Raw genomic sequence first — 50,516 nt, forward strand, 5'->3', positions numbered from 1 at the left:
GCGGCAAACCTGTCGAGAAAATTCTGGTGCTCAAGTCTGCCCACCAGTTACAACTGATCAACGACGGCAAGCCGCTCAAGACCTATCGCATTTCCCTGGGCAAAAACCCCAAGGGCGCCAAGCTGTTTGAAGGCGACCGCCGCACGCCGGAAGGCTTTTACTGGATCGACTGGCGTAAAAACAGCGACCGTTACAACCTCGCCATGCACATCTCTTACCCGAACATCAGTGACGCCGCCCGCGCGCGCCGCGAGGGTGTGAAACCGGGCAGCATGATCATGATTCACGGCACCCCCGACACCGAGGAATACCCGGAGCAGTGGTTCCATACGCTGGACTGGACCGACGGCTGCATCGGCATGCGCAACGTGGACATGCGCGAAGTGTGGAACCTGGTCAAGGACGGCACGATGATCGAGATTCGGCCTTGATCGCTGACCACCGGTAATAAATTTCAAAAATATTTCCCGCCCTCACGACTGCCTGCCGGTGAATACCAGTTCACTGCGCGGGCGGCACACTTCTGCGCGCGCCAAAGACCTCTCTAATACCACTGGCCACCACGCACCCATAAAGTGCCTATAAACCATTGCCTGCACCGTTTTTGCAGCATTGACATGGTATTTAAGTGGTATTAGTTTCCAGCCATTACCGAGCGACAACACTCTAATAACGGCGTCGGAAACCTTAATGATGAACCCCATATTGGCGCTGCGCCCCGACGACAAACAATCGACGCCGCTGTACCTGCAATTGGCGCGCAACCTCGAAGCTGCGATCCATGCCGGCCAGTGGAAATCCGAGCAGGCGTTGCCGTCCGAACGCGTCCTCAGCGAGCAGTTGAGCCTCTCGCGGGTCACCGCCCGCAAAGCGCTGGAAGTGTTGTTTGCGCAAGGCCTGATCCGCCGTAGCCAAGGCTCCGGCACGTTCATCACGCCACGCCTGGAACAACCGCTGTCACGCCTCTCGGGGTTCAGCGAAATGCTCCGGCTCAAGGGGTTTGTGCCCAGCTCACAGTGGCTGGAGCGCGACATCACCCAGCCGACCCATGAAGAGCTGATCCGCCTCGCGCTGTCGCCCACCGACAAAGTCGCGCGGCTTAAACGCCTGCGTAAAGCCGACGATACGGTGATGGCGATTGAAATGACCGCGATGCCCGCCTCGGTGCTGCCGCATCCACAGGCCATCGGCAATTCGCTTTACGAATACCTCGACGGCATCGGCAAACCCATCGTGCGTGCCCTGCAACATATCCAGGCGATCAATGCCTCGGATGAGTTCGCCACGCTGGTGGGCATTGTCCCCGGCACCGCCATGCTGCTGATGACTCGGGTCGGCTACACCGCCGACAACACGCCGATTGAAATCACCGACACCTACTGCCGCAACGACTACTACGACTTTGTCGCAGAGCTTCGACGTTAGAACGCCGCGTCAACAGGCCGTTGCCGCCCATTGCCAGACTTAGAGAACTGCCCCATGTCCGAAGACAATATCCTCACGCCCCAAGGCTGGATTCGTGGCCGCCTGGTCCACGCACACGGCAAAGTGGTCGCCACCGAAGGCACGCCGTGCGACCCGGCTGACAATGACCTGCCGTACCTGCTGCCAGGCTTTATTGACCTGCACGTACACGGCGGTGGCGGCAAAGACATCATGGAGGGCGCTGGCGCCTTCGAAACCATCACCCGCACCCACGTGCGTTTTGGCACGACCTCGCTGTTGGCCACGACCATGACCGCGCCGGTCGACGAAATTTCCCGCGTGCTCGGCCAACTCGGCAGCTTCTGTGAGCAACGCCCGAGCGGCAGCGCGCGTGTACTCGGTGTGCACCTTGAAGGGCCTTACATCAACCCTGGAAAACTCGGCGCACAACCCAACTTCGCGCACACCGCGTTGCTGGCCGAAGTCGAGGACTACCTGCGCCTGGCACCGATCCGGGTGATCACCATCGCCCCGGAAATCGCCGGCCACGACGCGCTGATCCGCGCGTGCAGCCAGCGCGGCGTGCGCATGCAAATCGGCCATACCTTGGGCAGCTATGAAGAAGGCGTCGCCGCCCTCGCCGCCGGCGCCACCAGTTTCACGCATTTGTACAACGCCATGAGCCCGCTGCACCACCGCGAACCCGGCATCGTCGGCGCCGCCCTGGCCCACGCCACGTACGCAGAACTGATCCCGGATTTACTCCACGTGCACCCCGGCGCCATGCGCGTGGCGCTGCGCTCGATCCCTTGCCTGTACTGCGTAACCGACTCCACCGCCGCCGCCGGTATGCCTGATGGCGAATACAAGCTGGGCAGCCACACGGTGACCAAATGCCTGGGCGGCGTGCGCCTGGCCGACGGTACTTTGGCCGGCAGCACCCTGACCATGGACCAGGCACTGCGCAACCTGGTGAAAATCGGCCTGCCGATCAGCGAAGCCTCACAACGCCTGTCGCAATTCCCTGCGGACTACCTGGGCCTGCCAGAACGCGGGCGCCTGCAACCCGGCAGCTTTGCCGACTGCGTGCGCATGGACCGCTCCCTGCACCTCACCGACGTAATGGTCGAAGGAGAAACCATTGACTTCAAAAATGCTTGAAGAGGCACTGGCCTCCGGTGACGCCGTGGCCGCGCAACTGCAACGCCTCGACCCGCTGCTGGAAGCCGTGGCCGCTCGCCTGCGCCATCAACCGCCACAGGTGGCGATGACCATCGCGCGCGGCAGCTCCGACCACGCCGCCAGCTACTTCGCCTACTTGGCCATGCAACACGTGGGCATTCCGGTGGCGTCGTTGCCGATGTCGGTAGTGACCTTGTTGCAAGCGCCGCTGAAGGTCAGCGGCCAGGTGGCGTTCGGGTTCTCCCAGTCGGGGCAAAGCCCGGACCTGGTCGACAGCTTGCGCCTGCTTCGCAAACGCGGGGCCTTGAGCATTTCGCTGGTCAACGCCGAAGACTCGCCACTGCAAGCCGCCTGCGAATACCACGTGCCGCTGTGCGCCGGGCCGGAACTCAGCGTGGCCGCGACCAAAAGTTTTATCGCCACCCTCAGCGCCAGCGCGCAGTTGATCGGCCACTGGAACCAGGAGGCTGATGTGTTGCAGGCCTGCCGCGCGCTGCCCGATGAGTTGCGCGCAGCCGCCAAGCAAGACTGGAGCAATGCCATCGAGGCCCTGCGCGGCTGTCAGCAATTGATGGTGATCGGCCGTGGCGCAGGCTTTGCCATCGCCCAGGAAGCAGCGCTCAAGCTCAAGGAAACCTCGGCGATCCAGGCCGAAGCCTTCAGCAGCGCCGAAGTGCGCCACGGGCCGATGGCGTTGATCGACGAAAACTACCCGTTGCTGGTGTTCGCCCCACGCGGCGCCGAACAAGCTGGCCTGTTGAGCCTGGCCGCCGATATGCGCCTGCGCGGCGCCCGCGTGTTGCTGGCCGCGCCAGACGACATTGCCGAGCGCGACCTGACCCTGAGCCGCGCCGAACACCCCAGCCTGGACCCGATCCTGGCGATCCAGAGTTTTTACGTGATGGCCGCAGGCCTGGCAGTCGCTCGGGGCATGGACCCGGACCAGCCGCGTCACCTGAGCAAAGTTACCCGCACTCACTGAGTGGTTTGCAGCGTTTTCCTGATGAGTACCGTGCCCATGTCCAACAACAATAATCAACTGACCCTCAGCGCCCCCTTAAGCGGGCCGGTGCTGAGCCTGCGCAATGTTCCCGATGAAGTGTTCGCCAGCGGCACGCTGGGCGACGGCATCGGCATCGACCCGCTGAATGGCTGCCTGCACGCGCCGTGTGACGGGGTGATCATGCAGGTTGCGCGCACCGGGCATGCGCTGAGCATTCGCGCCGAAAACGGTGCCGAGGTGTTGCTGCATGTGGGCATCGACACGGTGGAGTTGAAGGGCGAAGGGTTTACCGTGCTGGTGCAGGAAGGTGCGCGGGTGAGCGCTGGGCAGGCGCTGGTGCAGTTTGATCTGGACCGCGTTGCGCGCCAGTGCAAAAGCCTGGTCAGCCTGATCATTCTGACCAATAGCGATGACTTTGAACTGCGGCCGATTGCCGGCAAAACCGTGAAGGTTGGCGAGCCGTTGTTGCAGATTGTGGCGCGCTCAACCAGCACAACGCAGACGGCTGTGGATAACTCGGTCGCGGAAGTCAGCGCCAGCGTGCGCATTACTCACCGTGGCGGCCTGCATGCGCGCCCCGCCGCGTTAATCCGCAAGACCGCGCAAGGTTTCAGCAGCCAGGCGCAGCTGCATTTCGCCGGTAAGTCGGCGACGTGCGACAGTTTGATCGGCTTGATGGGGCTGGGCATTGGCGAAGGCGATGAGGTGCGCCTCAGCTGCCGCGGCCAGGATGCCGAAGCCGCGTTGCAGGCGTTGGTCGCCGCGCTGTCGGTCGCTATCAAAGAAGAACACCACGCACCGGTTGTGGTCGCTGTACGTCGGGTCAATACCGAAGCCGGGGTATTGCACGGTGTGTGTGCGGCGCCGGGGCTGGCCTGCGGGCCGCTGTTTCGCCTTACCGGCATCGAGTTGGCGCACGACACTGGCAACCACGTCGCCGCTGAACAATTGCAACGGCTGCACGCAGCGCTTGAGCAAGTGCGCGACGAAATCCGCACCACGCTGAACCATGCCCGGCAGCGCAAGCAGGTCGAGGAAGAGGAGATATTCGCGGCGCACCTGGCCCTGCTCGAAGACCCAGCGTTACTGCAAGCAGCCACCGCGGCCATCGAAGACGGCAGCGCCGCCACCCACGCCTGGCGCGATGCGATACAGGCGCAGTGCGCGGTGTTGCTGGCATTGGGCAAGCCACTGTTTGCCGAGCGCTCCAACGACCTGCGCGACCTGCAACAGCGTGTATTACGTGCGCTGCTGGGTGAAACCTGGCACGTCGAACTGCCTGCTGGCGCAATCGTCAGCGCGCATGAACTGACCCCCTCGGACCTGCTGCAACTGAGTGCGCAAAACGCAGCCGGCATCTGCATGGCCGAAGGCGGCGCGACGTCCCACGTCGCCATCCTCGCGCGCGGCAAAGGCTTGCCCTGCGTGGTCGCGCTGGGCGCCGAACTGCTGGATGTGCCACAAGGCCAACGCGTGGTGCTGGATGCTGCCAACGGCCGCCTGGAACTTGCACCCAACGCGGCGCGCCACGCCGAAGTGCACCAGCTTCGCGAGGCGCAAACGCTGCGTCGCCAACAGCAACAGGCCCACGCCCAACAGCCTGCGCAAACCCGCGATGGCGTGCGCATCGAAGTCGCCGCCAATGTCGCCTCCAGTGCCGAAGCCGAGGTGGCATTTGAAAACGGCGCGGAGGGTGTTGGCCTTTTGCGCACAGAATTTCTCTTCGTCGACCGCCGCACCGCGCCGGATGAACAGGAGCAGCGCCAGGCCTATCAAGCCGTGCTGGATGCCATGGGCGACAGGTCGGTGATCATCCGCACCATCGACGTGGGCGGCGACAAACAACTCGACTACCTGCCGCTGCCGGTCGAAGCCAACCCGGTGCTGGGCCTGCGCGGCATTCGCCTGGCCCAAGTGCGCCCGGATGTGCTCGACCAACAACTGCGCGCGCTGCTGCACGTGCGCCCGCTTGAACGCTGCCGCATCCTGTTGCCGATGGTCAGCGAAGTCGACGAACTGCTGCAAATCCGCCGGCGTCTGGATGAGTTGTGCGCAGAGCTGGAACTGACCCAACGCCCGCAACTGGGGGTGATGATCGAAGTGCCCGCTGCCGCGCTGATGGCCGAGCAATTGGCTGAGCACGCAGACTTTTTGTCGATCGGCACCAATGACCTTTCCCAGTACACCCTGGCCATGGACCGCGACCACGCAGGCCTCGCCGCGCGGGTCGATGCCTTGCACCCGGCGCTGTTGCGACTGATCGCGCAAACCTGCCTGGGCGCAGCCAAACATGGCCGTTGGGTGGGTGTATGCGGCGCGCTCGCGTCCGACCCGCTGGCCACGCCGGTGCTTATCGGCCTGGGCGTGCGCGAGCTGTCGGTCAGCCCGCCGCAAATCGGCGAAATCAAAGACCGCGTCCGCCACCTGGACGCGACGCAATGCCGGCAATTGAGCCAAGGCCTGCTCGACCTGAGCAGCGCCAAAGCCGTTCGCCAAGCCTGTCACCACCACTGGCCGCTGAGCTGACAACAAAAAAAAAAGGGAGACACGCCATGTACCAACATTTTATCGAAGGCTTGCAACGCCTCGGCCGCGCGCTGATGCTGCCGATCGCAATCTTGCCCATCGCCGGCCTCTTGCTGCGCCTGGGCGACACCGACCTGTTGAACATCGCCGTGATGCACGACGCCGGGCAGGCGATCTTCGCCAACCTGGCGCTGATCTTCGCCATCGGCATTGCCGTGGGTTTTGCCCGCGACAATAACGGCACGGCGGGCCTGGCGGGTGCGATTGGCTACTTGGTGATGGTCTCCACGCTCAAGGTGATGGACACCAGCATCAACATGGGCATGCTCGCCGGTATCGCCAGCGGCTTGATGGCGGGCGGGCTGTACAACCGCTTCAAGGACATCAAGCTGCCGGATTACCTCGCCTTCTTTGGTGGGCGGCGGTTTGTGCCGATTGTCACCGGCTTCAGTGCGGTGGGCTTAGGGGTGATATTCGGCCTGATCTGGCCGCCGATTCAGCAAGGTATCAACAGCTTTGGCGTGTTGCTGATGGAAAGCGGCAGCTTCGGCGCGTTCGTGTTCGGCGTGTTCAACCGCCTGCTGATCGTCACCGGCCTGCACCATATCCTCAACAACATGGCGTGGTTTGTGTTCGGCAGCTTTACCGACCCGGTGACCGGCGCCGTCGTCACCGGCGACCTGACCCGCTACTTTGCCGGCGACCCGAAAGGCGGCCAGTTCATGACCGGCATGTTCCCGGTGATGCTGTTCGGCCTGCCCGCCGCGTGCCTGGCGATGTACCGCAACGCATTGCCGGAGCGGCGCAAAGTGATGGGCGGGATTTTCCTCTCGATGGCGCTGACCTCGTTCTTGACCGGGGTGACCGAGCCGATTGAATTTGCGTTCATGTTCCTCGCGCCGTTTTTGTATTTGGTCCACGCGCTGCTCACCGGCCTGTCGATGGCGGTGACCAACCTGTTGAATATCCACTTGGGCTTTACCTTCTCCGGCGGGTTTATCGACATGGTGCTGGGCTGGGGCAAGTCCACCAATGGTTGGCTGGTGTTCCCGGTCGGGCTGGCTTACGCGGTGATCTACTACAGCGTGTTCAACTACTGCATTCGCCGCTTTAACTTGAAGACGCCAGGCCGTGAAGATATTCCGGTGGTGCAGGCCGAAGCGATGAGCGACAACCAACGCGCCAGCGCGTACATCCGTGCGCTGGGCGGCGCGGACAATCTGCTGAGTGTGGGCGCGTGTACCACGCGCTTGCGGTTGGACATGCGCGACCGCAACAAGGTGGTCGACTCCGAACTGAAAGCACTCGGCGCCATGGCCGTGGTTCGGCCAGGCAATGGCGGGAGCTTGCAGGTAGTGGTCGGGCCGATGGCGGACAGCATCGCCGATGAGATTCGCTTGGCGATGCCCGCCTTTGTGGCGACGGTGCCTGTCGCGGTCGCAGCGGTGGATAAGCCGATTGCGGTGAATGAGCAGGAGGCCGAAGAATGGCTGAATGCCTTGGGCGGTCGGGCCAATGTGCGCCAGTTACAAGCGGTGGCGATGACCCGGTTGCGCGTAGAGTTGGGGGATGAATCGGTGGTGTCGCACGATCAGCTCACCGCGCTTGGTTGCCAAGGCGTCAGTCGACTGGACGGCGGTGTTTTGCACCTGCTGGTGGGTGACAATGCTTCGGGGTTGGGTGAGGCGTTGGCACGGTTGGTGGGTGGCAGGGTTTAGAGGTGTAGTGGCTGTTATGGCCCAATCGCGAGCAAGTCGAATCGTCGCACCGCCGCTCCCACATTTGAATGTGTTCACAAATCAAAATGTGGGAGCGGCCTTGCTCGCGATGGGTTCAACAGACGCCCAATAACTCAGGCGCCTGGTTGCAGATCGCTTTAGCCGCCAAACACCAGGTTCGCCGACTGTGCCCCCGCATTTTTCACCGTAAAGTCCTTCGCTTGTGCGGCGGTTTTCAAGGCGTAAGTGTAGTTGGAAGAAGCCGTCCACTGCGCTTTTGGCGACTTCTGATTAGTGATCGCAGGCACACTGCCAATGTCGGTAAATGTGCCGTTGCCTTTATCATCCAACATGCCTTTATTCTCGCTGCCCTCACCGAAGTGGTTGCTCTCGGAAAGAATGTTGGCGTTTTGCGCCAGCGTAAAACCGAGGTGAAACTTGTTGATGTAGTTGTTATAGACGTGGAAGTAGCCATAACGCATCAACCCCGGTGCACGCACTTCCATGTTTTCAAAGCGGTTATGGCAAATCGTCAGGCGTGGGAAACCATTAAAAGCGGTGTTGTTGTCATCGGTCGGGTGGCCAAGGATCAAACCGTACTTGTGGCTGCCAAAGAAGCAGTTGCTGATGGTCGTGTAGTCAGCCTTGTCGCCGATGTACAGCAGCTTGTCGAGGCTGCCATCGTTGGTGGACCAGCCATGGCCTACAAAGGAGCAATGGTCGATCCAGTACTTGCTGCCGTAGTTGAGGTACAGCTGGATGTCATCGTTGTCTTTGATGCTGGCGGAATGCTGGAAGATGATGTTTTGAAAAATAATGTTCTGCGAAGCGGCGGTCGCCCGAAAGTGGATGTTATTGAGCGTACGGTTCTGGAAAGAACCGACCAGGGTTTTGTTCGAGCCCAGGGAAACTTTGGTCAGGCTGGAGGTTGAGATATTGCTGTTGATCACCAACACGCGCGGTGTGGCATCACCGATATTGGCTTTGAGTTGATCAAGGGTGGTGATACTGACAACCGGGCCGGACCAGCCGCCGGTCACTTTAGCGGCTTTGGCAAAGCCGGTGAGGCCAGTGAGTTTGCTTTCTGGATAAGACATGAGTTCCCTCTCTTAAATCATAAGACCCGGTTATTCGGGTCAAGAATGAAACATGGCCGTCCTGGCCATGTGCACATTTACTGTACATTCATACAGTAATTTATAAAAACATCACCGTCAACCCGATTAACTTCACATGATCTTTCCCACGCTCAGCGTGGTAATGCCGCCTTGGACGCTCCGCGCCCAGCGGAAGATTTGGACTGTCTTTGACCATGGTAAAACTCCTGGCAAAAATGGGAGCTACCGGCACCACTTGCAGTTGATGGGTGGCAGCTGTGCACGGGCCTGCAAGACCGAGTCGCCAGGACCCCGGTGACCCTAAGGTCTCCCGCGCACAGCCACCCCTTAGTGACGTCAGTTTCGAGGGGCAACCTGAAAGGTTTGTAAGAAATATCTTAGGCCTCATCGGGAGCAAGCCCCCTCCCACAGTTGACCGGGTTGTCTGTACTACATCACGCCAATGTGGGAGGGGGCTTGCTCCCGATGAGGCCCTGACAGCCAACAAAAAACCCGCTGACCACATTGGCCCAGCGGGTTTCCAGTTTCACAACCAGCGAATCAATCCGAACGCATCACTTCGCCGCAATGCACTCAATTTCCATCTTGGCACTCCAGGCCAACTGGGTGCCGCCGAACGCACTACGCGCCGGGTAAGGCTTTTTGAAATACTCTTTGTAGACGTCGTTGAAAGCTGGCCAGTCCTTAATATCTTCCAGGAAAACCGTGCACTTCACGACGTCGGTCATCGCATAGCCGTTGGCTTTGAGCGTGGTTTTGATGTTTTCCAACGCCTGGCGCGATTCCGGCACGATACCGCCTGGCACCACTTTGTCGGCACCGTGAGCGTCGCCGATTTCCCCGGCGGTGTAGAACACATTGCCTACACGTACGCCATCCGAGAATGGCAGGTCAAAACGCCCGGAATCGTAAAACTGGACGTTGCCCTTGGCCTCGGGCTTAACGGCCCAAGCGGCTCCGGCACCCATCAACATAGCCGCCAGAGCACTGCCTGCGATCCACTGGTTCTTCTTCATCTAGGAACACCTTCTCGACTGGGTCCAAGCCCGAGACATCCACGCGGCCACTGATGCGGATACGTTGTCTCGAAGCACCCGAGCGGCACACTACCGTCGCTGGCGACAAAGCCTCTGTAGGGAGTTTCTGTTTTCCAGGCACAAAAAACCCGCTGTCCGTGATGGCCCAGCGGGTTTCTCGTTTCACAGCCGTCGGATCAAAAATCCGCCAGTTGCCACACCTCATACGCCGGTGTCTCGTAGGGATGGCTTAGCTTGAGCGCAGCCACGACAGCCACCATCAACTCATCCGCCACCACCAGCTCCACCTTCCATTCTTCAACCACTTCAACCTGGCCGACGTGCCCGATAAACGGCTGGCTGCCGTCCAACGCGCGAAACTGGCCTTGGCCCAGCACTTGCCAGGCGCAGCTGTCGTAGTCGCCGATGCGCCCGCCACCCGCTGCGAAGACGGCGGTTTTCACCGTCTCCACATGGCTTGTGGGCACAAAGAAGGCAAGCTTGTACACCGCCTTAGTTCACCCACACGCGAGCGTTGCGGAACATGCGCATCCAGGCGCCGTCTTCGTCCCACTCTTCCGGGCGCCACGAGTTTTGCACAGCGCGGAATACACGCTCCGGGTGCGGCATCATGATGGTCACACGACCGTCGCGGCTGGTGAGGCCGGTGATCCCGCGCGGCGAGCCGTTCGGGTTGGCCGGGTAGGTTTCGGTAACCTTGCCGTGGTTGTCGACGAAACGCATGGCCACGCAGCCGGACAGGTCGGCTTCGAGCAAGGCTTCTTCGTTTTCAAACTCGGCATGGCCTTCACCGTGGGCGATGGCGATTGGCATGCGCGAACCGGCCATGCCTTGCAGGAAGATCGAGTTGGACTCCTGCACTTGCACCATGGCGACACGGGCTTCGAACTGCTCGGAACGGTTACGCACAAAGTGCGGCCAGAACTCGCTGCCCGGGATCAGTTCGCTGAGGTTGGACATCATCTGGCAACCGTTGCACACGCCCAGTGTGAAGCTGTCGTTGCGCTCGAAGAAGCCCTGGAACGCATCGCGGGCACGGCTGTTGAACAGGGCCGATTTGGCCCAGCCTTCACCGGCACCCAATACGTCGCCGTAGGAGAAACCACCGCAGGCAACGAGGCCTTTGAACTCGTTGAGGTCAACGCGACCGGCGAGGATGTCGCTCATGTGCACGTCAATCGCATTAAAACCGGCGCGGTCGAACGCGGCCGCCATTTCCACCTGGCCGTTGACGCCCTGCTCACGCAGTACGGCCACTTGTGGGCGAATGCCTTTTTTGATGTAAGGCGCGGCGATGTCCTGGTTGACGTCGAAGCTGAGCGTGGTGCTCAGGCCCGGGTTGTCTTCTTCCAGGATCGCGTCGAATTCCTGCTCGGCGCACTCAACGTTGTCGCGCAGACGCTGGATCTGGTAGCTGGTTTCAGCCCATTGGCGTTGCAGCAAACGGCGCTGGCCGGCAAACACGGTATCGCCATTGAAGGAGATATTGATTTCACCGTTGTTGATCGGCTGGCCGATCACCGCCACGCAGTCGTCCAGGCCAGCGGCGCTGAATTGCGCGAGCACGTCCGGGGTTGCGTCCTGGCGCACCTGAATCACTGCGCCCAACTCTTCGTTGAACAGGATGCCGTTGATTTCAAACGCATCCTCGGCAACGCTGTCGAGCACGATGTTCAGGCCGCAGTGGCCGGCGAAGGCCATCTCTACCACGCTGGTCAGCAAACCACCGTCGGAGCGGTCGTGGTAAGCCAGCAGGTGGCCGTCGGCATTCAGGCCCTGGATCACGGCGAAGAAGGCTTTGAGGTCTTCGGCGTCATCCACGTCCGGCGCGTGTTTGCCGAGCTTGCCGTGGGTTTGCGCGAGGATCGAGGCGCCCATGCGGTTCTGGCCACGGCCGAGGTCGATCAGGATCAGGTCGGTGGTACCCTTGTCCATGCGCAGTTGCGGGGTCAGGGTCTGGCGGATGTCGGTAACCGGTGCAAAACCGGTGACGATCAGCGACAGCGGCGAAGTAACGCTCTTGTCGGTGCCTTCATCGTTCCAACGGGTGGCCATGGACATCGAGTCCTTGCCCACCGGAATGGTGATCCCCAGCTCCGGGCACAGCTCCATGCCGACTGCTTTCACAGTGTCATACAGGCGCGCGTCTTCACCGGGGTGGCCGGCGGCGGACATCCAGTTGGCCGACAGTTTAATGTCGGACAGCTTGCCGATGCGCGACGCGGCAATGTTGGTGAGGGTTTCACCAATCGCCATGCGGCCCGACGCCGGGGCGTCCAGCAGGGCCAGCGGCGTACGCTCGCCCATGGCCATGGCTTCACCGGTGTAGACGTCGAAGCTGGTGGCGGTGACGGCAACGTCAGCCACCGGCACCTGCCACGGGCCAACCATTTGGTCACGCGCAACCAGGCCAGTGATGGTGCGGTCGCCGATGGTGATCAGGAAGCTTTTGCTCGCCACAGCGGGGTGGTGCAGCACGCGTTCGATGCTGTCGGCCAGTTCCAGCGAACTTGGGTCGAAGTCATCGCCCAACTCGGCTTCACGCACGGCCGAACGGTGCATGCGCGGGGCTTTGCCCAGCAGCACTTCGAGCGGCATGTCGACCGGGTTGTTGCCGAAGTGGCTGTCGGTAACCGTCAGTTGCGGCTCGGCAGTGGCTTCGCCGACCACGGCAAACGGGCAGCGCTCGCGTTCGCAGATGGCCTGGAAGCGCGCAAAGTCTTCAGGGCCAACGGCCAGCACGTAACGTTCCTGGGATTCGTTGCTCCAGATTTCGTGCGGGGCCATGCCCGGCTCGTCGTTTGGAATATTGCGCAGTTCGAAACGGCCACCGCGCTCGCCATCGTTGACCAGTTCCGGGAAGGCGTTGGACAAACCGCCCGCGCCGACGTCGTGGATGAAGCTGATCGGGTTCTTGTCACCCAACTGCCAGCAACGGTCGATGACTTCCTGGCAGCGGCGTTCCATTTCCGGGTTTTCGCGTTGTACGGAGGCGAAATCCAGGTCAGCCGAGCTGGTGCCGGTGGCCATGGAGGACGCAGCGCCGCCGCCGAGGCCGATCAACATCGCCGGGCCGCCGAGGACGATCAGCTTGGAGCCGACCAGAATCTCGGCTTTCTGTACGTGTTCTTCACGGATGTTGCCCATGCCGCCGGCCAACATGATCGGCTTGTGGTAGCCGCGCACTTCATCGCCACGCGGTGTAGTGATGGACTGCTCGAAGGTACGGAAGTAGCCGGTCAGCGCCGGGCGCCCGAATTCGTTGTTGAACGCGGCGCCGCCCAGTGGGCCTTCGATCATGATGTCCAGCGCGGTAACGATGCGCTCGGGCTTGCCGTACGGCACTTCCCACGGCTGTTCGAAACCCGGAATTTGCAGGTTGGACACGGTAAAACCGGTGAGGCCCGCCTTTGGCTTGGCGCCACGCCCGGTTGCACCTTCGTCGCGAATCTCGCCGCCGGAACCGGTGGCTGCGCCAGGGAACGGGGCAATCGCGGTCGGGTGGTTGTGGGTTTCAACCTTCATCAGGATGTGCACCGGCTCCTGCACCGCGCCGTACTGGCGGGTTTCAGGGTCCGGGAAGAAACGCCCGGCAACACTGCCGACGATCACCGAGGCGTTGTCTTTATAAGCCGACAGAACACCTTCGCTGTGCATCACGTAGGTGTTCTTGATCATGCCGAACAGGCTTTTTTCCTGGCTCTGACCGTCGATGTCCCAACTGGCGTTGAAGATCTTGTGACGGCAGTGCTCGGAGTTGGCCTGCGCGAACATCATCAGTTCGATGTCGTGCGGGTTGCGTTTCAAACCGTTGAAGGCGTCGACCAGGTAGTCGATCTCGTCTTCGGCGAGCGCCAGGCCCAGTTCGGTGTTGGCCTTCTCGAGAGCGGCGCGGCCACCGCCGAGCACGTCAATCGCGGTCAGCGGCTTGGGCGCGGCGTGGCTGAACAGGCCGGCAGCCTGTTCCAACTGGCTGACGATGATCTGGGTCATGCGGTCGTGCAGGCTGCTGGCGATCAGCTCGGCCTCGGCATCGCTGAACTGCCCTGCTACATAGAAGGCAATACCGCGTTCCAGGCGCTGGATTTTTTCCAGGCCACAGTTGCGGGCGATGTCGCTGGCCTTGCTCGACCAGGGCGAAATGGTGCCGAACCGTGGCAGCACCAGGAACAAGCGGCCGTCAGGCTCTTGAACAGGAACGCTGGGACCGTACTTCAGAAGGCGTGCGAGCACTTGCTGTTCGTCGGCGGTCAACACGCCGGTAACGTCGGCGAAGTGAGCAAATTCAGCATACAGGCCTGTAACCGCTGGAACCTTTTGGCTCAGTTGTTCAAGGAGTTTGCTGTGGCGAAAGGCAGAAAGGGCAGGAGCGCCGCGCAGGATCAACATCTTCGGGACAGCCTCGGGAAGGGGTGTGCTTTGAGGCCGTGCATTCTAGCGTAAACCTGCGCCAACGGCACCCGAAACGGTACCGCTGGCCGCTGCCGAACGTCAGTTGGCAAGGTTTGCACGGTATCAGGGCAGTATCGCGGACATTGCGCGCAGTTATTTTAACCGTCACAAACCTTCGCCAGCCCACGTTTCTGCGGGCTTCAGCCCGGTTTTGCGGGTGCTAGCAGACAAGCCCCGTGCTGTCGAGATATGGCGCCGTGGGTCGTTTGCGTATACTGCGCAGATGTTCTCCCCTACTGCTTTGCGCCCGCGATGCGCTAAATGGCTCATCGCAACCGGACTCTTCCTGATGCTCAGCGCCTGTGTTGATAAACCCAGCACGCTCGAGCGAATCAAGGAGGATGGCGTATTGCGGGTGATTACCCGGAACAGCCCGGCGACTTATTTCCAGGACCGCAACGGTGAAACCGGTTTCGAATACGAACTGGTCAAGCGTTTTGCCGACGACCTGGGGGTGAAGCTTGAGATCGAGACCGCCGACAACCTCGATGACCTGTTCGGCCAGTTGGGCAAGCCCAAGGGCCCGGTGCTCGCCGCCGCCGGCCTGGTCAGCAGCGAGCAGCGCGAACAACAGGTGCGTTTCTCGCATCCTTACCTCGAAGTGACCCCGCAGATCATCTACCGCAATGGCCAGTCCCGCCCGACCAGTGCGGCGGACTTGGTGGGCAAGAAGATCATGGTGCTTAAAGGCAGCACCCACGCTGAGCAATTGGCCGCGCTGAAAAAGCAGAACCCGGCGATTGAATACGAAGAGTCCGACGCGGTTGAGGTGGTCGACTTGCTGCGCATGGTCGACGAGGGGCAAATCGACCTGACGCTGGTGGACTCCAATGAAGTCGCGATGAACCAGGTGTACTTCCCCAACGTGCGCGTGGCGTTCGACCTCGGCAATGCCAGCAACCAGAGCTGGGCCGTGGCGGCAGGCGATGACAACAGCCTGCTCAACGAGATCAACAGCTACCTCGACAAGGTCGAAAAAAACGGCACCCTGCAGCGCCTCAAAGACCGCTATTACGGGCACGTGGATGTACTCGGCTACGTCGGCGCCTACACCTTCGCGCAGCATTTGCAGCAGCGCCTGCCCAAGTATGAAAAGCACTTTCGCGCGTATGCCAAGGAAGAAAAGGTCGATTGGCGCTTGCTCGCAGCCATCGGCTATCAGGAATCGCTATGGCAACCGGCCGTCACCTCCAAGACCGGCGTACGCGGCCTGATGATGCTGACCCAGAACACGGCCCAGGCAATGGGCGTGTCCAACCGCCTGGATGCCAGGCAAAGCATCATGGGCGGCGCCAAGTACCTGGCCAAGATCAAGGATGAGCTGGACGACAAGATCGCCGAGCCGGACCGCACCTGGTTCGCCCTGGCCGCCTATAACGTCGGCACCGGCCACCTGGACGACGCGCGAATCCTGGCGAAAAAGGAAGGCCTGAACCCGAACAAGTGGCTGGACGTGAAAAAGATGCTCCCGCGCCTGTCGCAGAAGCAGTGGTACAGCAAGACCCGCTACGGCTATGCACGTGGCGGTGAGCCGGTGCATTTTGTGGCTAACATCCGGCGTTACTACGACATCCTCACGTGGGTGACGCAACCGCAGTTGGAAGGTAACCAAGTGGTTGACGGTAACTTGCACGTGCCGGGTGTGGACAAGACCAAGCCGCCGGAAGACAACCCGCAGTTGTGAATCCTGGCCGGCAATTTGGTTGAGACTGATTTTTTTCAACATACAATGCAGTCAACTGTGGGAGCGGGCTTGCTCGCGATTGCGCTGTGTCAGTTGAAAAATACTTATCTGAAACCCCGCAATCGCGAGCAAGCCCGCTCCCACATTTTGATCTGTGCTTGGCTTACAGGCCGGTGACCAAGTGTACAACCCCACCCGCCAATACCATCACCGCCGGCACACCCGCCGCCTTCAACGCCTGCGCATTCAGGCGCCCCGCATCCAGCAACTGCACGCGCACCCGCGTCAGGGCCACGCGCTGTTGCGACTTGAGGTTACCCGCCCCGCCCAACGCACTCAGCACATCGGCCGACAACAAACCCGGTGTCGCCACCGTCGCAGTCTCCGCGATCAAATCCGGCGTCAGGGCCTTCCAGAACGCCTGCTGTAATTTTTCAAACATGCTCAGCCCTCCAAAGCAGGTGAAGTTTCAACGATAGCCGCGTGATAAACGCGCAACACCTCGCGCACTTGCGCGGCCTCTTCCAGGCCCAGCACTTGGCGGGCGATGCGCTGGCAGTCGGCCAAGTCCACACCGCGCACGGTAGCTTTAATGGTCGGAATCAACGGCACACTCACCGACAACTCATCCACGCCCAGCCCGACCAATACCGGCACCGCCAGTGCTTCGGACGCGAGCGCACCGCACACACCCACCCACTTGCCATGCGCATGCGCAGCCTTCACGGTGGTGGCGATCAAACGCAGCACCGAGGGGTGAAAGCTATCCGCCTGGCTGGCCAGGCGCGGGTGGTCGCGGTCCATGGCCAGGGTGTATTGGGTCAGGTCATTGGTGCCGATGGAAAAGAAATCCACATGCGGCGCAAACACATCCGCCATCAACGCAGCGGAGGGCACCTCGATCATGATGCCCAGCTTCGGCAGCTCGGTGAGCCCCAGCGCCAGCGCTTCCTGCTGCAGAAGCTTGCGCGCCAGGTGCAATTCCGAGAGCAGGCTGACCATCGGCAACATGATATGCAGCCGCGTTAAACCGGCACTCGAAAGAATCGCGCGGAACTGCTCGCGCAACAGTTCAGGGCGCTCCAGACACAGGCGAATACCGCGCAAACCAAGGAAAGGGTTGGTCTCGCTTGCCATCGGCACATAGGCCAACGGCTTGTCGCCACCCACGTCCAGCGTACGCACCACCAGGTTGCGCTGGGTGCCCAGGGCGCGGGCGATTGCGCAGTAGGTGCCGGCCTGTTCTTCGGGGCTGGGCGCGCGATTGCGGTCGAGGTAAAGGAACTCCGAACGCAGCAAACCGACGCCCTCGGCACCCAGCGTCAGCGACTGTTCTACCTCGTGTAATGAGGCAACGTTGGCCGTGACCTCAACCTGATGGCCGTCGCGGGTGGTGGCCGGCAACGCTGCCTGCGCCACTTCACGCTGTCGCCTTCGCCCTTGCTGCTGGCGGGCGGCCTGCAGTTGGGCGATTTCGGCAAGGTCGGGTGCCAGGTGCAGATCGCCTTTGTCGGCATCGAGCAGCACTTGTTTGCCGTTGGCCAATGCCAGCACGTCAACCGGCACGCCGCACAACGCCGGCAGGCCGAGCGCACGCGCGAGGATCGCCACGTGGCTGGTCGCACCGCCACCAACGGTGACAAAACCCAGGACCTTGCGCGTATCCAGGCTGGCGGTTTGCGAGGGCGTCAATTGCTCGGCGATCAGGATGGCTTGCTCGGGCAGGTCCCAGGTGCTGTCTTGAATACCCAGGATCAGTTTCAGCACGCGCTGGCCGACATCGGTCAAATCGGCCGCACGTTCGGCGAGCAGCGCATTGCCCAGGCCCTGGAACAATGTGGCGGTCGCCAGCGTGGCGCGGCTCCAGGCAAAGGCAGCGCTTTTGCCGTTGGCCAGCAGGGCATGCGCTTGCTCAAGCAGGGTCGGGTCTTCGAGCAACTCCTGATGGGCACGGAATATCTGTGCCTGCGCGCTGCCGGCCGACGTGGCTTGCAGGGCTCGCAACGCCTCGCTCGCCGCCAGCAGGCCACGCTGCAACGCGGCACGTTCGCCCGCCTCGCCTGCGCCCTGTTCGGTGATCTTCAGTTCAGGCTCAACCACTTGAACCACTTGGCCAAACGCCGACCCCGGTGACGCACATACACCCCGCAGCACGCTTGCCGACGCTACCGGCACTGCGGGCGCAATCGGTTCAACCACCCCGGCAGGTGCCGCAACCGTCTCACCGCAGCCTTCGGCCAACAACGCGGAGAGTGCCTTGATGGCCTCGTCGGCATCCTCGCCCGCCGCACTGACCTGCAAGGTGTCGCCCTGCACCGTTTGCAACGCCATGATCGCTACCAGCGATTTGGCGTTGGCACGCTGGGTGTACTTGTGCAGGTAAATGCTTGCGTTGAAACCCTTTGCCGCGCGGGCAAGCACCGCCGCAGGGCGTGCGTGCAAACCGTTGGCGTTGGGCAAGGTCAGCGGCTCGGAGAACAACGCTTCACCGCCCTCTTGATCCACGGTTTGCACCGCATCGCCCGGCGATACGCGCAGCAGCGGCTGGCCCACCTCCACCACACCGCCACCCGGCATCAGCAGCTCAAACGGCTCGCCGCTGACTACCAGCATCAGGGTCAACAGGCTGCGCGCGTTAAGTGCCACGTAGTCAGCATCGAATTCAATCAGCGGTTCGCCAACCGCGACTCGCTGGCCTTCCTGCACCAGAGCAGTGAACCCCTGACCTGCCAGGTTCACGCTATCCAGGCCGATGTGCAGCAACACCTGCACACCGTTGTCGTCGGTCACGCTGACCGCGTGGCCACTGTTCTGGATATTGCTGATCACGCCGGCCAACGGCGCGCAAAGGGTCTGCGAGGTGGGATCAATGCACAGGCCGTCGCCGATCATGCGACTGGCGAACACCGGGTCGGGCACTTGATCCAGCGCCAGCAGCACGCCGGACAGGGGCGCCAGCAGTTGCAGGGGTTGAGTTGTGGTCATCACTTCACCTGTTGTCGTGTTCTGTAAAAATCATTGGGTGTATGCACAGATCCCACATAAAGCTCACCCACCTGAGTGCGGGTTATTCCCACCAGTATTCGACCTGCACACCCACGTTCGAGCCATGCCGCGCCGTGCCGTAGGCGCCGGTGTCGGACAAGGCCGAGCCCGCCGCCAGTTCATTCGCCGCGCGTTTGGCCGCTTGGTTCCAGGTGGCATAGGTGTAGTACAAACGCACTTCCGGCCGCGCCCAGAAATCTGCCCCGTTAGGCGACCAGGTTGGAGCGAAGGTAAATTTGCTCAGTTTGCGCGTGCCGCCGGCGGCCTCGACTTGATCGTGCCCAAGTTCGCTGACCAGCTTGAACTGCTCGCTGATGGCATACGCCGGGCGCACACCGATGGACATCCAGTTTTGATCGCGGCGGCCTGCGCGAACGTCCTTTTGGTACACCGCCTCGATTTGCCCACCAAAACGCGGCGTCACCTGCCAGTCAAAAAACTCCACGGCGCGGTAGCTTTTGCTGCTCTTGTCCAGAGTGGTGTCGCCGGTATAACCCAACCCGGTGCCGGGGCCTTCACCGTACTGCAAGGCAAATTTGTTTTTGCCGCCGAGGAACGCTTGCTGCACGTGCTGCGCCGTGAGCGCCCAGCCGCTGTTGGCGTCACGCCCACCGGCCTTGTCGATGTAGCTCCAACCCAATTCCAGCTCACCGCCGGGGTTGGTCTTGAAGCCCGCCACGTTAAAGTCGTGACGAGTGACGTATTGCTTCTGGTACAGGTTGTCCTTGCGCGAAAGCGCATAGCTGTACTTGAGGCCGCCGATCAGCACGTCCTCAACACCGCCGCCGGTGGCGCTCTGGTTCCAGTAATAGAAGTCGGAAATATGGATGTCATTACGTTTGTAGTAACGCCGACCGGCCCACAGCGAACCGCCATTCAGGCTCGGCAGGTTGGACCATTGCGCGTACATCTGCGGCATGCGCGCCGAGCCGTTGTCTTCACCCTGAAACTTCAGGGCGCGGTCGTACTGGTTGTACAGCGACGCCATGGCATCGACGCTGAGCACCGAGCCGTCATCGAAGGTCAGCAGGTCCTGACGCACTTCAAATTCGGCGTACTGCTCGCATTCGTTACCCAAACGGTATTTGGTTTGCGCCCCCGGCAATTGGAAACATTGCTGCTTGCCACTGCCGGTTGAAGTACCCGCGCCGCTGCGCAAGTAACCGGCAAATTCCAAGGCATCAGCGGCAAATGGGGCAGTGAAACAGGACGCAAGCAGGCCCAGCTTTAGGGTGGTTTTCATGAAGCACTCCGGTATTTTTATTATGGTTTGGCGAAGCGCCCCTGCACGCTCACGCAGGGGTTGGAGCGGGTCTCAGTCCTTGAGGTGCAGCACAAACGATTCGTAAGCGCGCAACGCCACCGTGCGCGTGAGCACCGGGCTGTCGGGGTAGTTGCTGATCAGCAGGCGTTGCTCGGTGGCCGCGTTGATCACGTGGTCGGGCAGTTGGATTTCGCAGGGTTGGGCGTAAAAGTTGTTCAGCACCAGCAAGCGTTCGCCCTCGCCTTCGCGCAGGTACGCCCAAACCTGGCGGTGGTCTTGCAGCAGTGGGCGATAAATGCCTGTCTGGATCAGCGGCTCGTGGCGGCGCAACGCAATCAGCGCGCGGTAGTGATGCAGCACCGAAGCCGGGTCATCCAACTGAGCTTCGACATTGATCTGCGCCGCGTTGGCCGCCAGGCCGATCCACGGTTCGCCACGGCTGAAACCGGCATTCGCCTCGGCGTTCCACTGCATCGGTGTGCGGCCGTTATCGCGCGACTTTTGCATGATTGCCGCCATGCTCGAGGCCTCGGTCTCACCGGCATCGCGCTTGAGGCGGAAGATGTTCAAGGTCTCGACATCACGGTACTGCTCAATCGTGTCGAAACCCGGGTTGGTCATGCCTATTTCTTCGCCCTGGTACACATACGGCGTGCCGTGCAGGAAGTGCAATGCAGTGGCGAGCATCTTGGCCGAGACCACGCGGTGCTCGCCGTCGTCACCGAACCGCGAGACCACACGCGGCTGGTCATGGTTACACCAGAACAACGCGTTCCAGCCGCCGCCGGCCTGCATGCCCATCTGCCAGTCGGAAAGAATTTGCTTGAGTTGCAAGAAATCAAAATCAGCCTTCACCCACTTTTGCAGGTTCGGGTAATCGACTTTCAAGTGATGAAAGTTGAAGGTCATCGACAGCTCTTTCGACGCCGGGTTTGAATAACGAATGCAGTGGTCCAGGCGGGTCGACGACATTTCGCCGACGTTGATCAGGTCATGCCCTGCGAAGACTTCGCGGTGCATTTGCTGCAGGTATTCATGCACGTTAGGGCCGTCGGTGTAGAAGCGGCGGCCGTCACTGGTGTCTTCGGGGAAATCGGCGGGCTTGGAGATCAGGTTGATCACGTCCAGGCGGAAACCGCCCACGCCTTTGTCGCGCCAGAAGCGCATCAACTTGAACACCTCGGCGCGCACCTTGGGGTTGTCCCAATTCAGGTCGGCCTGGGTGTGGTCGAACAGGTGCAGGTAGTACTGGCCGGTTTGCGCTTCATATTCCCAGGCCGAGCCACCGAACTTGGATTGCCAGTTGTTCGGCTGGTCGCGCCAGATATAAAAGTCGCGGTACGGGTTGTCGAGGCTGCTGCGCGCTTGCTGGAACCACTCATGCTCGATGGAGGTGTGGTTGACCACAATGTCGAGCATCAGCTTGATGCCGCGCTTCGCCGCCGCGCTGATCAGCCGGTCGCAATCGGCCATGCTCCCGTAGCTGGGGTCGATGGCGTAGTAGTCGCTGATGTCGTAGCCATTGTCGCGTTGCGGCGAGCGCAGGAACGGGGTGACCCACAGGTAATCCACGCCGAGCCATTTCAGGTAATCGAGTTTCTCGACGATGCCCAGCAGGTCACCGGTGGCGTTACCCGCGTGGCTGTGGAAGCTTTTTGGGTAGATCTGGTAGATCACCGAGTGCTGCCAGTTGTGCATGGAGACTCCTTCAGCTTGGAATGCAATCAAATGTGGGCGCGGGCTTGCCCGCGAAAGCGCTGGATCAGGCGACGCGATACCCCGGCCGAACAATCTTCATGCTCAACACACAGGTCAAAACAAACGGCACGACAATCGCGATGACCATGCCAACCACAAACACCGCGATGGACTGCGGCACGATCGAGATAAACCCGGGCAAGCCGCCGACGCCGATAGCCGAGGCGGTAACCTTGTTCAGCGAGAGGAAAATGCTGCCCAGCGCCGAGCCCATCAAGGCGGCATAAAACGGAAATTTAAAGCGCAGGTTCACCCCGAACATCGCCGGTTCCGTGATGCCGAAATAAGCCGAAATCGCCGAGGTCGAGGCCATGCTTTTGTCGCGCGCATTGCGGGCCATGTAAAACACCGCGAGCGCCGCGCTGCCTTGGGCCAGGTTGGACATCACGATCATCGGCCAGATAAACGTGCCGCCTTGGGTAGCAATAAGCTGCAGGTCGACGGCGAGGAACATGTGGTGCATGCCGGTGATCACCAGCGGCGCGTACAGCAGGCCGAAAATCGCCCCGCCAACCATCGGCGCCAGGTCAAACAGCGTGACCACGCCTTCGGTGATCAGGATGCCGAGGTGGCGGGTGACTGGGCCGATGATCGCCAGTGCCAGCACGCCGGTGACGACGATGGTGGTGATCGGCACAACCAACAGTTGAATCGCATTAGGCACTCGCGCCCGCAGCCACTTTTCGATCACGCTCATTACGTAGGCGGCCATCAGGATCGGCAGGATCTGGCCTTGGTAGCCGACTTTCTCGATCTGGAACACACCAAAAATGTCGAAGTAAGGGAGGCTTTGGCCGTCGAGGCCGGCCACCGCCTTGCCGTAGTTCCAGGCATTCAGCAGGTCCGGGTGCACGAGCATCAGGCCGAGCACGATGCCAAGGATTTCACTGCCGCCAAAACGCTTGGCCGCCGACCAGCCCACCAACGCCGGCAGGAACACGAACGAGGTATTGGCCATCAGGTTGATCAGGCTCCACAGGCCATCCAGGTTCGGATACGCCTCCAGCAGCGTCTGGCCCTCGATGAACATGCCCTTGGCGCCCATCAAGTTGTTCACGCCCATCAGCAGGCCGGCGATGATCAGCGCAGGCAAAATCGGCATGAACACATCGGAAAACACCCGCACCAGTCGCTGCAGGGCGTTGGTCTTGTCGGCGCCCTTTTGCTTGACGTCGGCGATGGTGGCGGCGGCAAGCCCGGTTTGCTCGCGCAGCGCGGCGTAGACCTTTTCGACTTCACCGGGGCCGATCACCACCTGGAATAAACCGCCGGTGAAGAACGAACCCTGGACCAGATCGACCTGGTTCAGCGCACTGCCATTGACCAGGTTCGGGTCTTTGAGCGCCAGGCGCAGGCGGGTTACGCAGTGCGCGGCTTGTTCAAGGTTGTCGCGGCCGCCGAGGTTTTCGAGAATCTGGCGGGCAATAGCGCAATAGTCGTGGCTCATGCTTGGTATCCACTTTGATTTTTTTATTTAGGGGCAGTCATTGGCAGCACGCCGAGGGCAAACTTACTCGTCTGTACGAGTGATAGCAATAACTCGTATAGACGAGTTACACAAAGTATATTTTCTGAATATGAAGTCGGACATTTCCGATAGTCCACCGGTGTGCAATGGACAAAGGCCACCTCTGCCACTAAGGTTCCTGCCTTGAACGCGCAGTCCACCTTCATCGCGTCGGGCACAGAGCTATCCCCATGAGTAAATACAACCAGATCTATACCGATCTGCTTGCCAGCATCACCACGGAACGCCTGCAGCGCGGCACACGCCTTCCCTCCGAAACCGAACTGATGGATGCCTACCAAGCCAGCCGCGGCACCGTGCGCCGTGCTATCGAGCAGTTGCAGGAACGTGGTTTTGCACAAAAAATTCATGGCAAAGGCACCTTCGTGCTGTCGCCCAAACCGATTGAATTTCAAATGGGCGGCATCGTCAGCTTCCACGAAACCCACGCCGACCTGGGCGACGACGTACGCACCGAAGTCGTCGAATTCACTCAGTTAGCGCTGGAAGATTCGCTGCTGCAGCACATCGAAGCCGAGCCCGGCACGCTGATCACGCGCATCAAACGGGTGCGACGCATCGGCGGCAAACGGGTGATCCTCGACATCAACCATTTCGTCGCCGAGCTGATCCCGGGGCTGGACCGGGTCATCGCCGAACAGTCGATCTACGCGTTTATCGAGCAAACGCTGGAACTGCAGATCAGCTACGCGCAACGCACCATCGAAGCCCTGCCCCGCAGCAAAGATGACCAGGCGCACCTGGACCTCGACGGCCAAAGCCACGTGATCGTGGTGAGCAACCAGACGTTTTTGCAGGACGGGCGGCAGTTCGAGTACACCGAGTCGCGGCATACGCTGGACAAGTTTTACTTTTCGGACATTGCGCGGCGCTAAGCCTTCAGGCTTGCGCAGCAGGCTCGGCGGGCACCAGTGACGCGAGGATCGCGTCGCGACTGGCCGTAAGAATTTCATCTGCCAATGACGAGTCGTCGGGGCAAGCCCGCGACATCACAATCGCGCCGAGCGCCTGCGCCATAGCGGCAAGCCGCGTGGCGCGAGCCTGGGCGCCCTCTTCGCCTTGGGCCGTCACGGCGTCAGCACACAGCAACCCCAACTGTGTCTCGATACCGGCGGCAAAAGCCGCTCGAACCTCGTCCTCTTTACGCGCGGCGTCCCCGCACAGTGCAGCCATCGTACAGCCGGCGGTGCGGTCGTCACGGTGCTCGCGAGCAAGGTAAACCCGCACAAACTCAGCCGCCGACGCACCCTCCGCCAGCGCGGCAGACTGAGCCATGCCGCACGTCGCCGCTTGCGCCATCAAATCCGCCTTGGAGCGGAAATGTTTGTAAAAGCCGCCCTGGGTAAAGCCCGCAGACGCCATCAAATCGGCAATGCCGACGCCATCGAAGCCGCGCTCTCGAAACAGCGCCGACGCCGTTTCAATGATGTGCGCGCGATTTGCTTGCGCCTGTTGCTTAGTGACTTTCATGCTTGACCCAAACGTTGTTCACACAAGCTGCGAGTATACATTGATGTTGATCGACATCAAACCGTTGACATTTTAGAGTTCAGTCGTAATTATTAAAGCCAGTCCCCACACCAGAAGCTGAACACCATGCCTGAGCAAGCACTGTTTGAACCTTATTCCTTGGGCAATCTGACGCTGACCCATCGCACCGTGATGGCGTCGCTGACACACAACCGTGCCTCGGCAGAGTTGGTCATTACCGAAGCCACACACATTTCTGCGTAAACGCAGGGCTATCCAAAAGGAAACTCTCAATGAAAACGCTACCCACTGTGCTTGTCACCGGCGCTTCCAGCGGCATTGGCGCCCTCTATGCCCAACGATTTGCTCAACGCGGGCATAACCTCGTGCTCGTCGCACGCGACAAAGCGCGACTGGGGGCCTTGGCGGTGCGACTGCGCGAGGAGCACGCGGTTGCTGTGGAGGTGCTGCAAGCCGACTTGACCCACCCTGATGACCTCACGCGCATCGAAACGCGCCTGCGTGACGACGCCGAGATCGGCATCTTGATCAACAATGCCGGCATCGCCCACTCGGGGGCCTTCACTCAACAAAGCGCTGAGGCCATCACCGCGCTGATCACGCTCAATGTGGTTGCGTTGACGCGACTCGCCGCAGCAGTTGCCCCGCGTTTCGCGCAGTCCGGTGCAGGCTCGATCGTCAACATCGGCTCGGTGGTCGGTTTGGCGCCCGAATTTGGCATGACGGTTTACGGCGCCAGCAAGGCATTCGTGCTGTTCCTGTCGCAAGGCCTGAACCTGGAATTGGCGCCCCAAGGCGTCTACGTACAGGCGGTACTGCCGGCCGCAACCCGCACCGAAATCTGGGAGCGCGCAGGGTTCGACGTCAACACGCTCTCCGAGGTGATGGACGTTGAGGAATTGGTCGACGCCGCACTGGTCGGCTTCGACCGCCGCGAGCTGGTGACCATTCCGCCGCTGCACGTTGCAGACCGTTGGGATGCACTGGATGGCGCGCGCCAAGGGCTGCTGTCGGACATTCGGCAAGCGCATGCCGCCGAGCGCTATCAACCACAAGCCTGAGCGTTGCCCTTCACACCAAGGTAGTCACGATGAGTCGCTCAACCCCGGACCCGCTCGCCGCGCGGTCTTACATCAACGCACCGAACAAGCTAGCCATGGTCGCCGGTACGGCCTTCGCCTATCGCGAGTTGGGTGTGCAGGCCGGCGTACCGCTGATCCTGCTCAACCATTGGGCCGCCGTGCTGGACAATTTTGATCCACGCGTCGTCGATGGCCTTGCACGCCATCATCGGGTGATCGCTATCGACTATCGAGGAGTCGGGTTATCCAGTGGCAGCGCGCCGCTCACGATAGACGAGATGGCCCAGGACACGCTCGAGTTGATCCGCACAATGGGCTTTGCGCAGGTCGATGTGTTGGGCTTTTCGCTGGGTGGTTTTGTCGCGCAAGCCTTAGCGCTGAGGGCACCGGGTGTTGTGCGCAAGCTCATATTGGCCGGGACTGGCCCGGCAGGCGGCCCCGGCATTGATCGCGTCGGCGCGTTGTCTTGGCCGCTGATGCTCAAGGGCGCGCTGACCTTGCGCGATCCCAAATTTTATCTGTTTTTCACCTCCACACGCAGTGGCAGACAAGCAGCACGCGCCTTTCTAAAAAGGCTAAAAGAACGCGTTGTCGACCGCGACAAAGGGCTGACACCTCGCGCTTTTTTACGCCAACTGCACGCTATAAAAGCCTGGGGGCGCCAGGCACCGCAAGACCTGGCCCGCCTGCAAATGCCCGTGCTCATCGCCAATGGCGACAACGACATCATGGTACCGACAGCGTTGAGTCGCGATATGGCCCTACGCATCCCCCACGCGCAACTGGTGATCTACCCGGATGCGGGCCATGGCGGCGTGTATCAGCACCACGCTGACTTTGTGACCAGAGCGTTGGCGTTCCTGGCCTGACATCGCCTCAGGTTCACGCAGCCCATCCGGTTTTCCAAGACGCATAACATCGGAATCACAACACCATGAAAGCAGTCACCTTCAAGCGCTATGGCAAGTCGCCTGACATCGGGTTAGCGCAAGTTTCCCGCCCGACCATCAAGCCGAACGAACTGCTGGTCGAAGTTCACGCGGCCGGGTTGAACCCCATCGACAACATGATACCTGCGGGCATCTTCAAAGCGGTGTTGACGTTTCAACTGCCGGCTATTTTGGGCAGCGACCTGGCCGGCGTGGTAGTAGAGATCGGCAGCGCTGTTACACGGTTTAAAGTCGGTGATGCCATTTTTGCCAGCCTGTTTGACCTCGGCACCGGCTCACTCGCCGACTACGCCGCCGTACCGGAAAGTGCCGCCGCGCTGAAACCTTCGAACCTCGATTTTGTGCAAGCAGCTTCCCTGCCGATGGCAGGACTTACGGCGTGGCAAGCGCTGAAAGAGCGCGCGAATCTGCAACCGGGCCAGAAAGTATTCATACCGGCGGGTTCTGGGGGCATAGGCACTTTTGCCATCCAACTGGCGAAACACCTGGGCGCCACAGTGGCCACAACCACCAGCACCGCGAACGTCGAGTGGGTGCGCAGCTTGGGTGCAGACGAGGTGATTGATTATAAAAAGCAGGAATTTGAGCAGGTGCTGCGCGGCTACGACGTGGTGCTCGGCACAACAAAAGGTGACGCTATTGAGAAATCCGTCGGCATCCTGCGGCCTGGGGGCAAGATTATTTCCCTCGTTGGGCCACTGGATAAAGCCTTTGCCCGCGCTCGGCGGTTAAATGGCTTGCTTGGGTTTGTATTCGGGCTGATGAGCCGCAAGATTATTCGGCTTTCGAAAAAGCGCGGTGTTTCGTACGGGTTTCTTTTTGTGCGCCCTGACGGTGGGCAACTGAATGAAATGGGTGGGCTCGTTGATGCGGGGATTATCCGCCCGGTGATCGACAGGGTTTTTCCGATGGAACAGGCGGAGGAGGCGCTCAAGTATCTGGCGCAGGGTCGTGCCAAGGGGAAGGTTGTGGTGAACGTTAGGTAAAGGTTTTAAGAGCGATGCGGGGTTAACTCCGTTCGCAGAGTTATCGAAAGGCTATTTATCGTGGGGTTTATAGTTTACTGCCTCGTTATGCACGAAGGGCGCCTTGCGGCGCCCTTCGTGTTCATATCACTCCCACTCAATTGTAAATAAGCAAAAAAAAACCAGTAAAAGCTGGACAAAAACCAAAAGCAAATATCCGATACCACTAAAAATACCATTTAATGATTGTTCTCCAAAGCGCTGCCGCATGGCATATCGGTATCCTCACGCTCACTCGCCGACCCCAATATTTCACTAGCCTCAGGACCAGCAGCAGCTATCTGCCGCATCACAATAGCCAACTCATCGACCTCGCCACCGCGGCGAACCTCGGCGAGGAGTTCCGCAGCGTACGTCGGATTGTTGCGAAAGTAATAGGCCATCGCTTCGTTATGCGGTCTGTCTTTCATTCGATCCTACCAGCCACCTATGGTTGCAAATTCGACGATGCCTACAGCACCGATTCGGTCGCTAGACCAGAGAATGGCCCTGGCCTTTAAGTCGTATATGTAGCCGAAAGAAGATGGCAGAATAGTGGCGATTGTGATTGCCTCATCCAGCAAGCATGAACTACCCTGACCTCAGGAGCAGATAAGGCTCTGTCCACGTTGCTGAACTTACCTATGTTTACGTCTTGGCCGCTGAGTTGAGCATCTGCCAAATTGGTCGTATTCAAAGTCAGGAAACGTGGCGGACCTTGAAAAGGTCTACATCAGAAGGAGTTAACGCTGCAATGGAATTTTTGAAAGATTTTCTAGCCGATCCAATTGTTAGTTCTATTGGCTATGTATTGACAGTCGTATCGGGAATCATCGCTATTGCGCAAACGGTTGGAAAATCGAAGGCAAAAGAAGAAGCAAGTCAACTACACAGCGTTGTATCTAACGTGACAGAGGAAAACAACAAATTAAAGCTTCAGATTGAAAGCATAAATGTGACCCAAGGAGAAAAGTCGCAATTCTTCCAAGGTAACTCTGGCGCCGTTAATATAGACAATAGAGGGTAGCATGGGACAGGGTGTCGTTTTTAAGGACAATAATGGACCTGTCCACATCGAAACTGATCGACGCATTGCTCGCTCTAGCGTTCTCGGAAAACTTATCGAAATTATTGCCACTTCAGAGCCAGACCCTGTCGACTTGACAAGGGAGCCTTCTGAGACAGAAAGAAAAATTGTTTTTAATGATCTTGAGACCCATCAATGGGTTATAAAGCAGTATATTGCCAATGCATTACTGGTTGATGGCTCTATTACCCAGCTCAACAAGATGATTAATGGCGGAAGCACTAAGCTAAAGCGCCAGATGAGAATATTTTATTGCAAGGCCTTAGCGGAATTTAGAGTCTTAAAGTTCCCTGAAGATCTCGAAAGACTGAGAGCACACTCTGATAATATTGTCGCAAGGGTTCTTGTTTTAGTTGAGGATTTTGTTAAATCTTCATCTGACCTTCAGAGCGGCTATTATGATGAAGACATCGAATTTGGAGTGGTGCTCATTACAAGTTACTCAATCATTGAATGCATTGTGCTAGAAAACCCAAATGATCACAATTGATTCGGATCCTATTTTAAATCCGGTCTATATCGGAGCTGCAATTCTGAGCGAGCTAGCTTCGACTGACTATACTGAGGCTGAAATAGAACATTTATATGAAACGATTAAATCTAAATTTGACGTTTCTTATGAGGTATTTACTTTCGCCCTAGATTGGCTTTATGTAGTTGGAGCTATTGACCTCAATTCGAATGGATGCATAGCGTATGCAGTTGTATAGCTTAAGAGTTATCAAAAATGGCGACACCTTAAGAGAGATCTTTTTTAAAGAAGGTCTCAACTTAATTATAAATGCCGACTCCAGCGTTGCAAAAAGCGGTAATAGTGTAGGTAAATCCACACCCTCAAGACTGCTTGATTATATTTTCATGTCCTCTGGTGAGGACATTTACACTGACTCTGAGTTCAACAAGATCATTCCCGAAGTGGCGAATTTCATTGATTCGAACCAGATAGTTATAGAACTGGAATTTTACGGTTTCGACGGCAAAAAACATTCTGCTGGAAGGACGCTAAAAAGAAACTCAAAGGAGTATATTTTTTTCATCGAGGGGAAGGCTGTACCAAAGCAGAAGTATGTTGAACTTGTTTCCCAACAAATATTTGGACAGCGCGAAGAGAAGCCCTCAATAAGAAACCTCAGCCACAAATTCATTCGCAATACAAATGAAAAAATGCAAAATACGGCAAAATTTTTGCACGTAAATACCAAACCAGATGTCTACGACCAAGTTTACCTTTATCTTTTTGGATTTTCCGGTCTAAGCCTTTTAAAAGAAAAGGCTGACTTCAACAATCAAATATCTTTAAAAAAGAAGCATTTAGCTGCGTATAGAAACCCGCACAAAGAAAGTGCGTTAGTCAAAATGATAAAACCATTGGAAGCGGAAGAAGTAACCTTAAAATCTAAAATCTCTGAATTTGATTTCAAAGACACCCAGGAAGCAAGTGTCAGAGAATTAGTTAGGATACAAGGTGAGATTTCGGACCTAACAATCACCTACTCTGAAATTGAAGCTAAAATCAACCATTTATCGAAGTCAATTAGCAAGCTACGAAATGATGCATCGAATGTTAATGGCAAAGAACTATCTGAAATATATGCCGAAGCAGGCGTGTCTATAAGTAGCGATTTGAGACGTAGTTACGAAGATCTAGTTGTCTTTCACAACAAGGTATTGTCGAACAAAATTGCGCTAATACAACGGGAATTTATCGAAGCTCAAGAGAGCTCAGCATTTATACGATTAACAATGAATAAACTTCAGGCATTGGAGTCCAGCGTTTTCAAAAACATTAACGAGCCTGACACATTAAAATCTATAGGACAGATGTATAATGCATTATCCTTAATAAGAGAGGAAATCGCCGGCACAAAGGCACTTCTTCTGAAAATTGAAGACACAAAGGATATCATAGCCACACTAGAATCCGGCAAGGATTTAGTCGTGCAGCAAATCCAAGGCAATATAGCCTCACTTGAAAGCAATGTTGAGCTCTTCAATATATATTTTGGTGAACTTAGTAAATCCTTTTATGATGAGAGATATATTTTTGACCTTTTTTTCGATGTAGACAAAGAAAAGTGCGAGTTCGATATAATATGCATCACCCCAAATTCCACTGGCGGAAAAAAGAAGGGTGAACTAAGCGCTTTTGACTTAGCTTACATCCAATTTGTCAACGCTACGAAAATCAAACGCCCAACATTTGTCATTCATGACAGCATTGAAGATGTTGATGTCAATCAAGTTTTCGATATTTTCCAGGCTGCTAATAAATTGCATGGACAGTACATCGTTGCAGTGCTTAGCGACAAGATTTCGGACGACAGATTTAGCGTCTTCAAAAAGGAATCAGTAATATTGGAGCTCTCCGAAAGCAACAAGTTTTTTAAAATATAGCCAGACGGATTGAATGACTAGCCAGCTCATTCGATCCCATTGATTCTTGATCGCTCGAAATTAGTACGGAAAGGGGTCTACAATCCAATCCAGCATTGCGTTTTGTCATGGACCGCGCTGTCCGATACCCCGAACATAACTGAGTACGATGCGCTCGACCTCAAAACATACGTGCACATTGGTAATGTTTATCCGGAAGCCGGAGAGTTAATCAGTAGGCTGGCCCCTTTTAGCCAAAAGCTTCAAGTAAGTCAGCCTGCCTAACGGTAATTCCCGCCAACTTTGCACGAGCTCATGTTAATGAAGCTTCAGTCACAGTTCCAAAAATTCTCGACTAAGCATTCCCGTACCATGCCGGCATTCCTCGCCCGAAAATGGTATCGAAGCTCTATTCTTAAGCCATGTCCTTTTTGCACCATAAAAACGCCATTAACATTATAGAACACTACAACTCATAGTAGTCTGCCCATTCTGTTGAGTAACTATTTTGCTGACAGTAATCATACATCCCTGCAAAATCGTGAACGCCCAACCTAGTTAATTCGGCATGGATTTCTCTCAAAATCACCACTCCATTATCTATATTCAACGCTTGTAGGGGGGACGTAGTTACACTTTCCACATGGGCAAACTGAACTTCAGATAGCTTCAAAAAAGCAATACCACTAAACTCGCAACAAGTGATTCCGTACCGAGTGACTCGCTGATCTTTTAGTTGGTTACGCTTGCCATCAATATTATCTAAAAACGCTACCCTAAGATCTACCAATGTAGTAGACGATGTAATAGCTTGATAAACTGCCCGAACATACCTCAAGTAAAGATTGCTAACACCAAATGAGGAGCTTATTCTCGCATCAAGGAGCCCGCAAAAATCGGGACCCGATATATAGATATCACCATCTATTGAATGAGGCAGTGATGGAGAAACATACCCCTCTATGCCTTGCTGCCAAAAATAGTTATGCGCCCCCGAGTTTCCGGTCCTCAACAAATGGCTCAACTCCGAAACCTTGATATAACAAAGTCCATTCTGCCAAACCAACACTCCTCTATTGAACGCATTCTTGATTGTCGATAGAGTCCTAGTACTCAAAAGATCAAGCAAGGCAGAGTTAAATTCAAAAGCCTGCTGCCGTACATTGTAATCAAGATCACCAAGTGTGTAAAAATTAGTCGATGGAAAGTTAGCACTCATAGCTTGCCACCAGACACACGACTAAACAATCCATTTATATCTTCACTAACCTTGGTGAAATCCAAGTCAATCTCTGAATTGATATTTTTATCTGGGTGAAACAAATTCAAATATGAATTTCTTAAAGCCCTTGCCTTATTTACATCGATCGTATGTACCTTTTTTATCCCCAGATACTTATCAAAAACCGCATTATTCACACTGAAATAGAATGCAATTTCATGCAGCTTGCTTTGAAAATACTTTGTACGATCACTGACCTTTAACAAGTCAACCTTTCCAATTTTAGTTTTATCTTCCTGCAGTGCAATTTTTATTTCCATTGCCTTCCCTCCTAGCTGGGGTAGTAATCATAACCTGTTTTTGCTTCACCACGTACTCGATGCCATCGTAGTGCTGCGCTACCAAATGGTTGCCCCTCCGTGGCGTTCATCGTTGGTAACTAGATATCGGTGCTCTGGCGATTTTCGGCGCCCTGCAGCTTGATTATCGTTCATCAATCTCTTGATCAGCCCACTGCCCGCAACCTTCAAAGCATTAATTATGTCTGACGTTTGACTTGCCGATTAATGGAGGGGGTTTTGAGCCTGCTAGCGAGGATTTTGAGCGTTTAGTACGATGGTTTTATCGCCCAAAAAAACTTACCCCGACTGATATCGAGCGGTCTATTGCTACACCGCCATAATGTGATGGCATTCATATCACTCCTCAAATGAAGGTTTGTTGCGGAGCCAGCAACCAGCAGCTCGGAGGTATTTTGGATTGCTCAGTCCAAACGCTGCCCCAGGCGGGGGCCGTTTACTTGTGAGTTTTAACGATCAAACCCATTTTCTCTCGGATGCCCGTTTGCAGTTCCCGAAACTCTACCATCATCTTCTCCACATCGATTGCATGCGCTCTTTGACCATGTTTCTCTGCGAGCCAAAGCTTCAGCAAGCCAGCAACGCGGCCAAGGTCGCCGTTGACTTTGGCCAAATCTGCCACGACCGTCAGGTCAACGATAGAACGAATTGGATAATTCATGCCGACTGCGCGCAGAAACCCTGAACGCGACAGGCCAGTATCTTCGGCGCGCTTTGTAATCGCCGCCTTTTCCTCATCAGTCACCCACACCTCTATCGGCTTTCCACGTCGACGCGCCGTTGGCATTTTTAGGTCTCCGTCGTTGCTCATGATGGCCTCCAAGTTTGTTTTTTCTACCGTGCGTCAGCGAGGTGGCCTCGCAGAGCAAGATACTGTCGAACCGCAGGTGAGTAAGAGCCGGTGTCTGTAAGGGGTCGGCGCAGCCCGCACCCGTACAACACACATCTTGCCGTCTGATTCGACGCAAATACATGCGTATCTTTGCGATCGCTTCATATCTAGCATACCTACGCATATCTACGCATCTATGAGCTAGATTACGCATGGTAAGTAAACAATTTTTTGCGCATACTTGCGTAACCATGCTTAAGCGGAGGTTCGATGATGAAGACACCAAAAGAAGGGCTTACTGGCGCGGGGCGGGTGGCGTTTTTAGCGCGCCTCGATGAATTTCGTGGTCTCATTCAAGCCGGTTGGCCGGTGACGGTCGTTTATGAGAACCACGGTGGAGATAACACTGGTCTGAGCTACAGCCAGTTCGCCCGGTACGTTGGAAAGTACATCCGCAAGCCGACCAAACGTGGAGCCCAGCAGTCCACAATTCCTGACGAAATAACAATTCCGGTAGCCCCGGTGCCAGAACACATGCAGTCCGGCACCTCAACGGTACCAGTTCCTATGTCGAAGCCCCACCTGTGTTCCGGCATGACCCAAGCAACGGCAACAACCGTGATGATCTTATATAGCTTTCCAAGGGTTAAGCCTTTTCGGCTGCACATCTTTCAAGCGGCCGGGAGCACGTACTGCAAGTAGCAGCCGAATACTTGGTACATTCCGAAAAGGGCGAATTAAACAAATAATCGCCACGAATCGATCTCCCCGATGTCAACCTAATCAGCCAATCATTCCATCGATGCAACCGGCATGTCCGGGCACGATCAGGCACTGATCAAAGTGACTGATAGAGGCCGGGAAATGCACCAAAAAATCATAACGTCCATTATCGGCAAAACGCCGCTGGCAACAATTCCCTTGCGCAGAACGACCGTTTCTCTTACTCGGAAACTCCGTCGTCAGGCTGCCTATGGTGCCAAAATTGCCGTAGCCGCTTTTTTCGGATTGGCCATGTACATCGCTCCACGCCCGGCTTACGCCATCTATTGCTCGAACTGCTCGACGTTCTATCAGCAGATGTTCGAGTACGTCGAGGCCGTTAATACCGCCTTGAACACTGCCGAGACATTACAGACGCAGATTCAGCAGTATCAGAACATGGTCACTCAAGGCACCGGCTTGCCCAGCTCAATGTTCGGCAGCATCGCGGGCGATCTCAAAAACGTGGCCAACATCTACAACCGCTCGCAGTCCCTAGGCCGCCAGATCCAGAATATGGACTCGCAGTTCAACACCGCTTTTCCTGGCTTTCAATCCTACCTAAATCAAGCTGCAAACTCGGCGGAAGTACCGGCGCGTGAGCGCTATCAGAAGTGGTCAGAGCAAAACCGCGACAGCGTAAAAGCGGCCCTTGAAGCGGCCAACCTCAACACCAGCACTTTCGAGTCTGAGGATACCCAGCTCGATCACATGGTGGCTCGCTCACAGTCAGCCGCGGGCCGGATGCAAGCCATTCAGGCAGGCAACGAGATAGCCTCTCAGAACGTTCAGCAGCTGCAAAAACTGCGCGATCTACTGGCCACGCAAATAAACATGCAAGGTAACTATATGGCTCAGCAGGGCGACCGAAAAGCTGCTAGCGAAGCAGCTGAGCAAAAGTTTGAGGCCCGTAAAAATAATTGGGGGCCTTCCGAGGATTTCTAAACATGTTTATATCTAAAACTCTGATCGCTGGGTTATGCATCGTCTCTGCTCTTGGTGGCTCTGTTCTATCTGGATTCATTGTCTATATCCGCACCGATTGCGTGGCTGTTGAGCGGTCGATGCAATCAGATACGGATAAGAACTTTGAAGCACGGAAAAACAACTGGGGCCCGTCTGAGGATTTTTAACTATGCAACGTTCAGCATTTCTACCACTCGTTGGTGCAATACTCTTGCTTTCGGCCGGTAGCGCGATGGCAGCAGGAGATGTAACTCAAAGCAATGAAATGAACGGGCTTTTGCGGACGCTCTATCAAGCCGCAAGTGAATGGTCACCACGACTACAGGGTTATGCACTCAACTTACTGGCATCTCTCGCTCTCATCCAATTGGTTTGGACGTTCATGCCTTTAGTGATGAAACAAGCTGACTTAGGTGAAGTTGTCGGCGAGCTGATCCGCTTCTTCATGGTCATTGGTTTTTTCTACGCAGTCATTGAGCATTCCGTGCCATGGGCAACAGCCGTAGTGGACAGCTTCCGAGAAGCTGCGGGCACGGCTAGCGGTTTGGGCCGTGCGCTTCAACCCGGTGATATGTTCGCGGTCGCTGTCAACTTCTCACGCACCATCGTGGAAGGAATTTCACTTTTTTCTCCGGGCAAAGCAATCCTTATCGCGCTTGTTGGCTGCTTGGTTTTACTGTGCTTCGCCTTTATCGCGGCATTTATGTTTGTGACGCTTGTAGAGTCGTACGTCATCATTAATGCCTCCGTACTATTCTTCGGTTTCGGTGGTTCGCAATGGACACGCGATTTTGCAATTGCACCACTCCGCTTCGTTGTTGCAGTAGGTGCCAAGCTGTTCGTCTTAACATTGATCGTAGGAATTATTGTCACGTCGGCTAAGTCCTGGTTAGCGGTTTATACCAATGACGAAGCATCTCTGATGACATTGGCAGGTTTGGCTCTGGTATGCGCCTACCTAACCAAGACTATTCCCGAACTGATTGGCGGGATGATTAGCGGCACGTCAATGGGCGGAGGCTCGGCCATCGGCGGAATGGCAGCGGCTGGCGCAGCCGGTGCTGCTGCCGCAGTCGCCACCATCGCTACGGCCGGTGCCGCTGCGCCCGCCGCCGGTGGTGCGCTTGGCGCTGCCGGTGGTGGTGCAAGTGCCGCAGGGGCTGCTGGTAGCGGAGGATTGGCTGGCGCTATCAACTCCAGCTTCGCCGGTGCGGCAAACTCCGGCATCGGTGCAGCGAACGCCGCGCCCTCTGGAGTGGGTGCCAGCACTGGTGGCGGTGCAGCAATCAAAGTCTCTACATCAGCAGGGTCGAGCGTAGGTGGCGGTACCGCTAAAGCGACGCCCAGCCCTGCCCAGCCACCTAACAGCGGCGTGCAGCAGGCCGCCAAGCAGGCTGGAAAGGTAGTGCAAGACAACGACGACAAAGACAAACAACAAGAGACACCCAAAAGGGGTATTGAAGTGTCGGGGAATTCCCTTTCTCAAGCGGCGAATGGAGGTGCGAAGGTGCTCGGGGTGATGGCTTCAATGGCTGTACCTGGCATGGAGAACGCGCACGGCCTATCCCTTGGTGCTGGATCAACCCCACCTTCAAATAGCGATGCCAATTCGGCCGCTCCAAACAGCAGCGGAGAGTTAGCCGCTAATTCCGAGCAGGGGGATTCCAACGTGATCCGTCCAGCCTCAGACGCAAGCTCTGCTAATGGTCGCCTAGCCTCGCTGAGTGTGCCGGGTACGGCCTCCAACAATGAAAAAACGGAGAAATAATCATGATGGGATTTCTGATGTTCGCTGGATTCGCAGTATTCGCCTTTACCTTCGCCGTTGGCATGTGGGCACTCGGCCGGTGGCTTCGAAGCAAAGGTTACGGGCCGCAGCTAGATAAGCTGGATCGGCACTACACGGCGCTGCAGCTTCGCGTTAGCCCGCTCGCAATGTCGGCTTCGTATCGCATGTTTGTTGGGGCAGAGGCTCTGAGTCGGCTGCCTTTGCTGGGCAGCAACAATAACGCCACTTTGAACCAGCAGGTTTTGATATCCATCCGAAGGCGCAGGAAGCACAGAAGCGAGAGCCGCCTGAAAATCAGTAAACACGCCAACTTGTCTTGAAGACTACCTCGCCTAGGGTGGGGTGGTATTTTCCGCCACAGATCAAGCAAGCCTCTGTAGTGCTCGTTGAGCGACTTTCTATACATCGAGTCACATATCCGATCCCCCAACACTTCCGCTAAAGTAATAACAAAACCAGCACACTGTTATCCCTCACGCATGTCCTGCGACGGTAGGCCGACACGCAAGATTGAGCCGCCCAGTGTCGTTTTTCTAAAGCTGATCACCGTCGAGAATCAGGTTGAATGCCATTGCTCCTTTCGCTTTTAACAACACCAGCAATGTCACACCATTGCAAGACAGCGCCGCACGCCCCTGAAGACTGCCAGCTCCCCGCGTGAAAAGCCTCGATACCCGATAGCTCAGACAGTCAATGGAACGCCCAGTAAGACTCCGCAGACGCTGTATGCAAAAACAGGCTGTATATTAAATCAGTACTAGCCACTCATCATATCGTAGTAGCTTTATGCCTGCATTTTTACTCGCTCATAGAATCACTACCTAGTATTGGAGACTAAGAGCGTGGTTTTACACTAAATATAAACAAGGAAGTAAATTGAAAAGCGAATACTTGATCACCTTCGACTCAAAAGATGGAATCTGCAAAAGTGCAGATAAATTTAAAAGCCTTCTCTCGACACATGAATCTATTTCATTCACCAAAAAAGATAAAATATCCTACCTAGACAAAGAGCACATATATCAGCTAGCACAAGGAACTCTCACAGACGGGTCAATTTACTATGACTTAACTATAGAGTGCAGTGAGCGATCAGAGCTTGAAGCGTTTAAGGAATTTCTGAGAGAAATAAGAGGAATCTGCACGAAATTGAGCGGCAGAAATATTATTATACTTCATGATGGAATTGGTGAGGAGTACTGCCAATCCGGCTACCCTACAATATACAAAACTGAAAACCTCATGCGTAAACTGATCGCTAAATTCATGGCAATCAGCATTGGATATAACTGGAGCGATGCGGCAACTCCAAAAGAGGTACTCGACTCAGTCAGAACTGACAGAAAAAAAGAAAAAACCAACTTCCTACATGAGATTGACTTCATTCAGCTGTCAAACTTCCTGTTCAAAAGCTATACAAAATCAGATGCAAGCCGTTTTTTTGATACTATAAAAGAAAAAAATGACGCTGAAAATATCACAGTTAAAGACCTAAAGCAGTACGCTCCATTTACCAATTGGGAAAAGTATTTTTCAAAAAAAGTACAGTGCGAGTCAGAGTACTTAAAAGCCAAGTGGGAACGTCTGTACGACTACCGATGTAAGATCGCTCACTGCAAAGGAATATCGAAGCAAGAGCTTGACGATCTTAATCTGATCAGTGACGACATTTGCCAAAAAATCCAAGCCGCACTTGATGCAGTTGGGGATCTACACATTGAGGAAACAGATCGCGAGGAACTGGCTGAAAATTTTAGCGGTACCGCCAATAAAAACTCTGCGGATTTCATCAGCAAATATAATAAGCTCTCAGCGCTAGTTCGACATATTTGCGAGCTTTCATCTAGTGAAGAGGACACCTTCAACAAACACGAGACAAACAAAACAAACATAAAAATGCAATCCAAGTACCTCTGGAACACCAAAGGGATTATCACTAAAGAAACAGCCGACCGTATAAATCAAGCTCAAAAAACTAGAAACACTGTAGTGCACCAAGTCGGACTCGTGGAACTAAACGAATCAGAGTTTACTGAAGAGATGGAAGCCATAGACTCACTATTAGAAAAGCTTTCAGCACTTGATCACGAGGAACTGTTAAAAAAACGCGGTATCGATTTGAGAGCTCAACAAGCGCGCGAGTGATAAAAAATACTCAACTCACAAACTAACAGAAAAGTATTCATGCCACGATAAGAATGGGTACTTTTAGGATCTAGAAATAACTCATTAAAATAAGTGAAGCCAACTAGCTACCAGCCTCACTTATTTACTAGCGCCTCTGTACGATAGAAACTGAATTCAACTTTATAACAAATATCAACACTAACCGATATCAGCACATTTCAGCAGACTGTAAACATAGGGAAATTAATCTAATCAAGTGCACTTAGCGGCAGACCGTACGCGGACGAGTTTGTCAAACAATTGCGATACGAATGTCGTCCAAATTTAACCATCGATTTATCTATAGTAGATATTAAAGAGTGATCAAGTCGAGTGCGGCCCCCATGCGGGAGCGCCGGACAAACCCGATGGCATCTTCATTTGTAATAAGCACGTACTTCAAATACCTGACGTAACCCAGCATTATAACCCCCCCCTCTTCAACAGCGCGGACGGCTACCTTCAAAAACGCGGAGGCTTCGCCATTAGTAATACGGACGGACTTGTCTCACCAGACACCCGGATCAGCGGCCACTTCTTTCGAATGCAATACACACGAACCTGTTTCAACCTCGGGAGCTTCTGGCTTACCTGCGCGATACCAGCTAGCACGGCTCATTCCGAGGCTCTCCCAAGGCTTCTGGCGGCTCAATGAGTTTTTTAAATAAGTCTGGCGGTCTACGCTACCTGCAGCGCGCCTACGAACTTCATGGCGGCTCCTGTCACGTTCCTGTGCCATCCCCAAGCTGATGATCGTCTTGAGCTGCCGTTGCTCATCTATAGTGATCCCGAACAGGTTTATTAGGGTGTCATTTTTTGGCGTGTAGAGCGCCGGGTAGTCCTTACCTCCGAAGCTGACCCGTTCTCCCGATTCGTAGGCCCTGGCCTTGCTGAACAGCGTCATGAGTTCCTTGGAACGGCTATCCCATTGCGGATCTAACTCGCGAGCCAGTGCTGATGCTTCGTGATACATCTGTTTGCTGTTGGTCGCGCCGGAAAGTAGCAGGAAGTTCAAGCGCCAAAACAGGTGTTGCATCCGGCAGCCTTCGCTGACACCGCCGCGCAACTCGGCGAGCTTGCGCAGGTCTTCGAGGCGATCCCACGCAAGCTGACGGCCGGAGATTCCGCGGAGATTGTCAGCTTTACCGCCGGGCACCAAAAGGAAGGGCTTAGGCTTGCGTTTGACCCGCTCGGCCTGCTCTTGCCGCTGCTGCTCTATTGTCCAGCGGGCAGTTGGTAGCAGGGCCTCGGCCAAATACTCGAAGTTATAGCGGACCGGCTGGCCATCGGTGTCGTTCGTCACATGAACAACGCGACAGAGTTCGCCACTCTTGCTGTTCACTGTCTGGATCGTTCGCAGAACGCGACTTGCATCTTTGGCCATCCGATCGGCACCGACGTGTGCGAGGCGATCCACAAGGTAGCGTTGGCACGCATTCCAGCGGGGCAATGCCTGACGCGGGATAGTACCGTCGAGTAGCCATTTCGCTTGGATACCCCGGCCGCTATAGATCAGTACGGACGGGGCCGGTAATCCTTCTTCGGTGCAGAAATAAAGCACCGATGCTGCCAGTTCGTCAGGCGTGCGGCCGGTAAGAGCCGGTATGCGGTAGGTGTCAAGATCGGTGAACAACAGCCCCAACCGGGCAAGGTTAACGACACGCCGGTTGGGCCGGATGAACTCTGCCTGAGACATCCATGTGTCGCGGGTTTTATCCACCAAATTGAGAATGGCTGGCATATCCGCTAACCGGTGGGAGGACTGGCGTTTTTCGCCACGTACGTCAACCAGCAGCGAGAAAAACCCGCTCCTGTTGCTGTCGTGGTACATCTGCGCCTCGTCCTGAGAACTGAACAGCGCAAGCTGTGAACATTGGTGTCGACCGCAAGCCGTTCTAGCATGCTGCTGCGATATGGGCCCTGCGTCGGGCCCGATCTGCACCGCTCAGGCTCCAATTCCGGGCCTGGGCGCAGGGCCGGAGTCCTTACATGCGTCAATCCAATCTTCGACCTCAGCCAAATCCCATACTACTTTGCGACTGCTGATCGCAATGCGACGTGGGAACTTACCTTTGATTTCAAAGTTGTAGATCGTCCGCTCACACAGCGGGATCATCGCTAGTAGCGTCTTTTTATCGATAAGCGTTCTGTTCGTTGATACCTGCATACCCTTGCCTCAATCAGTCACATTGGATGTGTGCCTGATCGTGCCCGGACGTGCCGCTTGCTTCGACGAGATGATTGGCTAAAATGGCTGACATGAAAAATAGATCAACCATCGCCATTTGGAAGGGATGCGACCCAACCGTCGCAGATGCCATTCGACGGTTTCGGGACTGCTGGGAGCCGTACTCGGCAGCATCGAAGCGCTACCCTATCGCTCGACTTGTAGAAGAACTCATCGACCCCGCTGTAGCTACGTACACGACAACACTCCCGTCGCGCTATTTGGGGCACGTGCCAGGAGCCGGTACCGGCGTAGCATTCAGTGAGATCATGCGATTGGTCGGTGCTGAAGCAATGGTCCGCGTAAAGCGCCGATTGCTGCGAGCTTTTGTTCTAACAGAAGATCAGCAGTCCAAGAGAGACCAGCAATTTATTGCCACACTCGAAACGCTCATCGAGCTGGTATGGGCCTGCAAGCGCAAGCAACCGGCGAACAGAAATTTTCGCGGCTTAAATGGTCAACGCTTAAAAGTTTTTTGTAGATTTTGCGGCTCGCTTGCTGAGCTGGCCTCATTCGCCGAATCCGTCAAAGACGAAGGCCAACGCGGCATCGATGAAAAACTACGCCTAAGTAACCTGTACTGCGCGGCTCATCGACCTAAGTTGCCGGATGACGAATGGAATCCCAAGTACAGGAAAGCAAAACGGTCTGTAGCGCAGTTTGACCTCGAACTAACTAGGCTCAGCCGACAATGCGCCTCGCGAGGCACCCCGCAAGCGAAATCAGGTGACGAGTTGGTTGACAGCTACATACACAACTACATGCTTGGCCAAACGCTAACGCTAGCAGAGGAAACAGAGTTACGGGACCTAGCGCGGCTTATGGTGGACTCAAGATTATCTGATAGAAAAAAACAGATACTCATGCTCCAACGGCTTGGTTTCAATCAATCAGCGATTGCGCGCAGGCTGGGTATCGAACGCCAAGCGGTATCCAAAGCAATTGCCTCAATCCCAGAGATCTTTTGGTTGAGTCAGCCACACCGATCCGGTTAATGGCTCGCTTTAGTGTCAACCAAAATACACAATCAATAGCGGTTCACGCGGCCGAACGGGACTCTTAAATCAAACCTTCGCACGTGTTTTTTTTAGCGTCCATTCGTCAATCATATCCGCCCAATCCTGCAACATCGCTCGACGCTGATCGCGGTATTCAGCCTTGTTGTAAACGGCCCGTACCCCCTTCTGCTCATGCGCAAGGCACTTCTCAATCCAGTCTGAGTTGTAACCCGCCTCATGCAGCAGCGTGCTCGCTGTGCGCCTCAAATCGTGCGGGCCGAACTTGCTTAGCGGCTGCCCTTCTTTCTGCGCAAGCCGATAGGCCAGCGTCAGCACCTGATTGATCGTCGCGGTGCTCATTGGCAAATCAGAATCGTACCGGGAGGGAAAGACGTAATCTGAACCACCAGCAAACGTCTTCAACGCAATGAAGAAATCCAAAGCCTGCTGAGATAAGAACACCAAATGTGGGTTACGGCGCTTCATTCGCTCTTTCGGAATGGTCCACAAGGCATCGCTGAAATTGATCTCGCTCCAAGTAGCGTTGGTCAACTCACTTTTGCGGACCATGGTCAGCAACAACAGCTTAGCGGCCACCCTAACGGAGGAAGCGGTGCCGATGCGGTCCAGGTACTGATACATCAACGCGATTTCGTCAGGCCCTAGAGCGCGATCACGTGGCTCGAATTTAGCGATGCTTGCAGGACGCACCAGATCAGCCGGATTCTCAACCTTCTGGCCACGCTCTATCGCCCATCGGAATACCTGCATCACAATCTCGCGGGAGTGCACGGCCGTGGCTGGAGCTCCACGCTCCACAATTGCATCTGTCAGCGCTCGCAGATCCCCATGATTGATTTCCACCAGTTTCTGATTACCGAAGTGCGGCTTTAGCTCGCGCTCGTAAACCGATCGGCGCATGTCCCGGGTTGAGTCAGCCATCTGATACCCACGCAGCCATTTCTCAGCCCACGCATCAAACGTCTCTGCCCCTTTGGTGCGTGCCTTGGCACGGGCTTTCTCTTTGGCAGGTGACTTACCCGCCGAAACCATCTTTTTAGCCTCGCCCAGGCGCTCTCTGGCTTCCGCAAGTGTGATGCCACCCACGCCATAACGACCGAACGTGATGGTCTCCTGACGGCCATTGATTGAGTAGTTGTAACGAAATGAGATGGAACCGGCAGCAGTGACGGCCACGTACAGCCCGTCGCGGTCGTTCACCTTGTAGAGTTTTTCTTTCGATTTGAGGTTACGCAGCTTGGTATCGGTCAGCATGGCAGTTACGGATTCCATGGGAAAAATACCATGCTCAGAAACGCGCTCATGCACCACGTTAAAAGCCAATGAAACCGGGTAATGATGAGATTTGATACCATGCCCTTCCCTACTAAGGCGACATGGTATCGAGCACTAAGCATGGTATTCGGCTCAGTCAATGCCCCGTACCATGCCACATAAACAAGCTGCTTGGCGATGCACAAAACTGCCAGAACTTGCCAGACCCAAAAAGCCAAAAGCCCGCAATTACGCGGGCTCCAGGGCATCTCTTGCTAGTGGGTACCGGACAATGCCGGACGCCCCATCATTCCCACTCAATCGTCGCAGGCGGCTTGCTCGACACATCATAAGTAACGCGCGAAATACCTTCGATCTCATTGATGATACGCCCGCTGACCGTCTCCAGCAGTTCGTACGGCAGGTGTGCCCAGCGCGCGGTCATGAAGTCGATGGTTTCCACCGCACGCAGCGCCACGACCCAGGCGTAACGACGGCCATCGCCGACCACGCCTACCGATTTCACCGGCTGGAACACCACGAAAGCCTGGCTGACTTTGTGGTACCAGTCGGCTTTGCGCAGTTCTTCGATGAAGATGTGGTCGGCGCGACGCAGCAGGTCGGCGTATTCCTTTTTCACTTCACCAAGAATGCGCACGCCCAGGCCTGGACCCGGGAATGGGTGGCGGTAAACCATGTCGTACGGCAGGCCGAGTTCCAGGCCGAGGCGGCGCACTTCGTCTTTGAACAGTTCGCGCAGCGGTTCTACCAGTTTGAGGTTCATTTCCTCTGGCAGGCCACCGACGTTGTGGTGGGACTTGATCACGTGGGCCTTGCCGCTTTTGGCGCCGGCCGACTCGATCACGTCAGGGTAGATGGTGCCTTGGGCGAGGTACTTGATGTTGTCGAGGCTGGTGGCTTGGGCATCGAAGACGTCGATGAAGGTGCGGCCGATGATTTTGCGCTTCTTCTCTGGGTCAGACTCGCCGGCCAGGTTGTTGAGGAACTGTTCCTCGGCGTTGGCGCGGATCACTTTGACGCCCATGTTCTCGGCGAACATGGCCATTACTTGCTCGCCCTCGTGCAGGCGCAGCAGGCCGTTGTCGACGAATACGCAGGTCAGTTGGTCGCCGATGGCTTTGTGCAGCAGCGCGGCAACTACCGAGGAGTCAACGCCGCCGGACAGGCCGAGCAGCACGTTGTCGGTGCCGACTTGGGCGCGCACGTTGGCGATGGCGTCTTCAGCGATTTTCGACGGGGTCCATAGCGCTTCGCACTGGCAGATGTCGAGGATGAAGCGCGACAGGATGCGCCCGCCTTGCTTGGTGTGGGTGACTTCCGGGTGGAACTGCACGCCGTAGTAGCCGCGCTCGTCGTTGAACATGCCGGCGATCGGGCAGCTCGGGGTGCTGGCCAGGATGTGGAAGTCTTGCGGCAGCTTGGTGACCTTGTCACCGTGGCTCATCCATACGTCGAGGCCGAACAGGCCGTCGGTGTCGACGTGGTCTTCGATGCCGTCCAGCAGGCGGCTTTTGCCGACCACGTCGACACGCGCATAACCGAATTCACGCAGCTCGGAACCTTCAACCTTGCCGCCCAGTTGCTCGGCCATGGTCTGCATGCCGTAGCAGATACCGAACACCGGCACGCCCAGGTCAAACACCGCTTGCGGGCAGCGCGGGCTGTTGGCTTCGTGCACGGACTCGGGGCCACCGGCGAGGATGACGCCTTTAGGTGCAAATGCGCGGATCGCTTCGTCATCCATGTCGAACGGGTGCAGTTCGCAGTACACGCCGATTTCACGCACGCGGCGGGCGATCAGTTGGGTGTACTGGGAACCGAAGTCGAGGATCAGGATGCGGTGGGCGTGAATGTCGAGGGCCATGGGAGAAAACTCTAAAAGCAGTTGCACGCTTCAAGCTGCAAGCTGCAAGTAATCGGGGGCTGCGCGGAAGCTGCATCAACGCAGCCCCGCTTGCAGCTTATAACTTGTGGCTTCTAGCTGGAGGCTTTAGCCGACGCGGTAGTTTGGCGCTTCCTTGGTGATCTGAACGTCGTGGACATGCGATTCAGCCATGCCGGCGCCGGTGATCCGCACGAACTCGGGCTTGGTGCGCATTTCTTCGATGTTGGCGCTGCCGGTGTAGCCCATCGAGGAACGCAGGCCGCCCATCAGTTGATGGATGATCGCGCTGAGCGTGCCTTTGTACGGCACACGGCCTTCGATGCCTTCCGGTACGAGCTTTTCGGCGCCTGCCGAAGAGTCCTGGAAGTAACGGTCGGAGGAGCCTTGCGCCTGGGACATGGCGCCCAGCGAACCCATGCCACGGTAAGCCTTGTACGAACGGCCCTGGAACAGTTCGATCTCGCCCGGCGCTTCTTCAGTACCGGCAAACATCGAGCCCATCATCACGCAGGAAGCACCGGCAACGATGGCCTTGGACAGGTCACCGGAGAAACGGATGCCGCCGTCGGCGATCAACGGTACGCCGGTGCCTTCAAGGGCTGCGGCGACGTTGGCGATGGCGCTGATTTGCGGCACGCCCACACCGGCGACGATGCGCGTGGTGCAGATCGAGCCTGGGCCGATACCGACCTTGACGGCGTCGGCGCCGGCTTCGGCCAACGCCTTGGCGGCTGCGCCGGTGGCGATGTTGCCGCCGATAACCTGTACGTCAGGGAAATTCTGTTTAACCCAGCGAACGCGGTCGATCACGCCTTTGGAGTGGCCGTGGGCAGTGTCGACCACCACCACGTCAACGCCGGCTGCCACCAAAGCTGCAACGCGGTCGCCAGTGTCTTTACCGGTGCCGACCGCAGCGCCGACGCGCAGACGACCTTGGTCATCTTTGCTGGCCAGCGGGTAAGCCTTGGCTTTTTCGATGTCGTTGACGGTCATCATGCCTTTAAGGGCGAATTTGTCGTCGACAATCAATACGCGCTCGATGCGGTGCTTGTGCAGCAGCTCGCGAGCCTCGTCCTTGTCGACACCTTCACGCACAGTGACCAGACGCTCTTTGGGCGTCATCACTTCACGGACGGTAACTTCAAGGCGGTTTTCAAAGCGCACATCACGCGACGTGACGATGCCGACCAGGTCGCCATCATGCAGCACCGGAACACCGGAGATGTTGTGCAGGCGGGTCAGGTCGAACAGGTCACGCACGGTGGCGTCAGCCTCGATGGTGATCGGGTCTTTGACCACACCGGCCTCGTAACGCTTGACCTTGCGCACTTCGGCAGCTTGCTGCTCGATGGTCATGTTCTTGTGGATGATGCCAATGCCGCCTTCCTGAGCCATGGCGATTGCCAAACGGGCTTCGGTGACGGTGTCCATGGCAGCAGAAACCAGGGGAATATTCAGCTCGATGCCACGGGTTAGGCGGGTCTTGAGACTGACTTCGTTAGGAAGCACCTCGGAATAACCGGGCACTAAGAGAATGTCGTCGAATGTCAGAGCTTCTTGGCTGATACGCAGCATCGCGGGGGCTCCCGAGCGGGAAAATGGAAGCGCGTCATTATACTCAGACACCCCCTCGGGCTCAATGTAAAACTCTGACATATTTGGGATTACAGGTGAGGCTGATTAAAGCTCGACTTTGACCCAGCTCATCTTCTGGTCCAGCCAATCGGCGAATTCGTCGATGAAGCTCTGCTTGAACCCCGCTTCCGCCCAATTATTGAAGATGAAGCCCAGGTTGGAAAACCCGCACTCTTGCAGGAATAAAAACCCGTTGATGTCATCTTCATGCCCACACAGCGGGCAGGTGAAGTTGTCGGTGTGGCCGGGCATCCAGTCTTCGAGGCTTTCAAAGAGGGCTTCGCCGACTTCCTTGAGGCATTCCGGGCAGCCGGCTTCTTCCAGAAAGCCCTTGGCTGGCGTGTAAATGCAGCGCTTGTAGATGATTTCGAGGCCATTGATCGGCTCGTTGAACGGCAGCGCGGCCGGGTGCAGCACCACCGCGCGGGCACCGTCGGCCAGCGCATAGGCCATGCGGTTGCCGGTGCGCCCGCAGGTGGTCAGTTCTTCCTTGATGATGTTCTTGCGCACCAGCCAGCGCACGATTGCCCGGGCGCGGGGTTCGTGGACGGGCAAGGTGGAGATTTTCGGGACAAGGATGCTTTGGGAGTTCATTGGAGTCCTGCGGTGTGGCTACATTTAACTGCGCGTCACCTGTGGGAACGGGCTTGCTCGCGATGAGGCCTTGAAGGCTGGCAGCTTAAGCCCTGAATAAATCCGGTCAAGTGCTCAAGTAACGCCCGATCAATGCAAGGCCACTGGCCAACACCAGCCACGTCACGCACCTTACAAAGGCCTCGCGGGACATGCGCATCGTCAGCCTGCGCCCACACCACAGCCCCACAGCCATCGCCGGCAACAGACACACCGCCAATAACAACAGCGGCCAATCGGCATACACCCCGGCGGCCAGGAACAAACCGAGGCGCACCACCGTGCTGCAACTGATCAATGCACTTTGGGTGGCGCGCGCCGCGTCCTTGGGCAAACGGCTGTTCAAATAGAGCGCGTATAAAAAGCCGCCGCTGCCAAACAACGCGCCAAACAGACCGCCGACAGTGCCCATGGGAATCGACCAACCCGCCGCCAGTTGAGTGGGTCGGGCTTTTACTGCCAGGTTGTAAATCGCATAGGCGCTGATGAACAACCCCATCAACAGCAGCAACAGATCCGAATGCAGGTTGAGCAAAAAAATCACGCCGAACGTGCAACCGATTGCCATGCACGGCAGCAATCGCAGCAGCTCCGGCTTGTTGACCTCGCGGCGCGATTGCAGCAGGTTGCCAAACGCCGCGACAAAATCCAGCAGCACCAGCAGCGGGATGATTTTCGACAGCGGCATAAACATGATCAGGATCGGCCCGGCGACCAGCGCCGTACCGAAGCCTGCGATGCCAAACACGATATAAGCCAGCACCACACACAGGCCGATCACCAGCCAATCAACACCGCCAAACGACCACTGGCTCATCAGCTCAACCGCACTCATCGTCACGTCCTTGAAAGAGATGGCAACACTTTAGTCGCCCTTGAGAGCAGCGGCCAGGCAGCGTAGCACTGCGCGCGGGTAGCGCAATTCTGCCAAACCCTGCGCGAATGCCTATAAACTGCCGCTCATGATTAAAGATCCCTTTGCCCGCTTGGGCCTGGACCGCGAAGTCCTGACTGTCAGCCAGCTCAACGGCCGCGCGCGGGTGTTGCTGGAAGACGTGTTCACCAATATCTGGGTGGAAGGCGAAATTTCCAACCTCGCCCGCCCCGCCTCCGGCCATGTGTATTTCACCTTGAAGGACAGCGGCGCCCAAGTGCGTTGCGCGCTGTTCCGCAATAATGCCGCGCGGGTGCGCCAGGCCTTAAAGGATGGCCTGGCGGTCAAGGTACGCGGCAAGGTCTCGCTGTTCGAAGGCCGTGGCGACTATCAATTGATCCTCGACACGGTAGAGCCCGCCGGCGATGGCGCGCTGCGCCTGGCGTTTGATGCGTTAAAGGAAAAGCTCAGCGCCGAAGGCCTGTTCAGTGCCGAGCGCAAGGTGCCGCTACCGGCCCACCCGCAGCGCATCGGCATTATCAGCTCGCCCACTGGCGCGGTGATTCGCGACATCATCAGCGTGTTCCGCCGCCGTGCGCCGCAGGTGCAACTGACGTTGATACCGACTGCCGTGCAAGGCCGCGAAGCGATTGCGCAGATTGTGCGCGCGCTGAAACTGGCCGACGCGCGCGGCTTCGACGCGTTGATCCTGGCGCGTGGCGGCGGCTCGCTGGAAGACTTGTGGTGCTTCAACGAAGAAGCCGTGGCGCGCGCAGTGGATGCCTGCGTCACGCCGATCGTCAGCGCCGTGGGCCATGAAACCGATGTGTCGATCACCGACTTTGTGGCCGACGTGCGCGCGCCTACGCCGTCTGCCGCCGCTGAGTTACTCGCGCCGGACGCGAGTCACCTGGTGCGCCAGGTTGAAAGCCTGCACCGCCGGCTGCTGATGCTGATGCGCAATCGGCTAACCCATGACCGCCTGCGCCTTGAGGGCATGGCCCGTCGCTTGCGCCACCCCGGCGAGGGGGGGGGGCCCCCCCCCCCCCCCCCGGGGGGGGGGGGGGAGGGCCGGGCCCCCCCCCGGGCGCCGCGCCCCGCAAACCCGCCCGCCGGCGGGGGTGGCCGGGGGACCCCCCCCCCCC

At 56.9% G+C, this 50,516-nt stretch carries 42 protein-coding genes and 2 pseudogenes (1 of these 44 only partly in view); 23 read left to right on the forward strand and 21 right to left on the reverse strand.

Annotated elements, in window-relative coordinates; all coding sequences use genetic code 11:
• The 6 genes from ACOZK9_RS01080 to nagE form a co-directional block, all read left to right on the forward strand.
• Positions 1-431, forward strand: the 3' portion of a protein-coding gene (locus tag ACOZK9_RS01080) for a L,D-transpeptidase family protein (RefSeq protein WP_152748765.1). Its footprint begins 73 nt before the window's first position; only the last 431 of its 504 coding nucleotides appear in the window; the start codon falls outside the window, past its left edge; its stop codon occupies positions 429-431.
• 262 nt (positions 432-693) lie between these two features.
• Positions 694-1,425: a GntR family transcriptional regulator gene (locus ACOZK9_RS01085; protein WP_152748779.1), complete on the forward strand. Its 732-nt coding sequence runs from the start codon at positions 694-696 to the stop codon at positions 1,423-1,425.
• Positions 1,426-1,479: 54 nt separating this feature from the next.
• Entirely contained in the window at positions 1,480-2,586 is a 1,107-nt protein-coding gene (gene nagA, locus ACOZK9_RS01090; protein ID WP_122250662.1) for an N-acetylglucosamine-6-phosphate deacetylase, read from the forward strand.
• Positions 2,567-3,589: an SIS domain-containing protein gene (locus ACOZK9_RS01095; protein WP_122250663.1), complete on the forward strand. Its 1,023-nt coding sequence runs from the start codon at positions 2,567-2,569 to the stop codon at positions 3,587-3,589. The genes nagA and ACOZK9_RS01095 overlap by 20 nt, the downstream gene beginning before the upstream one ends.
• Positions 3,590-3,625: 36 nt before the next feature.
• Positions 3,626-6,136 (forward strand): phosphoenolpyruvate--protein phosphotransferase, encoded by a 2,511-nt coding sequence (ptsP, locus tag ACOZK9_RS01100; RefSeq protein ID WP_152748766.1) that lies wholly within the window; start codon positions 3,626-3,628, stop codon positions 6,134-6,136.
• A gap of 26 nt (positions 6,137-6,162) precedes the next feature.
• A complete protein-coding gene (gene nagE, locus ACOZK9_RS01105) occupies positions 6,163-7,854 on the forward strand; it encodes an N-acetylglucosamine-specific PTS transporter subunit IIBC (protein WP_058414823.1) in 1,692 nt (563 codons plus the stop codon).
• 158 nt (positions 7,855-8,012) lie between these two features.
• On the opposite strand, the gene ACOZK9_RS01110 is transcribed toward nagE, so the two are convergent.
• The 4 genes from ACOZK9_RS01110 to purL form a co-directional block, all read right to left on the reverse strand.
• Positions 8,013-8,951 carry a pectate lyase family protein gene (locus ACOZK9_RS01110; RefSeq protein WP_152748767.1) on the reverse strand — a complete coding sequence of 313 codons (939 nt, stop codon included), beginning with the start codon at positions 8,949-8,951 and terminating at the stop codon, positions 8,013-8,015.
• A gap of 575 nt (positions 8,952-9,526) precedes the next feature.
• Entirely contained in the window at positions 9,527-9,988 is a 462-nt protein-coding gene (locus tag ACOZK9_RS01115; RefSeq protein ID WP_063613639.1) for a RidA family protein, read from the reverse strand.
• Positions 9,989-10,185: 197 nt separating this feature from the next.
• Positions 10,186-10,497: a YqfO family protein gene (locus ACOZK9_RS01120; RefSeq protein WP_058414825.1), complete on the reverse strand. Its 312-nt coding sequence runs from the start codon at positions 10,495-10,497 to the stop codon at positions 10,186-10,188.
• A 4-nt stretch (positions 10,498-10,501) separates the two neighbouring features.
• Positions 10,502-14,398, reverse strand: coding sequence for a phosphoribosylformylglycinamidine synthase (gene purL / locus ACOZK9_RS01125; protein WP_058414826.1), 3,897 nt, complete (start codon positions 14,396-14,398; stop codon positions 10,502-10,504).
• Between the two features lie 286 nt (positions 14,399-14,684).
• Between purL and mltF the strand changes: the two genes are divergently transcribed.
• Positions 14,685-16,145, forward strand: coding sequence for a membrane-bound lytic murein transglycosylase MltF (gene mltF, locus ACOZK9_RS01130; protein ID WP_058414827.1), 1,461 nt, complete (start codon positions 14,685-14,687; stop codon positions 16,143-16,145).
• A gap of 163 nt (positions 16,146-16,308) precedes the next feature.
• Here the strand turns inward: mltF and ACOZK9_RS01135 are convergent, their stop codons facing one another.
• From ACOZK9_RS01135 to treP, 5 genes are all read right to left on the reverse strand, one after another.
• Positions 16,309-16,587, reverse strand: a complete 279-nt coding sequence (locus tag ACOZK9_RS01135; protein WP_421555111.1) for a PTS sugar transporter subunit IIB — start codon at positions 16,585-16,587, stop codon at positions 16,309-16,311.
• A 2-nt stretch (positions 16,588-16,589) separates the two neighbouring features.
• Positions 16,590-19,130, reverse strand: a complete 2,541-nt coding sequence (ptsP, locus tag ACOZK9_RS01140; protein WP_421555112.1) for a phosphoenolpyruvate--protein phosphotransferase — start codon at positions 19,128-19,130, stop codon at positions 16,590-16,592.
• Between the two features lie 82 nt (positions 19,131-19,212).
• Positions 19,213-20,433 (reverse strand): maltoporin, encoded by a 1,221-nt coding sequence (locus ACOZK9_RS01145; protein ID WP_421555113.1) that lies wholly within the window; start codon positions 20,431-20,433, stop codon positions 19,213-19,215.
• Between the two features lie 72 nt (positions 20,434-20,505).
• A complete protein-coding gene (gene treC / locus ACOZK9_RS01150; RefSeq protein WP_421555114.1) occupies positions 20,506-22,152 on the reverse strand; it encodes an alpha,alpha-phosphotrehalase in 1,647 nt (548 codons plus the stop codon).
• A gap of 64 nt (positions 22,153-22,216) precedes the next feature.
• On the reverse strand, positions 22,217-23,659 hold the full coding sequence (treP, locus tag ACOZK9_RS01155) for a PTS system trehalose-specific EIIBC component (protein ID WP_421555115.1): 1,443 nt from the start codon (positions 23,657-23,659) through the stop codon (positions 22,217-22,219).
• A 251-nt stretch (positions 23,660-23,910) separates the two neighbouring features.
• On the opposite strand from treP, the gene treR reads away from it, so the two are divergent.
• The gene (treR, locus tag ACOZK9_RS01160; protein WP_058414833.1) at positions 23,911-24,615 is read left to right on the forward strand and encodes a trehalose operon repressor; all 705 of its coding nucleotides are present in this window, start codon (positions 23,911-23,913) and stop codon (positions 24,613-24,615) included.
• 4 nt (positions 24,616-24,619) lie between these two features.
• On the opposite strand, the gene ACOZK9_RS01165 is transcribed toward treR, so the two are convergent.
• Entirely contained in the window at positions 24,620-25,210 is a 591-nt protein-coding gene (locus tag ACOZK9_RS01165; RefSeq protein WP_058414834.1) for a TetR family transcriptional regulator, read from the reverse strand.
• 126 nt (positions 25,211-25,336) lie between these two features.
• Between ACOZK9_RS01165 and ACOZK9_RS01170 the strand changes: the two genes are divergently transcribed.
• The 4 genes from ACOZK9_RS01170 to ACOZK9_RS01185 all read left to right on the forward strand — a co-directional run bounded on the left by ACOZK9_RS01170 (position 25,337) and on the right by ACOZK9_RS01185 (position 28,249).
• Positions 25,337-25,474, forward strand: a complete 138-nt coding sequence (locus tag ACOZK9_RS01170) for a hypothetical protein (protein ID WP_421555116.1) — start codon at positions 25,337-25,339, stop codon at positions 25,472-25,474.
• Positions 25,475-25,503: 29 nt separating this feature from the next.
• Positions 25,504-26,292, forward strand: coding sequence for an SDR family NAD(P)-dependent oxidoreductase (locus ACOZK9_RS01175; protein WP_421555117.1), 789 nt, complete (start codon positions 25,504-25,506; stop codon positions 26,290-26,292).
• A gap of 29 nt (positions 26,293-26,321) precedes the next feature.
• Positions 26,322-27,182: an alpha/beta fold hydrolase gene (locus ACOZK9_RS01180; protein ID WP_421555118.1), complete on the forward strand. Its 861-nt coding sequence runs from the start codon at positions 26,322-26,324 to the stop codon at positions 27,180-27,182.
• 65 nt (positions 27,183-27,247) lie between these two features.
• A complete protein-coding gene (locus ACOZK9_RS01185; protein WP_421555119.1) occupies positions 27,248-28,249 on the forward strand; it encodes an NADP-dependent oxidoreductase in 1,002 nt (333 codons plus the stop codon).
• 218 nt (positions 28,250-28,467) lie between these two features.
• Here ACOZK9_RS01185 and ACOZK9_RS01190 read toward each other — a convergent pair whose 3' ends face one another.
• On the reverse strand, positions 28,468-28,698 hold the full coding sequence (locus ACOZK9_RS01190; protein ID WP_421555120.1) for a hypothetical protein: 231 nt from the start codon (positions 28,696-28,698) through the stop codon (positions 28,468-28,470).
• A 323-nt stretch (positions 28,699-29,021) separates the two neighbouring features.
• Here ACOZK9_RS01190 and ACOZK9_RS01195 point away from each other — a divergent pair, with 323 nt between their 5' ends.
• From ACOZK9_RS01195 to ACOZK9_RS01210, 4 genes are read left to right on the forward strand one after another with little or no spacing between them, the layout of a single operon-like run.
• Positions 29,022-29,294 (forward strand): hypothetical protein, encoded by a 273-nt coding sequence (locus ACOZK9_RS01195; RefSeq protein ID WP_078803735.1) that lies wholly within the window; start codon positions 29,022-29,024, stop codon positions 29,292-29,294.
• A gap of 1 nt (position 29,295) precedes the next feature.
• Positions 29,296-29,844 (forward strand): hypothetical protein, encoded by a 549-nt coding sequence (locus ACOZK9_RS01200; protein WP_421555121.1) that lies wholly within the window; start codon positions 29,296-29,298, stop codon positions 29,842-29,844.
• Complete coding sequence (locus ACOZK9_RS01205; protein WP_078803739.1) at positions 29,831-30,064, forward strand: ABC-three component system middle component 6; 234 nt, start codon at positions 29,831-29,833, stop codon at positions 30,062-30,064. Before ACOZK9_RS01200 ends, ACOZK9_RS01205 begins: the two co-directional genes overlap by 14 nt.
• A complete protein-coding gene (locus tag ACOZK9_RS01210; RefSeq protein ID WP_421555122.1) occupies positions 30,051-31,748 on the forward strand; it encodes a DUF2326 domain-containing protein in 1,698 nt (565 codons plus the stop codon). The genes ACOZK9_RS01205 and ACOZK9_RS01210 overlap by 14 nt, the downstream gene beginning before the upstream one ends.
• Before the next feature lie 445 nt (positions 31,749-32,193).
• On the opposite strand, the gene ACOZK9_RS01215 is transcribed toward ACOZK9_RS01210, so the two are convergent.
• From ACOZK9_RS01215 to ACOZK9_RS01225, 3 genes are all read right to left on the reverse strand, one after another.
• Entirely contained in the window at positions 32,194-32,946 is a 753-nt protein-coding gene (locus tag ACOZK9_RS01215; RefSeq protein ID WP_421555123.1) for a hypothetical protein, read from the reverse strand.
• On the reverse strand, positions 32,943-33,269 hold the full coding sequence (locus tag ACOZK9_RS01220) for a hypothetical protein (RefSeq protein ID WP_421555124.1): 327 nt from the start codon (positions 33,267-33,269) through the stop codon (positions 32,943-32,945). The genes ACOZK9_RS01215 and ACOZK9_RS01220 overlap by 4 nt, the downstream gene beginning before the upstream one ends.
• A gap of 475 nt (positions 33,270-33,744) precedes the next feature.
• On the reverse strand, positions 33,745-34,119 hold the full coding sequence (locus tag ACOZK9_RS01225; RefSeq protein WP_421555125.1) for a plasmid mobilization protein: 375 nt from the start codon (positions 34,117-34,119) through the stop codon (positions 33,745-33,747).
• A 291-nt stretch (positions 34,120-34,410) separates the two neighbouring features.
• Between ACOZK9_RS01225 and ACOZK9_RS01230 the strand changes: the two genes are divergently transcribed.
• The 5 genes and pseudogenes from ACOZK9_RS01230 (at position 34,411) to ACOZK9_RS01250 (ending at position 39,802) form a co-directional block, all read left to right on the forward strand.
• On the forward strand, positions 34,411-34,842 hold the full coding sequence (locus tag ACOZK9_RS01230; RefSeq protein WP_421555126.1) for a hypothetical protein: 432 nt from the start codon (positions 34,411-34,413) through the stop codon (positions 34,840-34,842).
• Between the two features lie 111 nt (positions 34,843-34,953).
• A complete protein-coding gene (gene trbJ, locus ACOZK9_RS01235) occupies positions 34,954-35,847 on the forward strand; it encodes a P-type conjugative transfer protein TrbJ (RefSeq protein WP_478372189.1) in 894 nt (297 codons plus the stop codon).
• A 190-nt stretch (positions 35,848-36,037) separates the two neighbouring features.
• Positions 36,038-37,636 carry a P-type conjugative transfer protein TrbL gene (gene trbL, locus ACOZK9_RS01240; RefSeq protein WP_421555127.1) on the forward strand — a complete coding sequence of 533 codons (1,599 nt, stop codon included), beginning with the start codon at positions 36,038-36,040 and terminating at the stop codon, positions 37,634-37,636.
• Positions 37,637-37,638: 2 nt separating this feature from the next.
• Positions 37,639-37,958, forward strand: a pseudogene (locus tag ACOZK9_RS01245) (hypothetical protein).
• A 575-nt stretch (positions 37,959-38,533) separates the two neighbouring features.
• Positions 38,534-39,802, forward strand: a complete 1,269-nt coding sequence (locus ACOZK9_RS01250) for a hypothetical protein (protein ID WP_421555128.1) — start codon at positions 38,534-38,536, stop codon at positions 39,800-39,802.
• A 529-nt stretch (positions 39,803-40,331) separates the two neighbouring features.
• Here the strand turns inward: ACOZK9_RS01250 and ACOZK9_RS01255 are convergent.
• Together ACOZK9_RS01255 and ACOZK9_RS01260 are read right to left on the reverse strand one after the other, a co-directional pair.
• Positions 40,332-41,654, reverse strand: coding sequence for a replication protein (locus ACOZK9_RS01255; RefSeq protein WP_421555129.1), 1,323 nt, complete (start codon positions 41,652-41,654; stop codon positions 40,332-40,334).
• Between the two features lie 114 nt (positions 41,655-41,768).
• Positions 41,769-41,990 (reverse strand): helix-turn-helix transcriptional regulator, encoded by a 222-nt coding sequence (locus ACOZK9_RS01260; RefSeq protein ID WP_020328368.1) that lies wholly within the window; start codon positions 41,988-41,990, stop codon positions 41,769-41,771.
• Between the two features lie 83 nt (positions 41,991-42,073).
• Between ACOZK9_RS01260 and ACOZK9_RS01265 the strand changes: the two genes are divergently transcribed.
• Complete coding sequence (locus tag ACOZK9_RS01265) at positions 42,074-43,045, forward strand: hypothetical protein (protein ID WP_421555130.1); 972 nt, start codon at positions 42,074-42,076, stop codon at positions 43,043-43,045.
• A gap of 69 nt (positions 43,046-43,114) precedes the next feature.
• Here ACOZK9_RS01265 and ACOZK9_RS01270 read toward each other — a convergent pair whose 3' ends face one another.
• From ACOZK9_RS01270 to ACOZK9_RS01290, 5 genes are all read right to left on the reverse strand, one after another.
• Entirely contained in the window at positions 43,115-44,323 is a 1,209-nt protein-coding gene (locus ACOZK9_RS01270; protein WP_421555317.1) for a tyrosine-type recombinase/integrase, read from the reverse strand.
• A 307-nt stretch (positions 44,324-44,630) separates the two neighbouring features.
• On the reverse strand, positions 44,631-46,208 hold the full coding sequence (gene guaA, locus ACOZK9_RS01275; protein ID WP_058414841.1) for a glutamine-hydrolyzing GMP synthase: 1,578 nt from the start codon (positions 46,206-46,208) through the stop codon (positions 44,631-44,633).
• Between the two features lie 126 nt (positions 46,209-46,334).
• Entirely contained in the window at positions 46,335-47,804 is a 1,470-nt protein-coding gene (gene guaB / locus ACOZK9_RS01280; RefSeq protein ID WP_058414842.1) for an IMP dehydrogenase, read from the reverse strand.
• Between the two features lie 105 nt (positions 47,805-47,909).
• A complete protein-coding gene (locus tag ACOZK9_RS01285) occupies positions 47,910-48,458 on the reverse strand; it encodes a hypothetical protein (RefSeq protein WP_058414843.1) in 549 nt (182 codons plus the stop codon).
• Positions 48,459-48,564: 106 nt separating this feature from the next.
• Positions 48,565-49,332, reverse strand: a complete 768-nt coding sequence (locus ACOZK9_RS01290) for a sulfite exporter TauE/SafE family protein (RefSeq protein WP_152748775.1) — start codon at positions 49,330-49,332, stop codon at positions 48,565-48,567.
• Positions 49,333-49,459: 127 nt separating this feature from the next.
• On the opposite strand from ACOZK9_RS01290, the pseudogene xseA reads away from it, so the two are divergent.
• A pseudogene (gene xseA, locus ACOZK9_RS01295) lies at positions 49,460-50,516 on the forward strand (exodeoxyribonuclease VII large subunit); the annotation flags it as partial.

It is taken from the genome of Pseudomonas kitaguniensis, assembly GCF_049199985.1.
Lineage (GTDB): Bacteria > Pseudomonadota > Gammaproteobacteria > Pseudomonadales > Pseudomonadaceae > Aquipseudomonas > Aquipseudomonas kitaguniensis.

Excerpts from the sequence above, each read along its gene's own strand:
- ACOZK9_RS01085 (WP_152748779.1), top strand. The coding sequence starts at position 694 with ATGAACCCCATATTGGCGCTGCGCCCCGACGACAAACAATCGACGCCG.
- nagA (WP_122250662.1), top strand. The coding sequence starts at position 1,480 with ATGTCCGAAGACAATATCCTCACGCCCCAAGGCTGGATTCGTGGCCGC.
- ptsP (WP_152748766.1), top strand. The coding sequence starts at position 3,626 with ATGTCCAACAACAATAATCAACTGACCCTCAGCGCCCCCTTAAGCGGG.
- nagE (WP_058414823.1), top strand. The coding sequence starts at position 6,163 with ATGTACCAACATTTTATCGAAGGCTTGCAACGCCTCGGCCGCGCGCTG.
- ACOZK9_RS01110 (WP_152748767.1), bottom strand. The coding sequence starts at position 8,951 with ATGTCTTATCCAGAAAGCAAACTCACTGGCCTCACCGGCTTTGCCAAA.
- ACOZK9_RS01115 (WP_063613639.1), bottom strand. The coding sequence starts at position 9,988 with ATGAAGAAGAACCAGTGGATCGCAGGCAGTGCTCTGGCGGCTATGTTG.
- purL (WP_058414826.1), bottom strand. The coding sequence starts at position 14,398 with ATGTTGATCCTGCGCGGCGCTCCTGCCCTTTCTGCCTTTCGCCACAGC.
- mltF (WP_058414827.1), top strand. The coding sequence starts at position 14,685 with ATGTTCTCCCCTACTGCTTTGCGCCCGCGATGCGCTAAATGGCTCATC.
- ACOZK9_RS01135 (WP_421555111.1), bottom strand. The coding sequence starts at position 16,587 with ATGTTTGAAAAATTACAGCAGGCGTTCTGGAAGGCCCTGACGCCGGAT.
- ptsP (WP_421555112.1), bottom strand. The coding sequence starts at position 19,130 with ATGACCACAACTCAACCCCTGCAACTGCTGGCGCCCCTGTCCGGCGTG.
- ACOZK9_RS01145 (WP_421555113.1), bottom strand. The coding sequence starts at position 20,433 with ATGAAAACCACCCTAAAGCTGGGCCTGCTTGCGTCCTGTTTCACTGCC.
- treC (WP_421555114.1), bottom strand. The coding sequence starts at position 22,152 with ATGCACAACTGGCAGCACTCGGTGATCTACCAGATCTACCCAAAAAGC.
- treP (WP_421555115.1), bottom strand. The coding sequence starts at position 23,659 with ATGAGCCACGACTATTGCGCTATTGCCCGCCAGATTCTCGAAAACCTC.
- treR (WP_058414833.1), top strand. The coding sequence starts at position 23,911 with ATGAGTAAATACAACCAGATCTATACCGATCTGCTTGCCAGCATCACC.
- ACOZK9_RS01165 (WP_058414834.1), bottom strand. The coding sequence starts at position 25,210 with ATGAAAGTCACTAAGCAACAGGCGCAAGCAAATCGCGCGCACATCATT.
- ACOZK9_RS01170 (WP_421555116.1), top strand. The coding sequence starts at position 25,337 with ATGCCTGAGCAAGCACTGTTTGAACCTTATTCCTTGGGCAATCTGACG.
- ACOZK9_RS01175 (WP_421555117.1), top strand. The coding sequence starts at position 25,504 with ATGAAAACGCTACCCACTGTGCTTGTCACCGGCGCTTCCAGCGGCATT.
- ACOZK9_RS01180 (WP_421555118.1), top strand. The coding sequence starts at position 26,322 with ATGAGTCGCTCAACCCCGGACCCGCTCGCCGCGCGGTCTTACATCAAC.
- ACOZK9_RS01185 (WP_421555119.1), top strand. The coding sequence starts at position 27,248 with ATGAAAGCAGTCACCTTCAAGCGCTATGGCAAGTCGCCTGACATCGGG.
- ACOZK9_RS01190 (WP_421555120.1), bottom strand. The coding sequence starts at position 28,698 with ATGAAAGACAGACCGCATAACGAAGCGATGGCCTATTACTTTCGCAAC.
- ACOZK9_RS01195 (WP_078803735.1), top strand. The coding sequence starts at position 29,022 with ATGGAATTTTTGAAAGATTTTCTAGCCGATCCAATTGTTAGTTCTATT.
- ACOZK9_RS01200 (WP_421555121.1), top strand. The coding sequence starts at position 29,296 with ATGGGACAGGGTGTCGTTTTTAAGGACAATAATGGACCTGTCCACATC.
- ACOZK9_RS01205 (WP_078803739.1), top strand. The coding sequence starts at position 29,831 with ATGATCACAATTGATTCGGATCCTATTTTAAATCCGGTCTATATCGGA.
- ACOZK9_RS01210 (WP_421555122.1), top strand. The coding sequence starts at position 30,051 with ATGCAGTTGTATAGCTTAAGAGTTATCAAAAATGGCGACACCTTAAGA.
- ACOZK9_RS01215 (WP_421555123.1), bottom strand. The coding sequence starts at position 32,946 with ATGAGTGCTAACTTTCCATCGACTAATTTTTACACACTTGGTGATCTT.
- ACOZK9_RS01220 (WP_421555124.1), bottom strand. The coding sequence starts at position 33,269 with ATGGAAATAAAAATTGCACTGCAGGAAGATAAAACTAAAATTGGAAAG.
- ACOZK9_RS01225 (WP_421555125.1), bottom strand. The coding sequence starts at position 34,119 with ATGAGCAACGACGGAGACCTAAAAATGCCAACGGCGCGTCGACGTGGA.
- ACOZK9_RS01230 (WP_421555126.1), top strand. The coding sequence starts at position 34,411 with ATGATGAAGACACCAAAAGAAGGGCTTACTGGCGCGGGGCGGGTGGCG.
- trbJ (WP_478372189.1), top strand. The coding sequence starts at position 34,954 with ATGTCCGGGCACGATCAGGCACTGATCAAAGTGACTGATAGAGGCCGG.
- trbL (WP_421555127.1), top strand. The coding sequence starts at position 36,038 with ATGCAACGTTCAGCATTTCTACCACTCGTTGGTGCAATACTCTTGCTT.
- ACOZK9_RS01255 (WP_421555129.1), bottom strand. The coding sequence starts at position 41,654 with ATGTACCACGACAGCAACAGGAGCGGGTTTTTCTCGCTGCTGGTTGAC.
- ACOZK9_RS01260 (WP_020328368.1), bottom strand. The coding sequence starts at position 41,990 with ATGCAGGTATCAACGAACAGAACGCTTATCGATAAAAAGACGCTACTA.
- ACOZK9_RS01265 (WP_421555130.1), top strand. The coding sequence starts at position 42,074 with ATGGCTGACATGAAAAATAGATCAACCATCGCCATTTGGAAGGGATGC.
- ACOZK9_RS01270 (WP_421555317.1), bottom strand. The coding sequence starts at position 44,323 with ATGCTGACCGATACCAAGCTGCGTAACCTCAAATCGAAAGAAAAACTC.
- guaA (WP_058414841.1), bottom strand. The coding sequence starts at position 46,208 with ATGGCCCTCGACATTCACGCCCACCGCATCCTGATCCTCGACTTCGGT.
- guaB (WP_058414842.1), bottom strand. The coding sequence starts at position 47,804 with ATGCTGCGTATCAGCCAAGAAGCTCTGACATTCGACGACATTCTCTTA.
- ACOZK9_RS01285 (WP_058414843.1), bottom strand. The coding sequence starts at position 48,458 with ATGAACTCCCAAAGCATCCTTGTCCCGAAAATCTCCACCTTGCCCGTC.
- ACOZK9_RS01290 (WP_152748775.1), bottom strand. The coding sequence starts at position 49,332 with ATGAGTGCGGTTGAGCTGATGAGCCAGTGGTCGTTTGGCGGTGTTGAT.